This is a genomic window from Pseudomonas sp. Mn2068 (genome assembly GCF_049319725.1).
GTDB lineage: Bacteria > Pseudomonadota > Gammaproteobacteria > Pseudomonadales > Pseudomonadaceae > Aquipseudomonas > Aquipseudomonas gingeri.
The window spans coordinates 1-46,420 of record NZ_JBMOUG010000027.1 but is presented as its reverse complement, the minus strand read 5'-3'; the positions used below and the strand labels follow the sequence as shown (position 1 = coordinate 46,420).

Here is a 46,420-nt window from a genome sequence, read left to right as displayed (position 1 = left end):
TTGAATCTCAAGGAGTTTTCCGTTTCGACTGCGCCGGAAGTGGGGCGAATTATAGGCCCATGGAATCTGCCGTCAAGCATTGATTCAAGCTTTCTATCGAAAGCCCCTCAATAGAAGAGAAACCACCGAGCTTGAGCAATATATTGCTCAATTGACCATTGTTAAGCATCATAGACCGGCTATCCCACTTCTATTACCCGCTCCGGATGACACCACCCCATGACCCAGCAGTCCCGCAGCCTGGCCGCGACACTCTTTCCCGTCGGCCTGCTGCTTATCGCAATGGCTTCCATTCAGTCCGGAGCCTCCCTGGCCAAGAGCATGTTCCCCGTTGTCGGCGCCCAGGGCACCACCACCCTGCGCCTGATCTTCGCCGGCATCATCATGCTGCTGATACTGCGCCCATGGCGGGCGACGTTCACCGCCAGATCCCTGCGCACCGTCATCATCTATGGCATCGCCCTGGGCGGCATGAACCTGCTCTTCTATATGTCCCTGCGCAGCGTCCCCCTGGGCATCGCGGTCGCCCTGGAGTTCACCGGGCCACTGGCCGTCGCGATCCTCGCCTCGCGCCGGGCCATCGACTATCTATGGATCGGTCTGGCGATCGGCGGCCTGCTGTTATTGATTCCCACGGGAAGCACCAGCGCCAGCATTGACCTGGTGGGCACACTCTATGCGCTGGGCGCGGGTGTCTGCTGGGCGCTGTACATCCTGTTCGGCCAGAAGGCCGGTGCGGACAACGGCATCCAGACCGCAGCCCTGGGCGTGATGATCGCCGCCCTCTTCGTTGCCCCGTTCGGTATCGCCCACGCCGGCGCGGCATTGCTGACACCGGCGCTGATCCCGGTCGCCCTCGGCGTCGCCGTCCTCTCCACCGCCCTGCCCTACAGCCTCGAGATGGTCGCAATGACGCGGATCCCCGCACGCACCTTCGGCACCCTGATGAGCATCGAGCCGGCCTTCGGCGCCCTCTCGGGACTGGTGTTCCTAAGCGAATACCTGTCCCTGGCGCAATGGCTGGCGATCGCCTGCATTATCTGCGCTTCCGTCGGTGCCACCCTGACCATGCGCAGCGAACCCAAGCCCGCCATGGCAGCTGATTGATACAACCTGTGACGTTGCTCTGGTATTTCTCCGGCAAATAAGACATGTTTACAGCTAACTCAATGCCAGCCTTAATAATTTTGGACGGGGCACTCATGGAAGACGCAAGCGGGCACGAAAAAAGCCAAACCCGGACGAGTTGATCCGGGGGCTGGAGATTAAGGACAGGAATGAAGCGCTTTTTGATCGTCTTGGCAGTACTCGCCGTCGCTGGCTGCAGCGCCACTTCCAAGCCAATAAAATATGGCAAGCGAGGCGTACACATCAACTGCTCGGGACTGACGTCTTCCTGGGAAAAGTGCTACACCAAGGCCGCCGAATCCTGTGGCGAAAACGGCTACAAGATCATCGCCAAGTCCGGTGATGCCGTCGAAGACCCCGGCGACTACCCTTTCGGCCTGAACCCCGCGGGCTACACCAGTCGCAGCATGATCATCATGTGCAAGCGCTAGGCGCCGCCGGTCACTCCCCGAACGACCCTGCGATCTGACGACTGATTTCGTCATGACTGGACTTCAACACCTGGCGCTGAATATCCGGCGTCAGCAGCATCCGCGCCACCACCAACGCCCCCACACACTGGGACAGGATCGACCAGGCCTGGCTTTCACTGCCCAGCACCTGTGCCCAACGCTGCTGCAGCCGACACATCCAGTCCTCGGCCTGCTGACGCACCGCCAGATCCCCCCGCGCTATTTCTGCCCCCAGCGCCGGCAAGGCACAACCGGTTTCCGCCTGCTCGACATGGGCCATGCTCAGATAGAGCTTCAGGCAACGCTTGAGGCGTGCCGGATCAGGCTCTCCCTCCCCTCCCAGTCGGGCCAGGCTCAGGCTCAGTTCGCGCTCGACAATTGAACTGAACAGTTCGTCCTTGGACGAGAAGTGGCCATAGAACGCCCCGCCGCTGAGGCCGATGGCTTTCATCAGAGCGTCCACCCCGATGGTTGCAAATCCCGACTTCTTGGCGGACGACGCGCTGCTGTCGAGCAGACGCTCGCGGGTTTGCTGCTTGTGGTCGAGCGAATAACGCATGGTGCTGTTCCTGTTCAGTGCCTTGACGCCTTCCGGATCGTAGCATAACGTTCGTTTAGTTAACGACCGTTTACTAAAGAGCGATCCCTCATGACTACCCTTCTCAACAACAAGAAAGTCGTATTGGTCGTCGGTGCCGGCGATGCCACTGGCGGTGCCATCGCCAAACGTTTCGCCGCGCAAGGTTTTATTGCCTGCGTCACCCGGCGTAGTGCCGACAAGCTGCAACCACTGGTCGATGCCATCCAGCAGTCTGGTGGTGAAGCCCATGGCTTTGCCTGCGATGCGCGCAAGGAAGACGATGTGATTGCGCTGATCGAGCAGATCGAAAGCCAGATCGGCCCGATCGAAGCCTTCGTTTTCAATATCGGCGCCAACGTGCCCTGCAGCATCCTGGAAGAGACCGCCCGCAAGTACTTCAAGATCTGGGAGATGGCCTGCTTCTCCGGGTTCCTCAATGCCCGGGAAGTCGCCAAGCGCATGGTCACCCGGCAACGCGGCACCATCCTGTTCACCGGGGCCACCGCCGGCCTGCGGGGCGCCGCCGGGTTCGCCGCGTTTGCCGGCGCCAAGCACGGCATCCGGGCCCTGGCCCAGAGCATGGCCCGCGAACTGGGACCGCTGAATATCCATGTCGCCCATGTGGTGGTCGATGGTGCCATCGACACCGACTTTATCCGCACCAGCTTCCCGGAGAAATATGCCCTCAAGGATCAGGACGGCATCCTCGATCCGGCCCATATCGCCGAGAACTACTGGTACCTGCACAGCCAGCCCCGCGACGCCTGGACCTTCGAACTCGACCTGCGCCCCTGGAATGAACGCTGGTAAGCTCGAGCCACACGACAACAACAAGGATGCTTCATCCATGAAAAAAACCGTCGAGTTCTATTTCGACCTGGGCAGCCCGGCCTCTTACCTGGCCTATACCCAGTTGCCGCACCTGTGTGCACAGGCCGGCGCCGAACTGATCTACCAGCCGATGCTGCTGGGTGGCGTGTTCAAGGCCACGGGCAACGCGTCCCCCGCCGAAATACCGGCCAAGGGACGCTACATGATCGAAGACCTGACCCGTTACGCCCGTCGATACGACGTACCCTTTCGTTTCAACCCGCACTTTCCGATCAACACCCTGCTGCTGATGCGCGCGACCACCGGTGTGCAACTGCGCCAGCCGGAACGTTTTGTCGATTTCGTCGACATCCTCTATCGCGCCCTCTGGGTCGAGGGACGCAACCTCAACGATCCGGCCATCGTCGCCCAGCTACTGGTGGAGAACGCGTTCGACCCACAGCGGATACTCGCCCTGAGCGCCGACGAGGAGGTCAAGGCCGCCCTCAAGACCAAGACCGAAGAAGCCCTGCGACGCGGTGTCTTCGGCGCCCCCAGTCTGTTCGTCGGCGACCGGCTGTTCTTCGGCCAGGACCGCCTCGACTTCGTGCGCGAAGCATTGCTCTGAAATCCGCACCGCCTAGATCTCGACCACCAGGCGACCTTGTGCCGTGCCATTGCCCAGCACGGTATAGGCCTCCACGGCGGTTTGCAGGGTGAACCGCCGGGGATCGAGCAGGGGCTTCAGTTGACCGGCCTCGATCAGCCGCGCAGCCTCGGCCAGGATATGCCCGTGATGACCGCGCCCCTGGCCGGTCAGCAACGGCAGCAGGGTAAATACCCCGGAGTAGGTGGCACCCCGGAACGACAACGGCGCCAGGCTGTGTTGCCCCCAACCCAGACAACTCAGGACATGTCCGTGATAGGTCCGCGCCGCCTTGAACGACTCGTCCAGGGTTTCGCCACCGACCGTGTCATAGACGATATCGAACCCCTCGCCAGCAGTGTGCTGCTGCACATAGTCCTCCACGGCATGGTGCCGGTAATCGATAAAGGTCGCGCCAAATCCCTCGATCACCGCCTGATGCCTGGCCGAGCCGGTGGCGAAGACCCGGGCGCCAAACGCCTTGGCGATCTGCACCGCGACATGTCCGACGCCACCCGCCCCGCCATGGATCAATACCGCGTGACCGGCGCCCACCCTGGCCCGATCGACCAGACCTTCCCAGGCGGTGATCAGCACCAGCGGCAACGCCGCCGCCTCGCGCATGCTCAAGTTGCCCGGCTTGCGGGCCAGCAGGCGGGCATCGACCGCCGCGAACTCGGCCAGCGAACCCTGGGTCCCGCCGATGCCGGTCGCCAGCCCATAGACTTCGTCACCCACCGACCAGCCGCTGCCCCCCTCGCCCAACGCTTCGATAACCCCGGCCAGATCCATGCCCAGCACCGCAGGCAGCGGCTGACGGGCATGACCGGCCTGCCCGGCACGGATCTTCGCGTCCAGCGGATTGATCCCCGCGGCCTTGATACGGACCAGTACCTGACCCGCTCCCGGTACGGGACGGTCGAGGGCAACCAGACGCAGCGGGGCATGGGCGGCATCGACCAGCAAGGCATTCATTTCAAGCGAGTGAGACATGTCGGCAACCCCGATCAGTGAAAGTGAGTCGATCTTGCGCCACCTCACTCATGCCGATAAGACGCAGTATTGTTATAGTGACCATGCCCATTTGGCATGAATCGGAAGCCATCATGGATAAACTCAATGCCATGGCCATCTTTGTCCGGGTGGTCGAGCGCGGCAGCTTTTCCGCCGTCGCCCGGGAACTGCAAACCAGCCAGCCGACCATCAGCAAGATCCTCAAGGCCCTGGAGGCCGAACTGGGTGGCAAGCTGATCGCCCGCAGCACCCGCCAGTTGTCGCTGACCGACGAAGGCCAGCGCTACTACACGCAGTGCCGGCAGATCCTCGCGGCGGTGGACAGCGCCGAACACAGCTTCCAGTCAGGTCGGGAACAGGTGGCGGGCAACCTGCGCATCGGTTCCTCGGTGAGTTTCGGCCGTTTGCAGATCGCCAGCCGGCTGCCCGATTTCCTGGCGCGCTATCCGCAGCTGGAAATCGATCTGCAGCTCAGCGACCAGAACCAGGACCTGGTCAACGAGGGCCTGGATGTCAGCCTGCGCATCGGCGAACTGAACGACAGCGGCCTCATCGCCCGCCGCCTCGGCGATACCCGGCGGATCACCGTCGCCAGCGCCGGATACCTGGCAAGCCGGGGCGAACCGCACACGCCGCAAGACCTCACCGGGCACAACTGCCTGCTGTTCAACCTGCTGAACAGCCAGAACCTCTGGCACTACGAAAAAGACGGGCAGCGCCACAGCGTGCGCATCAAGGGCAATGCCCAGAGCAACAACTCGGAAGCGATTCGGGAAATGGTCCTGGGCGGGCTCGGCATTGCGCTGTCGCCGGTGTGGCTGTTTGCCGAAGACCTGAAAGCCGGGCGGGTCACGACGATCCTGCGCGACTACCAGGCGCAATCGCTACCGATCCATGCGGTGTTTCCGGCCAATCGCCGGCAATCCGCCAGGGTGAAGGCGTTTGTCGACTATATGAGCGAGGTCCTGGGGAAAACCTGAAAACACCGCACTCCCTTGTGGGAGCCGGCTTGCCGGCGATGAGGCCAACCAGTCATGCATCGACTTTGCGACCGCCATCGCTGGCAAGCCAGCGCCTACAAGATCGCGCTGGCAGTCAGATCGCGGCGGTACGGGTGTTCAGCCAGTCCAGCGCAGCCCCGCTCAACAGCGGGCTCAAGCGCTCACGCACCTCGGCATGGTAGCCGTTGAACCACTCGCGCTCTTCCCCGGTCAGCAATGACGGCTCCAGGCAGCGTGTGTCGATGGGGCACAGGGTCAGGGTTTCGAAGCGCAGGAATTCGCCGAACTCGCTCTTGCCGGCTTCGCGGTTCATCGCCAGGTTCTCGATCCGCACGCCCCAACGGCCCGGACGGTAGGTGCCCGGCTCGATCGAGGTGATCATGCCTGGCTGCATCGCCGTCTGCGGAGCCGCGACCGCCTGGTAGGCGATCACTTGCGGACCTTCGTGGACATTGAGGAAGTAACCCACGCCGTGACCGGTGCCATGGCCGTAGTCCACGCTTTCCGCCCAGATCGGCGCACGGGCGATGGCGTCGAGCAGCGGCGACAGGATACCGCGGGGGAATTGCGCCCGGGACAGGGCAATCACGCCCTTGAGCACCCGCGTGCAGTCACGCTTCTGTTCGGCGGTCGGCGTGCCCACCGGAACCATCCGCGTAATATCGGTGGTGCCGCCCAGGTACTGGCCGCCAGAGTCGATCAACAACAGGCCGTCGCCTTCGATCACCGCGTGCTCTTCTTCGGTGGCGTGGTAATGCGGCATGGCGCCATTGGCATTGAACGCGGCAATGGTGTTGAAGCTCAGGGACACGTAGCCAGGACGCCGGGCCCGGGCAGCCGTGAGTTTCTCGTCGATGGTCAGCTCGGTGACCCGCTCGCGTCCCAGCGCCGTTTCCAGCCAGGCGAAGAACTCGCAGAGGGCTGCGCCGTCCTGCTCCATGGCCTGGCGGATATGTGCCGCATCGTCCAGGCTCTTGCGCGACTTGGCCAGGGTGGTCGGGTTGAGGCCTTCCACCAGCTTGACGTCGGCCCCCAGGTTATCCAGCAGGCCGCGGGTGACACGGGCGGGATCCACCAGCAGACTCGAACCGGCCGGCACGCTGGCCAGGGCCGCGGCGATCTCGCTGTAGTCACGCAGGGTCACGCCATCCTGCCTGAGGATCTGCACCAGCTCGGCGCTGACCTTGTCGAGGGCGACAAACAGGGTGGCCTGGTCCTGGCTGACCAGGGCAAAGGAAACGAACACCGGGTTGAACGACACATCGGCGCCACGCAGGTTGAACAGCCAGGCGATATCGTCCAGGGTCGCGATGAAATGCCAGTCGGCGCCGCGATTGGTCAATTCTTCGCGCAACTGGACCAGCTTCTCGCCACGACTGACGGTCGCCTGGGGCGGCAGGTGCTGGTAGATCGGCTGGTTCGGCAATACCGGACGGTCTTCCCAAACCTGCTGCAACAGATCGATATCGGTACGCAGGCGCGCGCCACGGGCTTGCAGCTTGTCCCCCAGGGTGCGCGCCGAGGCCAGCGCCATCACTGCGCCATCGACCGTCACCACACCGCCTTCCGGGGTTTGCTCGGCCAGCCAGTCCAGCGGCCCGGGTTGTCCCGGTTGCAGCTTGACCAGTTCGATGCCGCTGCCACTCAGTTCCTTGGTCGCCTGCTCCCAATAGCGGCTGTCAGCCCAGACGCCGGCAAACTCCGCCGTGACGATCAGGGTGCCGACCGAACCCTGGAACCCCGAGAGCCACTGCCGCCCCTGCCAGTAGGCGGGCAGGTATTCCGACAGGTGCGGGTCGGCTGACGGCACCAGCAAGGCGTGGACGCCCTCGCGGCTCATCAGCTCGCGGGTACGCGCCAGGCGCTGGGGTACGGTTCCCTGACTCAAGGTCTGCGTGCTCATCATGTCTCCTGCTAATCACGTATTTAATTGTTTTGCGGTGTCGATGATGGATCAGCCATCACGACGGGGCAACCGCCCAGAACGGTGCCGGCGCACTGACACTGGCCTTGATCGCCGCCGCGGCGCGGTCGATATCCTGCTCGCGGGTGAAGCGGCCCAGGCTCAGGCGGATGGTACGACCGGCGGAACGGCCGTCATGTCCCAGCGCCAGCAGCACATGGGACGGTGCATTGCTCGCCGAATTGCACGCCGAGGTCGCCGAGTAGGCCAGCGACTGGCTGAGCAGCGCACCATTGAACTCGCCCTCGGCGAAAGTCAGGCTCAAGGTGTGCGGGATGCGTTCGCTCGGACTGCCGTTCAGGCGCAGCCCCGGGATATCCGCCAGTTGTTCCAGCAGACGCTGACGCAGTGCCCGGATCACCGTCGCCTCTTCGTCGAAGGATTCGGTCGCCAAGGCAAAGGCACTGCCCATGCCGGCAATCTGATGGGTCGCCAGGGTCCCGGAGCGCAGGCCGCCTTCATGACCGCCGCCGTGGATCTGCGCGTGCAGGTGTTCCCGGGCACGCGGTCCGACATACAGGGCACCGATGCCCTTGGGCCCGTACAACTTGTGGGCCGAGAACGACATCAGGTCCACCGGCAATTGCGCCAGGTCGATGGCGACCTTGCCGGCTCCCTGGGCGGCGTCCACATGGAACAGCGCACCGTGTTCGCGAACACGCTGGCCAATGGCCTGGATATCGTTGAGCGTACCCAGCTCGTTGTTCACCAGCATCAACGACACCAGGAAGGTGTCCTCGCGCAGGGCCTCGCTGACCCGCTGCGCGGTGATCAGGCCGTCGGCATCCGGTACCAGGTAGGTGACCGCGACCCCGGCTTCCTGAAGTTGCCGGGCCGTGTCGAGGACCGCCTTGTGTTCGATCTGGCTGGTGATCACATGGCCGCCGCTGACACCACGGGCCTGGGCCACGCCCTTGAGGGCCAGGTTGTTCGATTCGGTGGCACCGGAAGTCCAGACGATCTGCTCGGGGCTCGCGCCCACCAGGGTCGCCACTTGCTGCCGGGCCTGCTCGACCGTCTGCCGGGCCCGCTGGCCGAAGGCATGGGAGCTGGACGCGGGATTGCCGAAGTTGCCGGAAAATCCCAGACACTCGACCATCACCTGAATGACCCGCTCATCCACCGGCGTGGTGGCGGCGTAGTCGAAATACAAAGGAAGTTGATTCATGGCAAAAGACTCATAAAGCGTGTCCCGCGGAACGAACTCTCGCGGGTAGCCAACCGAGGGCTGAACGGACAGCTATACCCGATGGGAGAGAATTAAAGAAAGATGGCTTTCAGTAAAAGTGCGTAGGAACGCTCCTGAAATCCAGCTTACAGGCCCCGGGAGGGTGTTGCGAGCGTCAATCGTGCCGGAACAGACGACCTGCTCCAGCGGCGGGAGGGGGAACACGAGGTGTCGGGGCTTTCAGCTCTGATGGCTGCGTCTGTTACTGCCACGGTCGGCGCTGATTTCACCCTGGTCATCGAAGCCGTAGACCTTGCGCGGCTGCCCGAGCAATTCGGCTTTCTTCTGCTGATACTCGTCGAAGGACAAGCCGCGGCGATTCAGCGCCTCCAGTGCCAGCTCCTTGCTCTCTTCAGCGCTGTAGGGACGCAGCTCGGGAGAGGGATGGCTGGCACAACCGGCCAGGACCGAAAGCAGCAGAAGCAGTAGAACCGCAGGTGAATGTTTCATGGCGAGACTCCCGAAAACCTGGTGCGAGGCAATGGATACAGGCTACCCGCCGCTCCTGCGGAGCAGAAATCACCCTTCTCGATAGTCGCTATCGATTGCTTCTACCGTACCCGGCACCGACGCCTTATATTCCTTAAAGAACTATAAATATGGAAATACGTTCGTTTACGGAATATCAGAAAACCCTTACAACTGCCTGCACACCTTGTCCGCTGTTGCCCGGGCAACTGTTCGCCAGCCAACAGTCGATCAACAAAACAGCTCGTCAGCCAGCACACGGCCCCTTGTCCAGCATGCCGCGGGCCCGCAGATACGGGGCCCGGACGATTGGTACAGCTCTTGCTCAAGCCCTGTCACCGACCCTGCTCGCTGAGCAACTGTTTGAAAAGGAACTGATCATGTCTCGTGCACTGAAAGTCGTTGCCCTTTCCGGCGGAACCTACCGCCCCTCTCGCACCCTGGTACTGACCCAGGCACTGCTGGCCGAACTGGCGCAGCAGTTGCCCATCGAAAGCCGGGTGATCGAACTGGGCGATATCGCCCGCCCCCTGGGCGCCGCGCTGTCCCGGGCCGAATTGAGCGCCGAGGTCGAGGCCGAGCTGCAGGCCATCGAGAACGCCGACCTGCTGATCGTCGGCTCGCCGGTATATCGCGGCTCCTACCCGGGCCTGCTCAAGCACCTGTTCGACCTGGTGGACCTCAATGCCCTGATCGACACCCCGGTCCTGCTGGCCGCCACCGGTGGCAGCGAGCGTCACGCGCTGATCCTCGACCACCAGTTGCGTCCGCTGTTCAGCTTCTTCCAGGCGCTGACCCTGCCCATCGGCGTCTACGCCAGCGAAACCGATTTCACCAATTATCAAATAACCAGCGAGCCCCTGAAGGCCCGCATCCGCCTTGCCGCAGAACGCGCCGCGCCCTTGTTCGGCGTTCATCCCAAGCATCTGCTGAAAATCGCCTAAGGACTTGTCATGGATGTCTTCTGGTTTCTCCCGACCCACGGTGACGGTCACTACCTGGGCACCACCCAGGGTGCCCGCCCGGTCACGCTCAACTATCTGAAACAGGTGGCCCAGGCCGCCGACAGCCTCGGCTACCACGGTGTACTGATTCCCACCGGCCGCTCCTGCGAAGACTCCTGGGTCATCGCCTCGGCCCTGGTCCCCCTGACCGAACGCCTGCGCTACCTGGTGGCGATCCGTCCCGGGATCATCTCGCCGACCGTCTCGGCACGCATGGCCGCCACCCTCGACCGGCTGTCCAACGGGCGCCTGCTGATCAACGTGGTGACCGGCGGCGACCCCGACGAAAACCGTGGCGACGGCAGTTTCCTCGACCACAGCGAACGCTACGAAGTCACCGACGAATTCCTCAGGATCTGGCGCCGGGTGTTGCAGGGCGAAGCCGTCGACTTCGAAGGCAAGCACCTGCGCGTGCAGAACGCCAAGGCCCTCTATCCACCGGTGCAGAAGCCTTATCCGCCACTGTATTTCGGTGGTTCGTCGGATGCCGCCCATGACCTCGCCGCCGACCAGGTCGACGTCTACCTGACCTGGGGCGAACCACCGGCCGCCGTGGCCGCTAAGCTGGCGGACGTGCGTGAGCGCGCCGCGCGCAAGGGCCGTACCGTGCGTTTCGGCATCCGCCTGCACGTGATCGTCCGGGAAACCGCGGAAGACGCCTGGAAAGCCGCCGACAAACTGATCGAACACATCAGCGACGAGACCATTGCCGCCGCGCAGAAATCCTTCTCGCGCTTCGACTCCGAAGGACAGCGGCGCATGGCCGCCCTGCATGACGGACGCCGCGACAACCTGGAAATCGCACCGAACCTCTGGGCCGGTGTCGGCCTGGTCCGCGGCGGCGCCGGTACGGCACTGGTCGGCAATCCGCAGCAGGTGGCCGAGCGCATCAAGGAATACGCGGACCTGGGGATCGAAAGCTTCATCTTCTCCGGCTACCCGCACCTGGAGGAAGCCTATCGCTTCGCCGAACTGGTCTTCCCGCTGTTGCCCGAGCCTTACGCCAGCCTGGCCGGTCGCGGCATCACCAACCTGACCGGGCCGTTCGGCGAAATGATCGCCAACGACGTGCTGCCGGCCAAGACCGGGGCCTGAGAAACACACAGCCGATCGCTCCCACGCTCCGCGTCCGCTCTGGCGGTGACGCGGAGCGTCATGGGATGCATTCCCACGCGGAGCGTGGGAACGATCAACGTCATCTATTCGAGGGACACCGCGTGACGGCCCAACCCCATAACGCCCTGCTCAACCCCTTGCAAACCGCCCGCCTGCTGGCCGCCGAGTTTGCCGAAACCGCCGTCGAGCGCGACGAGCGTGGCGGCACGCCGAAAGCCCAGCGTGACGCCCTGCGCCACAGCGGCCTGCTGGCCTTGAGTATTCCCACCCAGTACGGTGGCCTCGGCGCCAGCTGGAGCGAGACCCTGAACGTGGTCCGCGAATTCGCCAAGGTCGACAGTTCCATCGCCCATGTCTTCGGCTTCCATCACCTGATGCTCGCCACCGTGCGCCTGTTCTCGCGCCCGGAACAATGGCAGCCGTGGTTCGAACAGACCGCCCGCAAGAACTGGTTCTGGGGCAATGCCCTCAATCCGCTGGACACCCGTACCGTGGTGCGCAAGCTCGGCGGCTGGCGCGAATTTTCCGGCAAGAAAAGCTTCTGCTCCGGCGCCAGCGACTCGGAGATGCTGATCGCCTCGGCGGTCGATGAAAGCGCCGGCGGCAAGTTGCTGATCGCCGCGATTCCCAGCGGCCGCTCCGGCATCACCCTGCACAATGACTGGCACAACATGGGCCAGCGCCAGACCGACAGCGGCAGCGCCAGCTTCGAACGAGTGCGGGTCGAAGAGTCGGAACTGCTGCTCGATCCCGGTCCGCTGAGCACGCCCTTCGCCTGCCTGCGCCCGCTGATCGCGCAACTGACCTTCACCCACATGTTCCTCGGCATCGCCGAAGGCGCCTTCGAGGAAGCCCGGCAATACACCCTTGCCGAGACCCGCCCGTGGTTCAAGTCCGGCACCGACGACATCCGCCGGGACCCGTACATCCTCAGTCACTACGGGGACTTCTGGGTCGCCCTGGAAGGCGTGCGCCTGCTGGTCGAGCGCGCCGCCGAAGGACTTGACCGGGCCTGGGCCAAGGGCCAGAACCTCAGCGCCGAGGAACGCGGACACCTGGCAACCGCCATCGCCACCGCCAAGGTCGCCGCCAGCCGCAACGGCCTGGAACTGTGCAGCAAGCTGTTCGAAGTCACCGGCGCGCGCTCGACCCATGCGTCGCTGCGCCTGGACCGCCACTGGCGCAACCTGCGCACCCAGACCCTGCATGACCCGCTGGACTACAAGCTCCAAGAACTAGGCGACTGGGCCCTGAACCAGACGCTGCCGATTCCCACCTTCTATTCCTAGAGAAGCCTATGCAGCTGCTAACGTTACCGCCCTCGCCGGCCCTGGCAACCTCGATCCGCGCCACCGCCCAGGTCTTCGAGGACCCCAAGTCCCAGGCCCTGCTCGCCCACCTGCAACAAGTCGCGCCCAGCGAAGCCAGCGTGCTGATCATCGGCGAAACCGGCACCGGCAAGGAACTGGTGGCCCGGCATATCCACAACCTCAGCGCGCGGCGCAACCGACCGTTTGTCGCGGTCAACTGCGGGGCCTTCTCCGAATCCCTGGTGGAAGCCGAACTGTTCGGCCATGAGAAAGGCGCGTTTACCGGAGCCCTCAGCGCCAAGGCCGGCTGGTTCGAGGAAGCCGATGGCGGCACGCTGTTCCTCGACGAGATCGGCGACCTGCCGATGCCGATCCAGGTCAAGCTGCTGCGGGTCCTGCAGGAGCGTGAAGTGGTGCGCCTGGGCTCGCGCAAAAGCATTCCGATCAATGTGCGGGTCCTGGCGGCGACCAATGTCCAGCTGGAAAAGGCGATCAACGCCGGGCACTTCCGTGAGGATCTGTACTACCGCCTCGACGTGGTCAACCTCGAGTTGAGCCCGTTGCGCGAACGACCCGGCGATATCCTGCCGCTGACCCGGCACTTTATCGATGCCTATTGCCAGCGCCTGGGCTACGGCGATGTCCGCATCAGTCCGGCGGCCGAGCAGAAACTCAAGAGTTACAGTTGGCCGGGCAATATCCGCGAACTGGAAAACGTCATCCACCACACCCTGCTGATCTGCCACAACGGCGTGATCGAACGCGACGACCTGCGCCTGTCGAACATGCGCATCGAACGCCAGGACGACAATGGCACGGCATCCGACGATTCCGCCGAGGCCCTGCTCAACCGCGCATTCCAGAAACTCTTCGAGGAACAGGCCGGGGCCCTCCACGAAAAGGTCGAGGATGCCCTGCTGCGCGCCGCCTACCGGTTCAGTCACTACAACCAGGTGCACACCGCCAACCTGCTGGGCCTGAGCCGCAACGTGACCCGTACCCGCCTGATCAAGATCGGCGAACTGGCGGTGAACAAGCGCCGCCCCGGCGAAAACGTCCAGGGTGACCGGATGCTGCAACTGTCGATCTAGCGGGCATCAGAGCACCAGGGCGCACTGCAGGGCATTGTCATGGCTGCGCTCGATGCTGCGCAGCATCTGGAACGAGCCGAAGCTCACCGCCTTGGCCTGGTGGGAGCGAAGCAGCGCCCAGAAATCCTCTTCGCCGCTTTCAAAACGGGCGAACGCCGCCTCGCCGGCCTGTTGCGATTGCCATTGCAGGACATTCAGCACGCGCCGGCCGTCGTCGCTGGCCTGCACATTGCCACTGATGAAGCCACTGAAGTCCTGGGCCAGGCGCTCGGTCTGCCGGGCCAGGGCGCTGACCAGGGCCTCCTGCTGATGAGGCTCGATCTCGAACTGGATCAGTTGGGTGAAGCTGCGGTTTTTCTCTGTCGACGCCATGAAGAATCTCCCCGGGAAGTCATGCGGGATCTTGTGATCCGAGGTCATGCAGGGTAAAACCTCAAGTTAAGTCAAGGTCAAGAGTTTTCTCCCATGGCACTGCAAAAACCCCTGCCCACCGACAAGGCGCTCACGGTCGGCCAACTGGCGGCGCGCAGCGGCGTGTCGGTGAGCGCCCTGCACTTCTATGAATCCAGGGGCCTGATCAAGAGCAATCGCAATGCCGGCAACCAGCGCCGTTATCCGCGCGAGGTATTGCGCCGGGTGTCACTGATCAAGGTCGCCCAGCGCCTGGGCATTCCCCTGGCGGAGATTCACCTGGCCCTGCAGGCGCTGCCCGAAGGCCGGGCACCGACCGCGGCGGACTGGAAGAACCTGTCGGAGCAATGGAAGGACGAGCTGGACGAACGGATCGCCCGGTTGACCCGGCTGCGGGATAAGCTCAACGGCTGCATCGGCTGTGGTTGCCTGTCCATGGAAAGCTGTCCGTTGCGCAACCAGGGCGATGTGCTGGGAGAACAGGGCGCGGGGCCGCAGTTGCTGGAGCCGGACTCACCGCGCACCTGACCGTTCCCACGCTCCACGTGGGAACGGTCATTGTCGAGACTCAGAAACCCGGTGCGATCTGCCCCTTGTAGCGGGTCAGGATAAACTGGCGCACGGCGTCGGAGTTCAACGCCTTGGCCAATTTCTGAATGCCCGGGTCATTGATATTGTCCGGCCGCGCCACCAGGAACTCGACGTACAGGTCCTTGCCTTTCTCGACGATCAGCGCGCTATTGGTGTCGATCCCGGCCTCTAGCGCGTAGTTGGCAAACACGAACGCCAGGTCCACCTGGCTGACCGAGCGCGCCAGCATCGCCCCTTCCAGTTCACGGATCTTCAGGTGCTTGGGATTCTCGACGATATCGTGCGGGGTGGCCTGGGTATTGCTCGGGTCCTTGAGCTTGATCAAGCCCGCTTCGTGCAGCAACACCAGGGCCCGCCCGGTGTTCACCGGGTCGTTGGGAATCGACACCGAGGCACCGTCCTTCAGTTCGGACAGGCTCTTGATCTTGGTCGAGTAGGCGCCGAACGGCTCGATATGCACGCCGACCACCGGCACCAGGTTGGTGTGGCGGGTCTTGTTGTAATCATCGAGGAACGGTCGGTACTGGTAATAGTTGGCGTCGAGGTTCTTCAGGGCCAGTTGCTGGTTGGGCTGGATGAAGTCGTTGAACACCTTGATCTCCAGGTCGACGCCTTCCTTGGCCAACTCCGGTTTGACGAACTCGAGGATCTCCGCGTGGGGCACCGGGGTGGCACCGACAATCAGTTTTTCATTGGCGTGAACCGCCAGGGACATCAGGGCGGCCAGTACGGCCAGGGTCTTTTTCATGCAAGGCTCCAGAGAGGCAGAAAGGGCCGGCGTGTGGTGGACGTTGGGCCAGGTTGTTGTGTGTCGAAATCAGTGGGTCAACGTCGGCTGTAGCGAGCCACCAGGCGGTCACCGGTCATTTGCAGGCCCTGCACCAGCACCAGCAGCAGGATCACCGTGACCACCATCACATCGGTCTGGAAGCGCTGGTAGCCGTAGCGGATCGCCAGGTCACCCAGTCCGCCACCGCCAATCACCCCGGCCATGGCGGTGTAGTCCACCAGCACGATGGCGGTCACCGTCACCGCTGCCAGCAAGCCGCCACGGGCCTCCGGCAACAGGGTGTGGCGGATCACCTGCCAGGTGCTGGCCCCCATGGCCTGGGTCGCCTCCACCACGCCGCGGTCGACTTCGCGCAAGGCGGTTTCCACCAGCCGGGCGAAAAACGGCGTGCAGCCCACCACCAGTGGCGGGATGGTCCCCGGTACGCCGAGGGAGGTGCCCACCAGCAAAGTGGTCAGGGGAATCAGCACGATCAGCAGAATGATGAAAGGCAGCGAGCGCAGGATATTCACCAGCACCGACAATGAGCGGTACACCAACGGGGTTTCATGCAACTGGCGCTTGCCGGTGAGAAACAGCAGCACGCCCAGCGGCAACCCCAGCAGGACCGTGAAGCCCAGGGCCGCCGCGAGCATGCTCAGGGTGTCGAGGCAGGCCTGGGCGATATCGCCCCAGTAGATGTTTTTCAGCAGGTCGCCCATGGACTCAGGACCAGTCGTGACGTGGCGGCTTGATCCCGTTGAGCAGCCAGTTGCCGACCACGTGGTACTTCCAGCGCACCGGGTCGTGCAAGGTATGCACCCGGGCATTGCGCCAGTGACGGTCGAAATTGTGCTTCTTCAAGGTCGAACGCGTGCCTCCCAGCTCGAACAGCTTGTTGCTCGCCTCGATGGCGATCTCGGTGGTCAGCACCTTGGCCTTGGCCACCGCCAGCGAGGCCCGCGCCACGCTGTCTTCGTCGGGCGCCGGACGCGCGGCATCCAGCGCCTTGCCGGCCCGTTCGAGCAAGGCCTCGGCGGCTTCGAGACGGATCTCCAGGCCACCGACCTGGATGATGGTCAGCGGATCTTCGCTGGCCTTCTCCACGCCGGCATCGATCCACGGACGCGCCTGCTCGCGGACAAACGCAACCGTGTCGCGCAGAGCCGCGCGGGCGATACCGGCGTCGATGGCGGCGGTGGTCAACTGGGCGAAAGGTCCGGCCAGGGTCGGGCTTTCGTAGGAGCGATAGGTGGGAAACAGGTTGAACGCCGGCACCTTCAGGTCCTGGGCCAGCACCGTGCCGCTGGACGTGGTGCGCTGGCCGATGCTGTCCCAGTCATCGACAATCACCAGTCCCGGCGTACCCCGCTCGACAAAGGCCAACTGGCCCTTCTGCTCTTCATCCAGGGCCAGCACCGCCAGCCAGTGGGCGTACAGGGAACCGGTGCAGTAGCCTTTGCGACCGTTGATCACGTAGCCGTCGCCCTGCCGGCGAATCGTCGCCTGGATGTCCTGGACATTCTTGCCACCGGTCTCCGACAGCGCATTGGCAAAACGATGACCTTGCAGCGCCAGGGCAAAGAAGTGCGCCTGCTGTTCGGGCGTGCCCTGCAGGCGGATGTCTTCCAGCAGGCAGTAATGATTCTGCGGGATCTGGCCGAGGGACGGATCGGCCGCCGAAATGATCGCGATCACTTCGGCCAGCACCGCATAGGACACCTGCGCACCGCCGAACTCGCGAGGCACGCTGATGCCCCACAGGCCACTGTTGGAATACAGGTCGACCACTTCGGCAGGCACCTGGCGGGTGCGATCACGCTCCGCATCCTGTTCCAGCAGATGGGCGGCGACACGGTGCGCGACCGCCACCGCTTCAGCCTCGTCGCGGATCAGGTGGGCGTTGGGGGAATGGATCGGGTAAACGGCAGATTCAGGCAGGGACGACATGGAACGCTCTCGGGCGAATGATGTTGGCTGAGCCATTGCAGCTTCTGTGCCTGAATTATTATTTGTTTATTTTCATAGAGTTATACCGATTATCCGGCTATTGCCGGCGTTCTTTCACCAGCAGATTGCAGCTTCGCTGTTGCTGGGGAAACACTTGAATATCCGTACACTTCCCTCGTGGCAGCTTGCCGGCGATGGCGCCCTTGAATTCAACGCATGACTCACGGGCCTCATCGCCGGCAAGCCGGCTCCTACGGAAGGTATTGCTATCAGGCCAGCACCTCCTCTGCTCGCCCGGCCTTTTTCGCTTCCAACTCGCGCACCAGCGGCAGCACCCGCTTGCCGAAGTACTCCACCTCTTCCTGGAAATGCAGGAAGCCGGCCAGTACCAGGTCCACACCGACGGCCTTGAGGGCCACGATGCGCTCGGCGATCTGCCGTGGCGTACCGATCAGGTTGGTCTTGAAGCCGTCGTTGTATTGCACCAGGTCCTCGAAGCTCGACCTGGCCCAGTTACCCTCGCCTTCCGGTGACGATCTGCCCGCCTGTTTCGCCGCATCGCCGAATGCAGCGACGGCCTCGGGGTCGGCCTTGTCGATGATTTGCGCCAGCACCGCCCGTGCTTCTTCCTCGGTGTCGCGGGCGATGACAAAGGCATTGACCCCGACCTTCACCGAATGGCCGTTGGCGGCTGCCTTGGCGCGGATATCGTCGACCTGGGCCTTGATCCCCTCGGGGCTGTTGCCATTGGTGAAATACCAGTCCGAGACCCGCGCCGCCATATCCCGCGCCGCGCGGGAACTGCCACCCTGGAAGATCTCCGGATGCGGCTGGCTCAGGGGCTTGGGCTTGAGGCTGTAGTCGTTGAACCGGTAGAAGTCGCCCTTGAAGGTGAACGCGTCCTCGGTCCAGATTCCCTTCAGCGCGCGAATGAACTCCTCGGAGCGGCGATAACGCTCGTCGTGCTCCAGCCAGTGCTCGCCAATGGCGTGGAACTCGCCGCGGAACCAGCCGCTGACGATATTCACCGCGATGCGCCCGCCCGTGAGCTGGTCGATGGTCGCCAGCTGCTTGGCCGCCAGCGCCGGTTGCCAGGGACCGGGCAGGATCGCGGCAATCACTTTCAGCCGGGTGGTGGCCGCCAGCAAAGCGTGGCTGAAGGCAACCGACTCATGCTGGTATTCGGCGCCGTAGCCGGCGGTGAAGCGGATCTGCGTCAGGCCGTACTCGAAACCGGCCTCTTCCGCCAGTTGCGCCAGCTTGCGGTTGTAGTCGATGTCCCAGCTGGTGCGCTGTTCGATCTTGCTGACCACCAGCCCACCACTGACATTGGGCACCCAGTAGGCGAATTTCACGGCTTGCTGACTCATGGTGTTGCACCTCGGACCAGGGAATGTCCAGGGGATGGAGCAGCAAGCGTGCCAGTGCCCGAGGCGCCCTTGCCCACGCTGATCGCAGCCTCGCCGCAATCCCCCCTGGAAGCTGGCTTGCCAGCGATGAGGCCGGTGAGGTCGGCATCGCCCGCGCGGTCGCCATCGCCAGCCAGGGGACGGCGCCAGTCGGACGATCTGTGGCCAGGCAGGACGATTTGCTGAAGCACTGTTCGCCGGCCAACAGTTGTCCATCGCCCGATCACGCAAATCGCCCGCGCCAGCGGGTTCCGCGGCCCCGGCATGGACCCTGCAACAGCCCAGGCCATCGCGGTTTCCGCCGCCTGCCCTCAAGGAGCTGTCCCATGACCGAACACCAGGTGATCAACCCGCTGTCCCTTGGCGTCGACTACGAAACCCTCGCCGAACGTTTTCGGCCGGTCTTTGCCCGCATCGCCGCCGGCGCGGTGGAGCGGGAACTGTCGCGCAGCCTGCCCCACGAGCCGATCCAGTGGCTCAAGCAGGCCGGCTTCGGTGCCGTGCGGGTACCGCTGGAATATGGCGGTGGCGGTGCATCTCTGCCGCAATTGTTCCAGTTGCTGATCGAACTGGCCGAGGCCGATTCCAATGTGCCCCAGGCCCTGCGCGGTCACTTCGCCTTTGCCGAGGACCGCCTGAACGCCGCCCCCGGCCCCGCGCGCGACCAGTGGTTCAAGCGCTTCGTCGACGGCGATATCGTCGGCTGCGCCTGGACCGAAATCGGCAATGTGACCATCGGCGATGTCGTCACCCAGGTCACCCCGGACGGCGAACAGTGGCGCCTCAATGGCGAGAAGTTCTACAGCACGGGGAGCATCTTCTCCGACTGGATCGATGTCTATGCCCGCCGCAGCGATACCGGCGGCGATGTGATTGCCGCCGTGCGCGCCCGCCAGCCGGGAATCGAGCACAGCGATGACTGGGACGGTTTCGGCCAGCGCACCACCGGCAGCGGCACTTCACGGTTTGTCGAGGCCCGGGTGGAAGCCGGGCATGTGATCGACTTCGCCGACCGTTTCAAGTACCAGACGGCGTTCTACCAACTGGTGCTGCTGGCGACCCTCGCGGGTATCGGCCGGTCGGCCCTCGAGGATGTCGCGCGACAGGTCCGCGAACGTCAGCGCATCTACAGCCATGGCAATGCCCAGCGGGCCAGCGCGGACGCCCAGGTGCAACAGGTGGTCGGCGAGGTCGCCGCCCTGGTCTATGCCGCCGAAGCCAGCGCGGTACGCGCCGCGCATCCGGCCCAGCGGGCCTATCTCGCCCGGTTTGGCGGCGATGCCGAAGTCGAACGGCAGGCCAACGTGGACGCGGAAATCGAGTCCGCCACGGCGCAGGTAGTGGTATCCGAACTGATCCAGCGGGCCACCAGTGAACTGTTCAACGCCCTCGGTGCTTCCGATGTGCGCCAGGGCAAGGCGCTGGACCGTCATTGGCGCAACGCGCGGACGGTGTCGTCGCACAATCCGGTGATCTACAAGGCGCGCATCATCGGCGACTGGGCGATCAACGGCACCGAGCCGCCGTTCGTCTGGCAGATCGGCAATGGACCACAGCCCAAGTCATAGGCAATGACGCGAGTCCCTGGATAAGGTCGCGGCGACATTCGCGAATGGGTAAGATGGCGCCTTTGCGCGCCACCTTGCCGCGCCGCCTGCCGACCTAAGCCGAACCCATGCCTTTCGATCTCAGCGTAGACCTGACCACCCTCGCCATTCTTGCCGTCGTTGCCTTTATCGCCGGATTCATCGACGCCATCGCCGGCGGTGGCGGCCTGTTGACCACCCCGGCACTGCTCACCGCCGGCCTGCCACCGCACCTGGTGCTGGGCACCAACAAACTCAGTTCGACCTTCGGCTCGGCCACCGCCAGCTTCACCTTCTACCGGCGCAAGCTGTTCCATCCGCGCCAGTGGAAGCTGGCGATCTTCGGCACCCTCGCCGGAGCGCTGATCGGCGCGGTGACCGCGCATTTCCTCCCGGCCGAATGGCTGAACAAGATGCTCCCGGTGATTGTCTTCGGCTGCGGCCTGTACCTGCTGTTCGGCGGCACGCCCAAGGCGCCGCTGGACAGCGACGCGCCGATCAAAAAGAAGTGGCAATTGCCCCAGGGCTTCAGCCTGGGCTTCTACGACGGCGTGGCCGGGCCCGGCACCGGCGCCTTCTGGACCGTCAGCAGCATGCTGCTCTACCCCATCGACCTGGTGAAGGCCAGCGGCGTGGCCCGCAGCATGAACTTCGTCAGCAATATCGCGGCGCTGTCGGTGTTCGTCTTTTCCGGCCAGGTGGACTGGATCATCGGCCTGAGCATGGGCCTGTCGGTGATGGCCGGCGCCTTCTTCGGCGCCCGCACCGCCATCAGCGGCGGGGCGAAGTTCATCCGCCCGGTGTTCATCACCGTGGTCCTCGGACTGACCGTGCGCCTAGCCTGGCAGCACTGGTTCAGCGTGGCCTAGACGGCGCGCCACATACAGGTCGATCAGGTAGCGGGCGATCGAACGCGACGCCGGCAACGGCGGCAGGTTGTGCACGTTGAACCACTGGGCATCCTCGATCTCGTCGGCCTGGGGCACTATATCGCCTCCGGCGTATTCGGCATGGAACCCCAGCATCATCGAATGCGGGAAGGGCCAGCACTGGCTGCCGACATACTGGATATTGCTGACCTCGACCTGCACTTCCTCGCGCACTTCACGGACCAGGCACTCCTCCGCCGACTCGCCGGGTTCGGCGAAACCGGCCAGGGTGCTGTAGACCCCGGGGACGAAACGCGGCGAACGGGCCAGCAGCACTTCATCGCCGCGGGTGACCAGCACGATCATGCTCGGCGAGATCCGCGGATAGGCCCGCAGGTCGCAGGGCTGGCAGTACATCGCCCGCTCCCCCGGCACCTGCCGCGCCGGCTGGCCGCAACTGCCGCAGAAACGGTGCTCGCGGGCCCAGGTACCGATCTGCGCGGCATAACCGAGCATGCGGTACGTGGTGAAATCACCTTCGAGCATGAACCGGCGCAGGCCCTGCCAGCGGCAGCCCGGCACCTCGGCGGTGGACTTGAGTTCCAGCAGGTACACCGGCTCGCCGTCGCGATGACCGATGCCATGCTCGCAAAGCACCGGCAGGTCCTGGCGCTTGAGCCATTCGCGGGGAAACAGCACACCGTTGTCATCCAGCAGGAAACCCTCGGGACCTCGGGCCACGGCCCAGCCACCGGGTTGTTCGATATCCAGTACTGCGGTTGTCCAGCCTTGAGTCATTGCGGTTCCTTAGGGACTGGGAAACGGCCCTCAGTCCTGAAATTCGGGTTTCTGCTTGCTCATGTGGGCCGCGATGGCCACACGCAGGTCCGTCGATTGCAACATGGCGGCGTTCCAGGTGGCAACGTATTCCAGACCGTCGTCGATCCGGTGATCACGCATGTAGCCGAGCATTTCCTTGGTGCCGCTCACGGCAATCGGCGATTTGCCGGCAATCTCCCGCGCAATCCCCATCACACCGTCGAACAAGGCGCCATGATCGGGGTAGACACGATTGACCAGGCCGATGCGCTGCGCTTCGTCGGCACCGAACTGGCGACCGGTATAGGCCAGCTCACGCAACATGCCATCGCCGATGATACGCGGCAAACGTTGCAAAGTGCCGACATCGGCGGCCATGCCGATATCCACTTCCTTGATCGAGAACTGCACGTCCTCGGCGCAGTAACGCATGTCGCAGGCGGCGATCAGGTCGATGGCACCGCCCAGGCAATACCCCTGGATCGCCGCCAGCACCGGCTTGCGGCAGTTGTCGACGGCATTGAAGGAAGCCTGCATCTGCAGGATCTTGCGCCGCAGCAGGCGGGCGTTGCGGCCGACATCCTTGCCCAGTTCGTTGCCGACCGCGGCCAGCAGCATCAGGTCGATACCCGAGGAAAAGTGCTTGCCCGCACCGCTCAGGACCACTACCCGCACGGCATCGGTGTCATCGATCCACTGGAAGATCTCGACGATTTCGCTCCAGAACGCCGCGTTCATGGCATTGATCTTTTCCGGGCGGTTGATCTGCACGTGGGCGATATTGTCGGCCAGGTCGACACGAAAGGCTTGGTATTCGGACATGACGGGCATCCTTGGCAGGGCAATGAGAAGGCTGGAACTATAGCAAGGGGTCGCACAAGGCTGTAGGAAGCGGATATGCCAAAAGCCGGACCCGCGCCTTGATCTTCATGAATTCTTACGTCACCTTGCGCGCACTCTTACAAACAAGGACCCGCCGATGTCATCGCTGACTTCAGCTTTCGCCCACAACTTTCTCGGGCACTCCCCTCGCTGGTACAAGGCCAGCATCCTTGCCTTCCTGATCCTCAATGCCCTGGTGTTGTGGAGCGTCGGCCCGGTCGCCGCCGGTTGGCTGCTGGTGCTGGAGTTCATCTTCACCCTGGCCATGGCCCTCAAGTGCTACCCGCTGATGCCCGGCGGCCTGCTGCTGGTCGAAGCCCTGCTGCTGCGCATGACCAGCCCCGAAGCGGTGTATGACGAACTGCTGCACAACTTCCCGGTGATCCTGCTGCTGATGTTCATGGTGGCCGGCATCTACTTCATGAAGGACCTGCTGCTGTTCCTGTTTTCCCGCCTGTTGCTGCGCGTGCATTCCAAGGCGCTGCTGGGGCTGCTGTTCTGCTTTCTCTCGGCGTTCCTCTCGGCCTTTCTCGATGCCCTGACCGTCACCGCGGTGATCATCAGCGCCGCCGTCGGTTTCTATTCGGTCTACCACCGCGTGGCCTCGGGCAACGACCCGCGCCAGGACAGCGACTTCAGCAGCGACCATCGGTTGCCGAGCCTGCACCACGCCGACCTCGAACAGTTCCGCGCGTTCCTGCGCAGCCTGCTGATGCATGGCGCGGTGGGTACCGCCCTGGGCGGTGTCTGCACCCTGGTGGGCGAGCCGCAGAACCTGCTGATCGGCCATGAAATGGGTTGGCATTTCAGCGAGTTCTTCCTGAAAGTCGCGCCGGTTTCGCTGCCGGTCCTGGCGGCGGGCCTGGTGACCTGCGTGCTGCTGGAGAAACTGCGCTGGTTCGGCTACGGCACCCTGCTGCCGGACAATGTCCGTGCCGTCCTGGCCGCCTATGCCCGCGAAGACGATGCCGAGCGCACCCCGCGCCAGCGCGCCGCCCTGATCGTGCAGGGGCTGGCGGCACTGATCCTGATCGCCGGGCTGGCCCTGCATGTGGCCGAAGTGGGCCTGATCGGCCTGCTGGTGATCGTGCTGATCACCGCCTTTACCGGGATCACCGACGAACACCGGCTGGGCAGTGCGTTCAAGGACGCCATGCCGTTCACCGCCTTGCTGGTGGTGTTTTTCGCGGTGGTGGCGGTGATCCACGATCAACAACTGTTCGCGCCGCTGATCCACTGGGTGCTGAGCCTGCCCGCCGACCAGCAGCCGGGCATGCTGTTCATCGCCAACGGCCTGTTGTCGGCCATCAGCGACAACGTGTTCGTCGCGACGATCTACATCACCGAAGTGAAACAGGCTTTCGCCAGCGGCCAGATGAGCCGCGAGCACTTCGAGACCCTGGCCATCGCGATCAACACCGGCACCAACCTGCCGAGCGTGGCGACACCGAACGGCCAGGCGGCGTTCCTGTTCCTGCTGACGTCGGCGATTGCACCGCTGATTCGCCTGTCGTACGGGCGGATGGTATGGATGGCCTTGCCGTATACGGTGGTGATGGGGGTATTGGGCTGGTACGCGGTGAGTCACTGGCTGTGAGCTGAATGGCCGCCTCTGGCGGTTCGCGGGCAAGCCCGCTCCCACAGTTTATCGCGCATGGACAACCCCATACCCGTGGGAGTGGCAGGCCTGCTGCCACGGTTTCGAGTCGGGCCCGGGACGCCTGCACGACTCCGTCACTGTGGGAGCGGGCTTGCCCGCGAACCGCCGCAAGGCGGCCATTCACAAGACGCCTATCGCCGGGCCAGGATCAACTCTTCAATCGCCCGCGCCGCGCCATCCTCGGTATTGCTGCCGGTCACCACATCCGCCTGGCGCTTGACCACTTCCTCGGCCTGGCCCATGGCAATCGCCAGCCCGGCGCGATGAAACATCGCCGGGTCGTTGCCACCATCACCGATGGCCGCCGTCTGCTCCAGCGGCACGCCGAGGAACTTCGCCAGCGTCATCAACGCCTCGCCCTTGTTCGCCTGCATCGCGGTGATATCCAGATAGGCCCGCTGCGAACGGCTGGCCAGCGCCTGGTCGGCCACCAGCGGTTGCAACACCGCCTCCAGGTCGATCAGCAACTGCGCATTGGCGCTGGCGCCGACGATCTTGTCGATACGGTCCAGGTAAGGGCCGAAGTCTTCCACCACGGTCGGTGGATAACCCAACGCGTGCTGCTCCCGGGGCACCATGGTGCCGTGGGGATTGCGCAGCAGCCAGTGGTTGTCGGCAAACACCCAGACCTCGACCTCGTCATGCCGCGACAGCAGTTCCAGCGTGCAGATCGCCGCGGCCCGTGGCACATGGTGGGCCACCAGGTAGCTGCCATCGGGATGCATCAGCGTGCCTCCATTGAAGGCCGCCACCGGCAGATCGACACCGAGGGCGTCGATCTGTTCGCGCATCGCCCGTGGCGGACGCCCGGTGGCAAGGCTGAAAAACACCCCCGCCGTCCGCAACGCCCGGACCGCCTCGACGGTGCGCGGGCTGAGGCTGTGATCGGGACGCAGCAAGGTCCCGTCCATATCGCTGAGCACCAGCCGGATCGGATACCGCGCCGTGCCGCTCATCCGATGCTGTGCCAGACACGGCCGTCGCGGGCCAGCAACTCGTCGGCGGCTGGCGGACCGTTCTCGCCGGCCTTGTAGCCCTGCACCCGGTTGTCTTCGCGCCAGGCATCGAGGAACGGTTGCACGGCCCGCCAGCCGTTCTCGATATTGTCGGCACGCTGGAACAGCGTCTGGTCGCCGGTCAGGCAATCGTAGATCAGCGTCTCGTAGCCGGTGGACGGCTGCACCTCGAAGAAGTCCTTGTAGGCGAAGCCCAACTCGACATTGGCCATCGCCAGCGCCGGTCCCGGACGCTTGGCCAGCAGGTCGAACCACATGCCTTCGTTGGGCTGGATCTGGATCTTCAGGTAGGTCGGCTGCAGGCGCTCGACCTCGGTGTCGCGGAACTGCGCATACGGCGCCGGCTTGAAGCAGATGGCGATTTCCGTGTCGCGCACGCTCATGCGCTTGCCGGTGCGCAGGTAGAACGGCACGCCGACCCAGCGCCAGTTGTCGATCATCACCTTGAGGGCGACATAGGTCTCGGTGTTGCTGTCCGGCGCCACATTGTTTTCTTCACGGTAGCCGGGCAAGGATTTACCGCCCAGCTCGCCCGCCTGGTACTGGCCGCGCACCGAGTTGGCCCGTGCCTCCTCGACGCTCCAGGGTCGGATCGCGCCGACCACCTTGGCCTTTTCACCGCGCACCGCATCGGCGCCGAACGCCGCCGGCGGCTCCATCGCGACCATCGCCAGCAACTGGAACAGGTGATTGGGCACCATGTCCCGCAGCGCACCGGTGTGCTCGTAGAAACTGCCACGGGTTTCCACGCCGACGGTTTCGGCGGCGGTGATCTGCACGTGGTCGATGTAGTGGTTGTTCCAGAACGCTTCGAACAGCACGTTGGAGAAACGGCTGACCAGGATGTTCTGGACGGTTTCCTTGCCCAGGTAATGGTCGATGCGATAGATCTGTTTCTCGCTCATCACCTTGAGCAGGCAGGCGTTGAGGGCCTCGGCGGTGGCCAGGTCGGAACCGAAGGGTTTCTCGATCACCACCCGGCGAAACGCCTCGTCGGTTTCCTCGAGCAAACCGGCCGCGCCCAGGCGCCGCGCCACTTCACTGAAGAAGCGCGGTGCGGTGGCGAGGTAGAACACCGCATTGCCGGTGCCGCTGGCGGCAATCTTGTCGGCCAGCGCGGTGTAGGTCGAATCGTCGAGAAAGTCGCCCTGGACGTAGCTGATGTTCTTCGCCAGCTTGCTCCAGAGCGCGGTGTCCAGTGCCTTCTGCGCACCCTCGCCGGTCTTGGCCGCTATTTCGGCACGGCTGAAGTCTTCCAGCTTGCTGGCGAAATCGGCATCGCTGATGGCGTTGTGATCGACGCCGACGATATGCAGGCCCTCGCCCACCAGGCCATCGCGGGTCAGGTTGTACAGCGCCGGCATCAGCAGGCGCTTGACCAGGTCGCCATGGGCGCCGAACAGGAACAACGTGGTTGGCGGCGCCGGCTCGGCCTTGCGCTTGCTGCGGGTGGCATTCATTTTTTCGGTGTCTCCACATGACCGCCAAAGCCGAAGCGCATCGCCGACAGCAGCTTGTCACCGTAGGTGCTTTGTTGGCGGGAGCGGAAACGGGCAAACAGCGAGTTGGACAATACCGGCACCGGCACCGCCTGTTCCATGGCCGCCTCGATGGTCCAGCGCCCTTCGCCGCTGTCGGCCACCGCGCCGCTGTAGCCGTCGAGTTTCGGATCGCTGGCCAGGGCATCGGCGGTCAGGTCCAGCAACCACGAGGAAACCACGCTGCCGCGCCGCCAGACCTCGGCGATATCCGCCAGGTTCAGGTCGAAACGTTGGTCTTCGGGCAGGCTCGGCGAATTCTTGGTCTTGAGGATATCGAAGCCTTCGGCGAAGGCCTGCATCATGCCGTACTCGATGCCGTTGTGGATCATCTTGACGAAGTGCCCGGAACCCGGCGGGCCGGCATGGATATAGCCGCGCTCGGCACGGTCGTCGGCGCTGACCCGGTCGCGGGTACGGGGAATGGTGCCGATCCCGGGCGCCAGGGTGGCGAACAGCGGATCGAGGCGCTCGACCACCTTGGCGTCACCGCCGATCATCATGCAGTAGCCGCGCTCCAGGCCCCAGACGCCGCCGGAAGTACCGACGTCGATATAGTCGATGCCCTTTTGCGCCAGCTCCTGGCCGCGACGGATATCGTCCTTGTAGAAGGTGTTGCCGCCGTCGATGATCACATCGCCGGCATCCAGCAGTTTGCTCAGCTCGGCAATGGTGTCCTCGGTCGGCGCACCGGCCGGCAACATCACCCAGACCGCCCGGGGCTGGTCCAGGCCGGCGACCAGCGCAGCCAGGTCGGCGACACCACGGGCACCCTCTTTCGCCAGGCCGCTGACGAAGTCGGTATTGCGGTCATACACCACTGTCTGATGGCCATCAAGCATCAGGCGCCGCGCGATATTGCCGCCCATGCGGCCCAGTCCGATGATTCCCAGTTGCATGCAGCGTACTCCCGATATCGATGAAAAACTCTGACACACCTTAGCCCAGCGACACGCGGATGTCTGTCTCGATATCGCTCGGGACGATGGACGCAGAGACCTGCCGGCGCGTTTTCAGCCACTTGTATCCACTTCGCCAGTATTGAAAAACAGCGCCTGGGCCACGCCCTTGTCGAGAATCCGGCCGCGGTGGATATCCAGCGTCAACTGCGCCCGACCGCCCTGTCCGGCCTGTATCCTGGCGGCGGCGCGCTGCCGGGCCGTGGCCTGGGCCCTGCTGCCCAGGCGCCGTTGCGCCAGGGTCTTCAGATGTGCGCTGGCAAAGTCCGTATCCGCCGTCGTGGCCGTCGGGTAATGGAAATGCGCGTACCACAGCGGGCGGCCATCCTTGTCGCTGATCACATACTCCTGCAGGAAGCCACCCTGCTCCTGCGCCTGGCGCCCACCGGCGCGATGAATCTCCACCTGGTCCTGCTCCTTCAGGTATTGCAGACGCGCCAACTGTGGCGCGTTGCGCTTGATCGCGGCGATCCGCGCCTGGCGTCCTTCGGCAGCCAGGCGGGAGGCGTCGTGGCGCAGGGAGTCCTTGAGCGCCTGGGCGGTCTTCACCGATGCCGACGTCCCGCTACCCTCATCGAGGGCCTGCTGGATATCGTCCGCCAGGGCATTGAGCTTCTGCCCTTTCAGTTCCAGGATACCTTGCAGGTCGCGGGGGTCCTTGGATGTGCCGGTCAGCGCCATCACCTGGCGTATCAGGGCCTCGACGCCAGCGCACTCGGCCTGTCCCTGGGTCACCAGCCGGGCCAGCCCGATCTTGCGCTGGGCCGGCGGGGCTGGCGCCGGTTCGGCCTTGAACTCTTCCCAGAAAGTATTGCCGGCATCCGCCTTGTTCTCTTTGAAGGCCGACACCAGCGCGCCATTGGGATCGGTGATCTCGACGATTTCGTCCGCCTGCCCGGAGGTACGCTCGCGGACCCGGCCGACGAACACCTCGCGGTTGCGGGTGCGGATGAACTTCTTGCGCGGACTGCCCGCCGATGGGCCGGGCCTGGGCGCAGGCTCGGGGTCGGCTGGCGCGTTGTCGTCCCACAGGCCGGCGAGACTGTTCAACGCCCCCTCGCGCAACCGGGCCAGCAATCCCGACAGGCGGCCGGCATATTCGAGCAGGCGCTGGCCCGGCATCAGGGTCTTCAGGTAGTCGAGCAGGTCGCGGGGCTCGTCGTAGCGAGCGATCGCCGTCAGCAAGGCGTCGATCCGGTCCTGGCGCGGATCTTCGGCACTCAGGCGATTGATGGTGTTGGTCACGTATCGGGTCTGTTCGGCACTGTGCTTGATCGCCGCGAATATCTGCTCGTCCATTTGCAGGGTGATCTGCAACGGCAGCTCGTCCAGGGTCAAGGCCAGCAGGGTCGGCAACTGCACCGCCTGCCAATCCAGTGGGGTGAACGGCTGCGCCACCGCCTACACCAGGGCGGCGGCTTGCGCCGGCCCCGGTTCGGGCAGCGCCCGCAACTCGTCGAGCGCGGCGTATTCCCTGGTGCTCCAGAGGATCTGCTTGTCGGTGATCTCGACATTGTGCTTCAGGTTGGCGACGACCTGGGCATAACGGGTAGCGGCGTTACCGGCGATCATCTCGCCAATCTCCCCGGCACTCAGGCTGCCTTCGCGCCCCACCGTCAGGGACAGGTCCAACAAGGCCCGGCAATTGCGCACGCTGTCGGCCAGGGTCGCCACCAGCACCAACGTCTGCGGCACCACCTGGCGGTTGTCATTGAGTGTCTTGACCAGGCCGATCTTGTCTTCGAGGGCGGCCTGCAAGTCCTCCAGCTTGCCCAGGTATTCGCGGCGCTTGTCGCGACGTTGGCGGTCGCTGAAGTTCTTCGCGGTCTTGCCTTCGCTCAGGGTGGCCAGACGCTTGCGCAGCGTTTCAGCCTCGCCGAACAGAACGCCGATACGCGCCGACGCCTGGGTCACTTGCCCCTGCAGCGCGGTGGCGCGGTCGCGCAGCTTGCGCTGCAGGCGTGCCTGCACGGTGTCACGGCCGCTGCCCCCGCGCAGGCGCAAGCGCAGGTCGAGGCCCCAGCGACCTTGCCCGTCACGCCGCAGAAACGGCCCTGGCGCGCCCGCGCCATCGACCACACGGGGACCGTCATCGCTCCAGGCGACCCGATACAGGGCATTGCCGATCAGGACATGCCAGCCCTTGTCCCGGGCACCTTCGAGATGCACCAGGCCCTGGTTCGGGCCGCTTGCAGAGACCGTACCGAGACCATCGAGTCTCGGTGGCGTATCGAACACCTTGACGCTGAACGTCTCCAACACCTGGCTCGCCGCCGCCGACAGGGCGCCACGGGGATTCGACCAAGAGCGGTCGAAAGGCAGTTGGGGCGATTCATCGCCGGCCAGCAGTGGCGTGATCCGCTCCAGCGCCACCTCGCCGTCGATCGCCCGCGGCTCGCGCTGAGCCAGCGACTCCGGCAAGGCTTCGCGCTCGTCCGCCATCACCTCATGCAACAGCACCGCCGCCAGGTTGCTCAGCATATCGGCCCAGGCCTGGGCCCGGGCTTCCTCGTCGTCGCCCTGCAGCCCCGGCAGATCCTGACGGACCCCGCGATAGAGAAGGACCAGCCAGCCGGCGTGGGTCAACGGGCCGCTGGCAAACATCAGCCAGGCACTGAACAACTGCCAGCCGCTGTCCTTCAACCGCTCCCAGCGTTTTTCCGCGTTGGACAACACTTGCCTGTCGGCCTGGTGGATAACCGCGTTGACGCAGGCACGGAACAGATGCTGGACATAGTCCTCGGTGATTTCCTCGCTGCCCAGGGTGGCCGGTGCCGGAGGGGTCGGCAGCGGTGCGCTGTCATCCCCCGGCAATAGCGAAACCAGATGGGGCTGCTGGAAACCGCCATGGGCATACACCGCGGTCCTGTTTGTGGGGAGCCAGGCCAGCACACTGTCCTGCAAGGCACCGGCTTGCCCGATGGCCGCCAGCAACGCCTGGCGGCTGGCATATTCGCTCAGGGGCGGGTCGAACAGCGGTCGGTAAAGCACATGCGGTCCACGGCGGGTGTCCCGGGGTTCGATCAGAAACATGGCCGCCACCGTGTCCGGGTTCGCTTCGGCGCTCGCCCGCAAGGCCAGGGGCCGGAGCACGATCGGCACACCGTCGACCTGCCGCTCGTGGGCGTCGAGCGCCAGCATCGCCGTGACCCAGCGACAGCCCTGCCCGGTGATCCCCTGTTCGCCGCGCAGCTTGAGCTCCAGTGCCGCCAGGGGCAACTGGGCCTGGACCTGGCGGGAAAAGCGCTGCTGGCGGATCACCGCATAACGGCTGTCGCCCAATAGTCGCTGACGCAGGTAGGCCGGGTAGCCGGCACCGATATCCACGGCGCTGACCAGTTCCACCAGATAGTCAGCCGTCATCCAGTCCGGTGGCGGGCTCTGGTCAGCGAGGTGGATATGCATCCTGGTTGCGCCGAAACGAAAGTCGTCGAGGTTGGCCAGCGCCAGTTCAGGCAGGCTCAACTGGACTTCCTCGAACTCCCCCAGCACGTCCGGCGGCAGCGGCTTGCGTCGGTACTTCTCAAGCCTGAGCCGGATATCCTGCATCTGGATGTCCGGCATCCGTGGGTGGCGGCGCACCATCGCCGCCCTCAGCGCCTGGCCGCTGAAGGCCGACAACGACGCGACATCGTCGAAAAGACCGTGGGACGATGACTGGCCCAGTGCCGTAACCAGCGTCGATAAATGTCCGGCATACTCGCGGCGGTCCGCGGCCGTGGCCTCCAGCAACCACAGCGGCGCCACCTCGCGCACCCGCCGTTGCAACGGCGTGAGCGGCGCGGGCGCGGGCATGGCGAACCAGTCTCCCGGATCGGTGACGCGCGCGACCCGCGCCGGCCAGGACTCGCCCACGCCGTCACCGCCATTTCGCGGCAGACGCTCCAGGGCCTGCAACTGGTTTTCCAGCAAGGCCCCGGCCAGGTTGTCGAAGACATTCAATCGCGAGGGGATCAGTTCGAGCCTGCCGGGATCCGGCAGTTGCCCGCGCAACAGCGTCCAGAGTTCATCGATGTGTTGCAAGCGCTGCACGTCGTGGCCTGGCCGGAGCAGGAAATAGGCAAAGGCCTGCGCCGGCAACTGGCGGGCGAAGACCACCGCGACCGGAGTAGTACCGAGTCGTTCGCGCCGGCCCCTGGCATACAGCAGGTAGGCGACCAGGGCATTCTTGCCCAGCAGGCTGTCACGGGTTGGCTGGTCTTCGCTGACCAGCGCCTTGGGCAGCATCTGGCTGGCCTGCAACGCCAGGCTGCTGGCCTGGTTCCCGGCACCGTACATCGACACGAACAGCAGGTTCGACAGGGCCGCGCAACGGCTCGGGACCTGCGGCGAGTGCCGGTCCCAACCCGGCACCCAGGCGTCCGACCCCGGCACCTTGCCCGCCCAGTCGGGCACCGGCTCATTCCAGAACTCGACCAGTCGTACCTTGAACATTTCGCGCCGGGCAGCATCGTCACTGTCGAGCGTCGTCCCCATCGGGCGCCTGGCGAACAGCGCGCGGGCAGTGCTGCGGTAATGCTGCAGGGAAGTCTGCAGCGAAGTCGACGGGGAGATCGGCAGGGAGGTCATGAGGCCGCAATCCTTGAAGAGGGAAAGCGGCCAGTGGACCAGCCCCTGGCCGTCCCCGGGCGGTAGCCGGATACCGCTTCGATCAGCCGGGGAAGAAGTGCCGTTGCGCCGCCGCCAGGTCGATCCGGCTGCGATGGATCTGCAACGCCAGGCTGGCGTTGCCACCCTGCCCCGTCTGGATCTTCTTGAAGGCCTTCTCCTGCTCCAGCGACTGGTACTTGCCGCCGAGCTTGCGCTGCCCGGCGGTTTTCAGGTGGGCGGCCTCGAAGGCGGCGTCCGGCGCCTTCACGCTCGCGTAGTGAAAGTGCGCATACCACAACGGCTTGCCATCCGTGTCGAGCAGTGCATATTCCTGCAGCAAGTCATCCTTGCCGAGCCTGATGCGCTCGCCTTCCTTGCGAATGCTCACCTCCCCCAGCGTCAGGAGGTAATCGATACGCGGCATCTCCGGCGGGTTGGCCTTGATCGCGGCGACCCGTGCCCGCTGCCCGGCGGCCAGCAGTCGCGGTGCCGCCTCGCGCAGCTGGCGTGCCACTGCCTGGGCATTCCTGACCCGATCCGGATTGCGCGGCGGCGTCTGTTGCACCTCCAGGAGCTTGTCGATCTCCGTGGCCAGTTGCTCCATCGCCCCGGCTTGCAGGCGCAGGATATCCTCCTGCGCCCTGGGCGCGTTGGAACGCGCGGCCTGCTTCATCACCCGCTCGGTCGCCGAGGCTTCGTCGTTGAGCAACCGGCGGGCATCGGACACGCGTTTTTCCAGGCCGACCTGGGGTCTGATCACTTCGGGCTGACCCGGCACCTGCGGGGTGACCACCGCCTCCCACAGGCCATCGGTGGTGTTTTGCCGGTAGGTCTCGATCGTCTGTCCAAAGCCAGTGCTGACCTGCACGGTCTCCTCGCCACCCGCCGAGGCCGGTGCCCGCACCTCGCCGGACAACAGTTGCCGGTGACGCGTGCGGATGACCTTTCTGCGGACCTTTTCCGTCGAAGGTCCCGCAACGGCGATGGGCGGCAGCTCCCAGTCATCACGGCCCAGCAAGCGGCGCAGATCTTCCTCGGTGTCCTGCGCAATGCCCTTGAGCGATGCCAGCACCCGCTCCGGTTTTTCCGTGGGCAGGCGACGCTCGACCAGTGCCGCCAGATGAAATTCGAGCCGTTGCTGAAATTCACCGGATTGCTCGACAACCGACTCCAGTAACTCGATGCGCTCGCCGACTGCCAGCTTGCCGTCCACCAGGGCATCGAGCGAAGAGTAATAGGACACGTACAAGCGTTGGAACTGGTCCCAGATCGCCGCGAACATCTCCTCGCCAAGATACTCGGGGGTTATCTCGCCCAGGACAAAACGGTTCTTCAACTGGGCGATCTTGCAGGCACGCACTTCCACTTCAATGGAGCCCCAGCCGATGTTGGCGATCACCTTCTGATAATTTTCCCGGCCGTCACGTATCTGCCTCAGTTGATCGAGCCAGTCCTGCTGCTGCACGGCCCACTCCACCGTTTTGTCCGTGGCCGCGGCATCACGCTCCCACTCGACCTGCACCTGATCCGTGTCCATCTGCTCTTCAAGCCGCCAGGAAATATTCGAATGGGGTTGCTCGACTCTTTCCAGCAACCAGGTCTGGTGGGAGTGGAGCAAGGTCTGCAGTTCAGACACGCCATTTTCCAGGGCATTGATCAGAAAGGGCCGCACCACCTTGGTCAACCTGGGATCGGTCATCAGCCGCCTGCTCAACTCCAGCTGTCGGCGGTACTTGCGCACATTGTCTTCCAGCAGGCGGGTCAATTCGCCAAGCAGTTCGGTACGGCGCTCGAAGGTCACGCGCCGGGCCGTCTCGCCTTCAGTCGCCAGCTTCCAGCGCTTGGCGCTGTTGCTGACTTGCGGTTCGCCGTCCTTGATCTGCTGGTTGAGGGCCACCAGCTCCGCACGCTCCTCGATGACGGTTTGCGAACCACCGGCCGGCACCCGCCTGGGCGGGCTGCCACCGCGCAGACGCATATCCAGGGACCAGCGCCCCTGCCCGTCATTGCGCACCCAGGGCCCGGCATTGCCGTGCTCGTCGACGATGCGCACGCCCTCGTCATCGGCTTCCCAGGCCACCTCGTAAAGATCGTCCTGGATCAATGCACACCATTTGCCCTTGCCGGCCTTCTCGATATGGACCAGGCCCCGGGCCGGCCCCGAGGTTGCCACACGCCCCAGTCCGGCCAGGGCCGATGCCGGCTGGTCGAACGGACGCAGGCGATAGGGGCGGACCCGCTTCATCAGCGCCTCCGGGACAGGCCAGCCAGACCTCGACCACGCACTCAGCTGGACACGGGGCAGGTCGGCCACGCGGGCGATGGTCGGCGCGGGCACCACCGCCACGGGCGGCGACGGCTCCAGCGACGGCAACCGCGGCGGCAGGGTGTCGCCTGCGCCGGAAGCGGCGCGATAGTGCAACAGCAGGGCCGCGAGATTGAACAACAGGTCCGCCGCTCCCGCCGACTGTTCCAACTGATTGTCGCTGTCCAGCGCCCGCAGGTCGTCATGACCGATCTCCAGAGTCACCAGCCAGCCGAGCACTTCCACCAGGCGTCCGACATAGGGCAGGAGCCCGGCAAACGGCAGTTGGGTGATGCTCAGCAGTACCCGCCAGGCGCCCTCCTTCCAGTCCGCCCAGCGCTGTTCGGCATTCGACACCGACTGCCGGTCGGCCTGTTCGACCTGGGCCCTGACCATGGCGGCGAAGATCGCCGGCAGGTAGTCGGCCTCGACAACACCCTCGGCCAGCGTCGCGGGGAGCGGCTTTTGCGGTGCCGGCGCGAACTCGTCACCGCCCAGGAACTGCTGGATATGCGGTGCGTCGAAGCCGCCATGGTCATAACGCCGACGCGCCGTTTCGCTCATCCAGGTCAGGACACTGCGTTGCAGATCACCGGGCTGGCGGATCGCCGCGAACAACGCCTGGCCGGTGTCGAACTGGCGCAGCGGTTGTTGCAGGAACAACGGGCGATACAGGATCACCGGACCACGGTGGATATCCCGTGGACCGATGACAAACATCGCCTGCACCTCATCAGCCTGCCAGTCGGCCCTGGCCTTGAACGCCAGGGGCCGCAGGACGATTTCCATGCCATCGACCAACCGACCGGAACCCGACGGCAGGACCATCGCCTGCACCTGGCGAAAGCCCTCGTCACTGAACCCCGCCTCCTCCCTGATTTTCAGTTCCAGGGCCTGGAGTGGCAGGCGCACCCGCCACTGCGCGACGAACAATGCCTCGCGCCGCCGCGCCTCGTCGGCGTCGCTGATCAGCCGGGCCTTGAGCAGGTCCGGATAGGCCTGGCCGATATCGGCACGGGTCACCAGGCCGCGCAGATAATCCGGGGTTATCCAGTCCGGTACGGGCTGGGCCAGGCCGCGCGCTTCGAGGCGGATGCGCATGCCGGTATGACGCATGCCGCCCAGGTTGGCCAACGCCAGTTCCACCAGCGTCATGTCGACCGCTACCGTGACCTGCGCCTGTTGCGGATCGAGGGTCTGGGTGGCGCCGTAGTCGAGCTTGTCGATAGTCAGCTTGAGCGCATTCGGGTCGATGGCGGCCGCATCGGGATGATCCTCGTGCATCAGCGCCTGCAAGCGCCGTGCGGCAAACTCGTTGAGGGTGCCGATATCCTCGAGGAAATGCCGGCCGGCGGACAGGCATTGCTCGCGCGCCAGGTCGGCGAGCAACTGGCTGTAGCTGGCGCGATCGGCCATGGAGGCAGCCAGCAGCCAGTCCGGCAGCGATGCGCTGGTCACGCCGAGGGCCGCCGGGCCGCAGCGCTCCTGCCTGAGCACCTGGAAACGCCCGGTATCCTGGCTCCTCGCGGGCACGGCGAACCACCGGGCCGGATCGGTGATGTCGTCCACCCAACGCTGGAGATGGGCCCTGCCATGCAGGTCGCCCGACGGCAATGCGCTCAGCGCCTGCAGTTGATATTCCAGCAAGCCCTTGGCCACGCTGTCGCCGATCACTGCGGCGGGTTCATCCCAGCGCCAGACCAGCGATTCCCTGATTTCCAGGTTGCGCCCGGCCGTCCGGCTGCCGATCAGCATCGCCACCAGCTCGGCGCTATCCGGCTTGCCGACACGCAGGCCGCCTTCAGCCGGATGAAAATACAGCGGATAGGGCAATGGCTGCAGTTGCTCGTCATAGCGCCGGAAGTCGATCACCGGGAACAACTCGGGGTAGCGACGGCCCTGGGCATCCACACTGAAGACCCGGGTCTCGAAGGCCCGGATATCCGGGGCCGGGCTCGCGCCGCCGGCGTCGTCAGGCGAGCAGCCCATGTAGAACGGCAGGCGACTCAGGTCGGGAAGCCCAGGCCGGCCAGGTGTCGGCCCGATCACCAGTTGGCGCCCGATAGCGGTCGCGAGCCGCGCCCACCGGCTCGGTCCGTGCCCTTCTGGCGATTGGTTCCAACGCGCGATCAGTTGCTGCCTGAGGTTCTCCAGCAGTGACCGCGCAGCCGCCTGGTCCAGGCGCTTGAGCAGGCCGTCGAGATCGATCGCCAGGGGTTTTGCCGCCGTCGTCGACGAGTCGCGCCAGAGCAGGTTGTGGGTCTCCCAGCGCAGACTCCGGGAAGCGCCCCAGACCGGAGCGCGCAGGGCGAAACGTTCGAGCATGACCTCGGCGAGGCTGTAGTGGCGATGCCCGGCCGGGGCGCCATCGATGCCCTCGACCAGGACCCAATAGGGCACCGCGAGGCGGACCCGCTCGGCCGACAGGTCGAATTCGCCATAGTGCCCGTCCAACACCTCCTGGACCAGCGGGGTGGCGACCGCAAGCAAGGTGGGAGGATCGGCGAAAAGTGCCTTGGCGACCGAAACCGGGTCCGTTGATTGACTCTCCGCAACCGGCGACTGCGTTGACATGGTTGACGTCCTCGTTCGAATGATGGGAACGAGTCGTTACCGGGCGCATCGGTTCGCCGGCCACGACTCCCGAAGGATTCAATCCTTGCGACAGGCGTCGTGTGCGGTAGCGGGATAGGCCCTCTCGCGGCAGAGGGCACTATACGGGGGGAACTAGAGGTACTTGTTCCAGAACAGCATCTGGCCGTGCTGCGGATCGAGTTGCGCGCCACTGAAACCGAACTTGCGGTAGGAACCCTGGGCCACCGCATTGCCTTCGAGCACTTCCAGGGTGATCTTGCAGCAACCGCGCTGGCGGGCGATATCCTCGACCTTCTGCAGCATCTTCTGGCTCAGCCCCAGGCCGCGAAACTTGCTCACCACCGAGACGTCATGGACGTTCACCAGCGGGCGGCAGGCAAAGGTGGAGAACCCCTCGAAGCAGTTCACCAGCCCGGCCGGCTCACCGCCGACAAACGCGAGCACGCTGAAGGCGTGAGGCCGTTTGGCCAGTTCGCCGGGCAGTTGCTGCAGCACGTCCGGCGCCAGGGTCTCGCCCCCACCCATCGGGTCTTCGGCGTAGTGATTGAGTACCAGTCCAATGGCTTCGGCATGCACCGGGTTGGTGTAGCTCGCTTGCAATACCAGTATGTCGGCAACGTCCATGTCAGTCCTCGGCGAAACCATTTAAGGGCAACTCTCTGTGGGTCGGAAAGCCGATTGTAACCTTGCCCGTGGCGGGTGACGGAAGAAAAATAAACGTTTCACCGGCCGAAGCGCTGCAACTGCATCTCGTGCAGACGACTGAGCGTACGGCGAAACGGGAAGGCCAGATAGCCTTCGGTGTAGAGCTCATCCAGTGCCACCCGGGCGCAGATATAGAGCGGCACCTTGCGGTCGTAACACTCGTCCACCAGGGCGATGAAGCGCCGTACGCTATCGTCGTGCATCGACAGTGGCGGCAGTTCGCGATCCCCGGCAACGACGCGCTGCGCCCCGTCCTCGGTGCCCCGGGCGATGCGTCCGGGGCGCTGGCGGGCACTGAGGCCGGGCACCTCGATCAGGAAAATCGCCGTGTAGCGATCACACAGCGCCATGAAATCCATGGCCGCCAGGGGCTGCTCGCACAGTTCGGCATAACGGCAGCAGAGCACGCTGGGCGAAGCCTGCACCACCGCCAGGGTTCGATGGCCCATGGCGACCGCCGCGTCGGAGAGCGGCTGCCCGGCCGTCAGGCCCTGGAAGGCTTCGAGCAGTGCGGCCGACTGTCCCGTGGGCTCGACCCAGTAACGCTGCAGCACGGTGCCCGGATGCAGGCGATGATCTTCGTCGCCATCGACATCCACCACCTCCATATGCTGCCTGATCGCGGCAATGGCCGGGACAAACCGATCGCGGTTGAAGCCGTCGGCATACAGTTGGTCCGGGGGCTGGTTGGAGGTGGCGACGATCACCACGCCTTCGTCGAACATCACCTGGAACAGCCGCCCGAGGATGATCGCATCGCCGATATCGTTGACGAACAGCTCATCGAAACACAGCACCCGGACTTCCCCGGCCAGCTCACGGGCGAGGGTCCGCAGCGGGTCGGCGATACCACTGAGCTGGAACGAGCGCTGATGGACCCAGCCCATGAAGTGGTGGAAGTGCTGGCGCCGCGACGGCACCCGCAAGGTCTGGTGGAACTGATCCATCAGCCAGGTCTTGCCGCGCCCGACCGGGCCCCAGAGATAGACACCCCGGGGCACCTGGCCCGCATGCAGCGCCACATGGCAGCGCTGCAAGGCCTGCACCGCCTGCCATTGCGCCTGGTCATGGACAAAACCGCGCTGCTCGACGGCAGCGCGGTAGGCAGTCAGGGGGGAATCGGCAGTCATGGCGTCGTGCAGGCTCGCTGGCGGGAGCCGTGGAGTATGCCAGCTTGTCCTAGAGGGAAATATCCAGCCGGGCAATCTTGCCCTGCTCGTTGAGTCGGAACACGTAGCGCAACTCCACCGGACTGCCGGGAAAGCTGCCGGAAACCAGCTGCTTGACCAGCACCTTGCCGGTGCGTTGAGCGACATCGAGGACCTCGACCCGGGGCTGGTATTTGCGCGCGGTCTCATCCATCCACTGGGCGATGGCGAGGGTGCCGACGCGATGCTGGCCCTCATCGAAGACATTCGCGTCCGCGGCGAAGAAACTCTCCACCGCCGAGGTGTCACGGGCGTTGGCGGCGGCGATGTAGGCTTCGATGGCCGGGGCCAGGGTGGTCGTTGCGGATAAGGTGTTCATGCTGCTGACAGCTCCTTGCTGGTTGGAGTGGAACCATCCTAAGACAGCCCCGCGTCAGTTCCTGTCAGGAGTGAAACGCCCGCTCTTGTCGGCCGGTTCATGGGTTTTCAGCCAGGCCCGCAACAGATCGCTGCGGCGTCCCGGATAACGTTCGCCCTGCTCGCGCGCCGCCGCGATGCGGTCGGTGCGAAAGGTCCGGTAGTCGTTGCGCAGTTCGCACCAGGCGACAATCACTCGCGCCTCGTTCATGAACCCCAGGGCCAGGGGCCAGATCAGGCGCTGGCTGGCGATCTTGTTCACGTCGGCGTAGTCGATGTGCAGCTTCAACTGCTGGCCGATGGCCTGGCGCAGGACGCTCAGCGGCACGATGTTTTCCGGAAACCCGACACACGCCGGCCCTGCCAGCACCGTCGGATTGCGCAGGGCTTCCTGGGCCGCCGGCGCCAGCACCGCGGCAATCTTGGCTAGCGCATCGGATGCCGCCTTGCTCAAGACTTCGTCACCCCGCTGATCGACGTACTGCAAACCCAGCACGATGGCTTCGGTTTCGTCGGCATTGAGCATCAGCGGTGGCAGGAACAGCCCGCTACGCAACACATAGCCGATCCCCGCCTCGCCCTGGATCGGCGCGCCGAGGGCGGTGAGCTCGGCAATATCGCGGTAGACCGTACGCTCGGAAATCTCCAGCTCGCGGGCCAGGGCCGCCGCGGTGGCCGGGCGGCTCTTGGCCCGCAGCACCTGGAGCAGGGTCAACAGACGGGAAGTACGGGACACGGTGTTCAACCTGAAAGACACGGATCCGCGCAGCCTAGCAGAGAGTCCTGTCAGGAATTGTCAGGAGGCGGCAAACCCGGAACATCCGCTTGACCAAATAGATTACACGTATAATATTAAATAAATGTCGTCCGAAATCTAATCTACCGCCAGGAGTCACCCCATGCACTACAAAGTCCTTGGCCGCCGTAGCGGCCTGCGTGTTTCGGAACTGGCGCTGGGCGCCGGCAACTTCGGTACCGGCTGGGGTCATGGCGCCGAGCGCGAAGAGGCAAAGCGGATCTTCGACGGTTACCTGGAGGCCGGCGGCAACTTCATCGACACCGCCAACGGCTATCAGGCCGGACAATCCGAGGTGATGGTCGGCGAGTTCATCGCCGCCGAACGCGATCGCCTGGTGGTGGCGACCAAATACACCATGGGCACCACCCCGAACGCGGGGATTTCCCATACCGGCAACAACCGCAAGAACATGGTCCGCGCGGTCGAGGAAAGCCTGAAGCGCCTGAACACCGAACAGATCGACCTGTTCTGGGCACATATCAGCGACGGCCTGACCCCCATGGAAGAAATCCTCCGTGGCTTCGACGACCTGGTGCGTTCGGGCAAGATCCTCTACGCCGGCCTGTCCAACTTCCCGGCCTGGCGCATCGCCCGTGCCGACCTGCTGGCCGAAGTTCGTGGCTATGCGCCGATTGTCGCGATCCAGGCCGAGTACAGCCTGGCCGAACGCAGTGCCGAGCGGGACTTGCTGCCGATGGCCGAAGCCCTGGGCCTGGGCGCAACCTTGTGGTCGCCGCTGGGTGGCGGCCTGCTGACCGGCAAATACCGGGAAAGCAGCGAAAACACCCGGGCGAGCAAGCTCGGACGCTTGATCCATGTGGAAAAGACCGCCCGTGACAGCGCCCTGATCGACACCTTGCTGGCGGTCGCCAGCGAGTCGGGCGCAACCGCCACCCACGTCGCCATTGCCTGGTTGCGCGAACAGGCGAAACGCTCGACCACCAGCCTGATCCCGATCCTCGGGCCACGCACACGGGAACAGCTCGACGGCACTCTCGGCGCCTTGCAGGTACGCCTCAGCCCCGAGCACCTGGCACGGCTGGATGAAGTCAGCAGCGTGGCGCTGGGCGTGCCCCATGCAATCATTGCCGAAGCGGTGGGCCGCTATCGTGGCAGCGAACCGTTCGACCTGCCGGTGGTTCCGGTGATCTGAGGCTCCTGATGATCGTTCCCACGTTCCAGCGTGGGAATGTCTCCCTGGACGCTCTGCGTCCGCTCTTGTGACGCGGAGCGTCACGGCCTGCGTACCCACGCAGAGCGTGGGTACGATCGGCGCGGGACGAACTCTCGCAAGTCCCCGGCGTCTATGCTTGACCGTAGTGCCTGACTTTCGAGAGACCTCCGCCATGCGCAAACTCCTGGGCCTCGGCCTGCTGTTCCTGACCCTCGGTGCCTGCGCCCTGTTCCCGGATCGCGATCCACTGAATATCAATGTGGTCGGCATCGAACCGCTGCCCAGCCAGGACATGGAGGTGCGTTTCGCCGTGACCCTGCGCCTGCAGAACCCCAATGAAAACGCCATCGACTACAACGGCGTGGCCCTCGACCTGGAGGTCAACGGCCGCCCGCTGGCCTCCGGCGTGAGCAACCAGCAGGGCTCGATCCAGCGTTTCTCCGAAGCGACCCTGACGGTGCCGATCAGCGTCTCGGCATTTTCCGTGCTGCGCCAGACCCTCGGCCTGAGCCAGGCGCAGAGGCTCGACAACCTGCCCTACGTCCTGCGCGGCAAGCTGGCCGGCGGTCTGTTCGGCACGATGCGTTTCGTCGAGCGGGGCCAGTTGAACCTGTCGGGCCCCAACGCCGGCACGTGGTGAGCGATCCCCTGTCCAACGGCCGGCAACGCCTGCTATAAAGCCGTCTTGTCATCGCGTCCAGGACGGCACGCCCCATGGAAAGATACCCCACGCTACGGACCGAACGCCTGGTCCTGCAGCCCCTGTCACTGACCGACGCAGCGGCTATCCAGCAACTCTTCGCGCACTGGGAAGTGGTGCGCTATCTCAATGCCCTGGTGCCCTGGCCCTACCCGGCCGACGGCGCCTTGAGTTATCTGCGCGACAATGCCCTGCCCGCCATCGAGCGCGGCGAGGAATGGCACTGGTCGATCCGTTTGCAGTCGGCGCCCGAACAGTTGATCGGCTCCATCAGCCTGATGACCGAAATCGACAACAACCGTGGGTTCTGGCTGGCGCCACAATGGCAGGGCCGGGGACTGATGGCCGAAGCCAGCGTCGCCGTCACCGACTACTGGTTCGAAACCCTCGGGCAGAGCGTGTTGCGCGTGCCCAAGGCCGCGCTCAACCAGGCCTCGCGACGGCTCTCCGAACGCCAGGGCATGCGCCTGGTCCGCAGCGAGGAACGCTCATTCGTCAGCGGGCGACTGCCCTGCGATATCTGGGAAATCACCCGCGAAGAATGGCGGCGCGGTCGCTGAACGCTCCAGTCGCTCAATCCTGGAGAAAACGCACGCCCGGCCTGGCCCGCTCGTCCACCTGCAATTCGAACACGTCCGGACGGGCATAGTGGCCGGTGACGTCGAAATCATAACGGGCGCGGACCAACTGTGCGGTATCGATCTCGGCCACGAGCAGGCCGGCTTCACCGACCAGCGGCCCGGCCAGCACATCGCCCATGGGACCGACGATCAGGCTACCACCGTTGATCAACGGACGCTCGGCGGGCCAGTTGGCGATGTCGCGGCCCAGGTCGGCGGGTGACGGCTGGACCTGGCAGGCACTGACCACGAAACAGCGCCCCTCGCAGGCGATATGCCGCATGGATACCTGCCACATCTCCCGCTCGTCCACCGTGGGTGCACACCAGATATCCACGCCCTTGGCATACATCGCGGTGCGCAGCAGCGGCATGTAGTTTTCCCAGCAGACCGCCGAGCCGATACGCCCGGCCTTGCCCTCCAGCACCGGCAGGGTCGAACCGTCGCCCTTGCCCCAGATCAGCCGTTCGGTGCCGGTGGGCATGAGCTTGCGGTGCCTGGCTGCCAGGCCCTGCTGCGGATCGAAAAACAGCACGGTGCAATACAGGGTGTGGCCGCTGCGCTCGATTACCCCGAGGACCAGGTTGGCCCCGGTGCGCGCCGACAAGCCGCACAAGGCCTCGGTTTCCGGTCCCGGCACATCGATCGCATTGGCGTGATAACGGGCGAACGCCTCGCGTCCTTCCGGCAGGCGATAACCGAGCTGGGTGCCGAAAGTCTCGCCTTTCGGGTAGCCACCGAGCAGGGCTTCCGGCATCACCACCAGGCTGGCACCAGCGGCAGTGATCGCGGCTTCATAGCCCAGGATCTGCTCCAGGGTTTCGCCCTTGCCTCCCGGCAGGGAACCGATTTGTAGCGCGGCGACGATGGACTTGGACATGGCTGTTCTCCGGGAATGAATGCGTGTTGCAGATTGTCGTGGCGAACCGGATCATGAATAAAGCCCACTTCATCACTGAATGATATGAACAAGACGAATATCAAGACCCTCGACCTCAACCTGCTCAAGGTCTTCGAGGCCCTGCACGACGAGTCCAGCGCCAGCCGCGCCGCCGTGCGCCTGGGTGTCACGCAATCGGCCATCAGTGCCGCCCTGCGGCGCTTGCGCGAGGTCTACGGCGATCCGCTGTTCGTCCGTACCGGACGCGGACTGGCCCCGACCCTGTGCGCCAACCAGCTCAAGCCGGTGATCAGCGAAGCCCTGAACAAATGCCGGCAAAGCCTGGCCCTGGTGGATCCGCACGCCCAGCACTACGAGGGCCGCTCGGTGATCATCGGGCTGTCGGACGACTTCGAAATCGCCTACGGCCGACGCCTGATGGAACTGATCGCCGTGCAGGCACCGCGGCTGCGCCTGATCTTTCGCCAGACCCACAGCCAGATCGTCGGCGAAGGGCTGATGCAACGCCATTTCGACCTGGCCATCACCGCCGGCGGTTTCGCCGAACGCCTGCTCAGCCGGCGAGTGCTGGGGGAAGGCGATTATGGCTGCCTGGTCGACCCGCAAAGCCTGGCAGCCGGGCAGACCCGCCTGAGTCTTGAGCAGTTCGTGGCCCGCGACCACATCCTGGTGTCGTCCGGCGGTTTTATCGGCATCACCGACGAAGCGCTGGCCGGACTCGGCCTGAGCCGTCATGTCAGCGCCTCGACCAGCCATTTCGCCGCATTGCCCCATCTGCTCCGGGGCAGCCAGGCAGTGGCAACCATTCCCGGCCACGCGGCACGGGCCATCGCCGAACTGAGCGGACTGAGCCTGCTGCCCTGCCCCATGGCGCTGCCGCACTACCCGATCGAACTGGGCTGGCGTACCAGTGCGTCGCTCGATCCGGCCGTGACCCAGGTGCAAGCAGCGATTTTGCAATGTTTTCACATCACATGAACCATCATGAAAATCCGCGAGAGGGGCTGTTTTACCGGGCCGTTTGGTGAAAAACTCGAGCCGAACTGATATGCATTTGCCATCTACTGTTCTCGGCAAGTGCCAGGGAAGGTTAGAATGTAGGAAATAGGGAAGAGTCAATGACAGAGCCGATCCTCTCCGAAGCCGAGTACGATGCGATCACTGATGCCGCCGCGCATTGGTGCATGCGGCTGCATGAGCAGGATTGCACGGCGGCCGAGCGCGCGCAGTTCGACGCCTGGCTCAAGGCTGACCCGCTGCATGCCTTCGAATACGAGGCGATGCTGGAGATCTGGGAAGTCGCCGATCACCTGCCCCGCCCGGTCGAAGCCGAGGTGATCCCGTTGCCGGTCAGGCACCGCCGTTGGCCACGTTATGGGGTCGCTGCCGCCGTCAGCCTGCTGGCGATTCCGCTGGCCGGCTATATCGGCTGGAACCTTGGCTGGGTGCCCAGCTCCTACCAGAGCTTCGAGGCCAGGGGCCAGGTCGAGCGCGTCACCCTCGCCGACGGCAGCCAGGTGGAATTGAACCTCGGCACCCAGCTGACCTACAGCAACTACAAGAATCAACGACGGGTCACGCTGAAAAAGGGCGAGGCCTTTTTCGACGTCAGCCATGACACCGAACACCCCTTCGTGGTGAAGGCCGCCAAGGGCCAGATCCGGGTCACCGGGACCCGCTTCAATGTCTGGATGTACGAAGACCAGGTCCGCGTGACCCTGCTCCAGGGCTCGGTCCTGGTCAGCAGCGACACCAGCCAACCTGGCGGCTATCGCCTCGATCCGGGCATGCAGGCGCGCTACAAGGCCGGCGACTACGAGCCGCAGATCAGCCAGACCTACGCCAACGACGCCTCCCTGGCCTGGCGCAACGGTAAGCTGATCCTCGACAACCTGAGCCTGAGCGACGCCCTGCCGCTGATCAACCGCTACCTGAGCAGCCCGGTATTGCTGGCGGACCCGGCTACCGGGGCGATCCGCATCGGTGGAATCTACAGCACCGGGGAGGTGAAAAAGCTGGTCACATCGCTGCCCAAGGTACTGCCGGTCTACCTGACCCAGAACAAGGACGGCAATCCGGTGCTCAATTCGATTCCCCGGGACAAGCCGCGGACCTGACACAGCCTTCGACCTGTGCAACCTTTAACCTTTGGGAGCGGGCTTGCCCGCGAAGCTTTTGGCGCTCTCACTGGCCTCT

At 64.5% G+C, this 46,420-nt stretch carries 41 protein-coding genes; 18 read left to right on the top strand and 23 right to left on the bottom strand.

The window, feature by feature from the left end; all coding sequences use genetic code 11:
- Nucleotides 1-219: 219 nt before the first annotated feature.
- The gene (rhtA, locus tag ACL9RJ_RS32895; RefSeq protein ID WP_177084780.1) at nucleotides 220-1,107 is read left to right on the top strand and encodes a threonine/homoserine exporter RhtA; all 888 of its coding nucleotides are present in this window, start codon (nucleotides 220-222) and stop codon (nucleotides 1,105-1,107) included.
- 170 nt (nucleotides 1,108-1,277) lie between these two features.
- The gene (locus tag ACL9RJ_RS32890; RefSeq protein ID WP_017124921.1) at nucleotides 1,278-1,559 is read left to right on the top strand and encodes a hypothetical protein; all 282 of its coding nucleotides are present in this window, start codon (nucleotides 1,278-1,280) and stop codon (nucleotides 1,557-1,559) included.
- A gap of 10 nt (nucleotides 1,560-1,569) precedes the next feature.
- Here ACL9RJ_RS32890 and ACL9RJ_RS32885 read toward each other — a convergent pair whose 3' ends face one another.
- Nucleotides 1,570-2,139 carry a TetR/AcrR family transcriptional regulator gene (locus tag ACL9RJ_RS32885; RefSeq protein WP_422766011.1) on the bottom strand — a complete coding sequence of 190 codons (570 nt, stop codon included), beginning with the start codon at nucleotides 2,137-2,139 and terminating at the stop codon, nucleotides 1,570-1,572.
- A gap of 90 nt (nucleotides 2,140-2,229) precedes the next feature.
- On the opposite strand from ACL9RJ_RS32885, the gene ACL9RJ_RS32880 reads away from it, so the two are divergent.
- Nucleotides 2,230-2,970 carry an SDR family oxidoreductase gene (locus ACL9RJ_RS32880; RefSeq protein WP_017124923.1) on the top strand — a complete coding sequence of 247 codons (741 nt, stop codon included), beginning with the start codon at nucleotides 2,230-2,232 and terminating at the stop codon, nucleotides 2,968-2,970.
- A gap of 37 nt (nucleotides 2,971-3,007) precedes the next feature.
- Entirely contained in the window at nucleotides 3,008-3,598 is a 591-nt protein-coding gene (locus ACL9RJ_RS32875) for a 2-hydroxychromene-2-carboxylate isomerase (protein WP_177084785.1), read from the top strand.
- Nucleotides 3,599-3,610: 12 nt separating this feature from the next.
- Here ACL9RJ_RS32875 and ACL9RJ_RS32870 read toward each other — a convergent pair whose 3' ends face one another.
- Nucleotides 3,611-4,609: a zinc-dependent alcohol dehydrogenase family protein gene (locus tag ACL9RJ_RS32870; RefSeq protein ID WP_422766010.1), complete on the bottom strand. Its 999-nt coding sequence runs from the start codon at nucleotides 4,607-4,609 to the stop codon at nucleotides 3,611-3,613.
- A 113-nt stretch (nucleotides 4,610-4,722) separates the two neighbouring features.
- On the opposite strand from ACL9RJ_RS32870, the gene ACL9RJ_RS32865 reads away from it, so the two are divergent.
- On the top strand, nucleotides 4,723-5,610 hold the full coding sequence (locus ACL9RJ_RS32865) for a LysR family transcriptional regulator (RefSeq protein WP_017124925.1): 888 nt from the start codon (nucleotides 4,723-4,725) through the stop codon (nucleotides 5,608-5,610).
- A gap of 115 nt (nucleotides 5,611-5,725) precedes the next feature.
- Here the strand turns inward: ACL9RJ_RS32865 and ACL9RJ_RS32860 are convergent, their stop codons facing one another.
- The 3 genes from ACL9RJ_RS32860 to ACL9RJ_RS32850 form a co-directional block, all read right to left on the bottom strand.
- Nucleotides 5,726-7,534, bottom strand: a complete 1,809-nt coding sequence (locus ACL9RJ_RS32860) for a M24 family metallopeptidase (RefSeq protein WP_422766009.1) — start codon at nucleotides 7,532-7,534, stop codon at nucleotides 5,726-5,728.
- 58 nt (nucleotides 7,535-7,592) lie between these two features.
- Complete coding sequence (locus ACL9RJ_RS32855) at nucleotides 7,593-8,762, bottom strand: cysteine desulfurase family protein (protein ID WP_042934842.1); 1,170 nt, start codon at nucleotides 8,760-8,762, stop codon at nucleotides 7,593-7,595.
- 240 nt (nucleotides 8,763-9,002) lie between these two features.
- Entirely contained in the window at nucleotides 9,003-9,272 is a 270-nt protein-coding gene (locus tag ACL9RJ_RS32850; RefSeq protein ID WP_103032511.1) for a hypothetical protein, read from the bottom strand.
- Nucleotides 9,273-9,670: 398 nt separating this feature from the next.
- On the opposite strand from ACL9RJ_RS32850, the gene msuE reads away from it, so the two are divergent.
- From msuE to ACL9RJ_RS32830, 4 genes are all read left to right on the top strand, one after another.
- Nucleotides 9,671-10,234: an FMN reductase gene (gene msuE / locus ACL9RJ_RS32845; protein WP_017124929.1), complete on the top strand. Its 564-nt coding sequence runs from the start codon at nucleotides 9,671-9,673 to the stop codon at nucleotides 10,232-10,234.
- A 9-nt stretch (nucleotides 10,235-10,243) separates the two neighbouring features.
- On the top strand, nucleotides 10,244-11,389 hold the full coding sequence (gene ssuD, locus ACL9RJ_RS32840) for an FMNH2-dependent alkanesulfonate monooxygenase (RefSeq protein WP_103032510.1): 1,146 nt from the start codon (nucleotides 10,244-10,246) through the stop codon (nucleotides 11,387-11,389).
- 122 nt (nucleotides 11,390-11,511) lie between these two features.
- Nucleotides 11,512-12,699, top strand: coding sequence for an acyl-CoA dehydrogenase family protein (locus tag ACL9RJ_RS32835; RefSeq protein WP_017124931.1), 1,188 nt, complete (start codon nucleotides 11,512-11,514; stop codon nucleotides 12,697-12,699).
- An 8-nt stretch (nucleotides 12,700-12,707) separates the two neighbouring features.
- Entirely contained in the window at nucleotides 12,708-13,811 is a 1,104-nt protein-coding gene (locus ACL9RJ_RS32830) for a sigma-54 interaction domain-containing protein (RefSeq protein WP_103032509.1), read from the top strand.
- Nucleotides 13,812-13,817: 6 nt separating this feature from the next.
- Here the strand turns inward: ACL9RJ_RS32830 and ACL9RJ_RS32825 are convergent, their stop codons facing one another.
- A complete protein-coding gene (locus ACL9RJ_RS32825) occupies nucleotides 13,818-14,183 on the bottom strand; it encodes an antibiotic biosynthesis monooxygenase (RefSeq protein WP_042934847.1) in 366 nt (121 codons plus the stop codon).
- Between the two features lie 93 nt (nucleotides 14,184-14,276).
- On the opposite strand from ACL9RJ_RS32825, the gene soxR reads away from it, so the two are divergent.
- A complete protein-coding gene (gene soxR, locus ACL9RJ_RS32820) occupies nucleotides 14,277-14,750 on the top strand; it encodes a redox-sensitive transcriptional activator SoxR (RefSeq protein WP_017124935.1) in 474 nt (157 codons plus the stop codon).
- Nucleotides 14,751-14,790: 40 nt separating this feature from the next.
- On the opposite strand, the gene ACL9RJ_RS32815 is transcribed toward soxR, so the two are convergent.
- The 4 genes from ACL9RJ_RS32815 to sfnG all read right to left on the bottom strand — a co-directional run bounded on the left by ACL9RJ_RS32815 (nucleotide 14,791) and on the right by sfnG (nucleotide 18,902).
- Nucleotides 14,791-15,561 (bottom strand): MetQ/NlpA family ABC transporter substrate-binding protein, encoded by a 771-nt coding sequence (locus ACL9RJ_RS32815; protein WP_017124936.1) that lies wholly within the window; start codon nucleotides 15,559-15,561, stop codon nucleotides 14,791-14,793.
- 77 nt (nucleotides 15,562-15,638) lie between these two features.
- Nucleotides 15,639-16,304 carry a methionine ABC transporter permease gene (locus tag ACL9RJ_RS32810; protein WP_017124937.1) on the bottom strand — a complete coding sequence of 222 codons (666 nt, stop codon included), beginning with the start codon at nucleotides 16,302-16,304 and terminating at the stop codon, nucleotides 15,639-15,641.
- A gap of 4 nt (nucleotides 16,305-16,308) precedes the next feature.
- Nucleotides 16,309-17,532: an SfnB family sulfur acquisition oxidoreductase gene (locus ACL9RJ_RS32805; protein ID WP_177084797.1), complete on the bottom strand. Its 1,224-nt coding sequence runs from the start codon at nucleotides 17,530-17,532 to the stop codon at nucleotides 16,309-16,311.
- Nucleotides 17,533-17,801: 269 nt separating this feature from the next.
- Complete coding sequence (gene sfnG / locus ACL9RJ_RS32800; protein WP_422766008.1) at nucleotides 17,802-18,902, bottom strand: dimethylsulfone monooxygenase SfnG; 1,101 nt, start codon at nucleotides 18,900-18,902, stop codon at nucleotides 17,802-17,804.
- A 365-nt stretch (nucleotides 18,903-19,267) separates the two neighbouring features.
- Here sfnG and ACL9RJ_RS32795 point away from each other — a divergent pair, with 365 nt between their 5' ends.
- Together ACL9RJ_RS32795 and ACL9RJ_RS32790 are read left to right on the top strand one after the other, a co-directional pair.
- Entirely contained in the window at nucleotides 19,268-20,509 is a 1,242-nt protein-coding gene (locus ACL9RJ_RS32795) for an acyl-CoA dehydrogenase family protein (protein WP_422766007.1), read from the top strand.
- A 107-nt stretch (nucleotides 20,510-20,616) separates the two neighbouring features.
- Complete coding sequence (locus ACL9RJ_RS32790) at nucleotides 20,617-21,396, top strand: TSUP family transporter (protein ID WP_017124941.1); 780 nt, start codon at nucleotides 20,617-20,619, stop codon at nucleotides 21,394-21,396.
- Here the strand turns inward: ACL9RJ_RS32790 and nudC are convergent.
- Both nudC and ACL9RJ_RS32780 read right to left on the bottom strand, forming a co-directional pair.
- Nucleotides 21,364-22,194 (bottom strand): NAD(+) diphosphatase, encoded by an 831-nt coding sequence (gene nudC, locus ACL9RJ_RS32785; RefSeq protein ID WP_017124942.1) that lies wholly within the window; start codon nucleotides 22,192-22,194, stop codon nucleotides 21,364-21,366. The two genes, ACL9RJ_RS32790 and nudC, sit on opposite strands and share 33 nt — an antisense overlap.
- A gap of 30 nt (nucleotides 22,195-22,224) precedes the next feature.
- Entirely contained in the window at nucleotides 22,225-23,037 is an 813-nt protein-coding gene (locus tag ACL9RJ_RS32780; protein WP_017124943.1) for a crotonase/enoyl-CoA hydratase family protein, read from the bottom strand.
- A gap of 157 nt (nucleotides 23,038-23,194) precedes the next feature.
- Between ACL9RJ_RS32780 and nhaB the strand changes: the two genes are divergently transcribed.
- The gene (gene nhaB, locus ACL9RJ_RS32775; protein WP_422766006.1) at nucleotides 23,195-24,694 is read left to right on the top strand and encodes a sodium/proton antiporter NhaB; all 1,500 of its coding nucleotides are present in this window, start codon (nucleotides 23,195-23,197) and stop codon (nucleotides 24,692-24,694) included.
- 194 nt (nucleotides 24,695-24,888) lie between these two features.
- On the opposite strand, the gene ACL9RJ_RS32770 is transcribed toward nhaB, so the two are convergent.
- The 10 genes from ACL9RJ_RS32770 to ACL9RJ_RS32725 form a co-directional block, all read right to left on the bottom strand.
- On the bottom strand, nucleotides 24,889-25,713 hold the full coding sequence (locus ACL9RJ_RS32770; protein WP_177084805.1) for an HAD family hydrolase: 825 nt from the start codon (nucleotides 25,711-25,713) through the stop codon (nucleotides 24,889-24,891).
- Nucleotides 25,710-27,233: a glucose-6-phosphate dehydrogenase gene (gene zwf / locus ACL9RJ_RS32765; RefSeq protein WP_177118506.1), complete on the bottom strand. Its 1,524-nt coding sequence runs from the start codon at nucleotides 27,231-27,233 to the stop codon at nucleotides 25,710-25,712. The genes ACL9RJ_RS32770 and zwf overlap by 4 nt, the downstream gene beginning before the upstream one ends.
- Nucleotides 27,230-28,285, bottom strand: a complete 1,056-nt coding sequence (gene gnd / locus ACL9RJ_RS32760; RefSeq protein WP_146049115.1) for a phosphogluconate dehydrogenase (NAD(+)-dependent, decarboxylating) — start codon at nucleotides 28,283-28,285, stop codon at nucleotides 27,230-27,232. Before gnd ends, zwf begins: the two co-directional genes overlap by 4 nt.
- Before the next feature lie 39 nt (nucleotides 28,286-28,324).
- Complete coding sequence (locus ACL9RJ_RS32755; protein WP_422766005.1) at nucleotides 28,325-29,668, bottom strand: hypothetical protein; 1,344 nt, start codon at nucleotides 29,666-29,668, stop codon at nucleotides 28,325-28,327.
- Nucleotides 29,669-29,671: 3 nt separating this feature from the next.
- The gene (locus ACL9RJ_RS32750) at nucleotides 29,672-32,839 is read right to left on the bottom strand and encodes a dermonecrotic toxin domain-containing protein (RefSeq protein ID WP_422766004.1); all 3,168 of its coding nucleotides are present in this window, start codon (nucleotides 32,837-32,839) and stop codon (nucleotides 29,672-29,674) included.
- A gap of 82 nt (nucleotides 32,840-32,921) precedes the next feature.
- The gene (locus ACL9RJ_RS32745) at nucleotides 32,922-37,739 is read right to left on the bottom strand and encodes a hypothetical protein (RefSeq protein WP_422766003.1); all 4,818 of its coding nucleotides are present in this window, start codon (nucleotides 37,737-37,739) and stop codon (nucleotides 32,922-32,924) included.
- Between the two features lie 153 nt (nucleotides 37,740-37,892).
- Nucleotides 37,893-38,384: a GNAT family N-acetyltransferase gene (locus tag ACL9RJ_RS32740; protein WP_017125831.1), complete on the bottom strand. Its 492-nt coding sequence runs from the start codon at nucleotides 38,382-38,384 to the stop codon at nucleotides 37,893-37,895.
- Between the two features lie 98 nt (nucleotides 38,385-38,482).
- On the bottom strand, nucleotides 38,483-39,595 hold the full coding sequence (gene zapE / locus ACL9RJ_RS32735; protein WP_017125830.1) for a cell division protein ZapE: 1,113 nt from the start codon (nucleotides 39,593-39,595) through the stop codon (nucleotides 38,483-38,485).
- Nucleotides 39,596-39,644: 49 nt separating this feature from the next.
- Nucleotides 39,645-39,992 carry a nuclear transport factor 2 family protein gene (locus ACL9RJ_RS32730; protein ID WP_017125829.1) on the bottom strand — a complete coding sequence of 116 codons (348 nt, stop codon included), beginning with the start codon at nucleotides 39,990-39,992 and terminating at the stop codon, nucleotides 39,645-39,647.
- 54 nt (nucleotides 39,993-40,046) lie between these two features.
- The gene (locus tag ACL9RJ_RS32725; RefSeq protein ID WP_042935218.1) at nucleotides 40,047-40,766 is read right to left on the bottom strand and encodes a helix-turn-helix transcriptional regulator; all 720 of its coding nucleotides are present in this window, start codon (nucleotides 40,764-40,766) and stop codon (nucleotides 40,047-40,049) included.
- A gap of 163 nt (nucleotides 40,767-40,929) precedes the next feature.
- Between ACL9RJ_RS32725 and ACL9RJ_RS32720 the strand changes: the two genes are divergently transcribed.
- From ACL9RJ_RS32720 to ACL9RJ_RS32710, 3 genes are all read left to right on the top strand, one after another.
- The gene (locus tag ACL9RJ_RS32720; protein ID WP_103032890.1) at nucleotides 40,930-41,982 is read left to right on the top strand and encodes an aldo/keto reductase; all 1,053 of its coding nucleotides are present in this window, start codon (nucleotides 40,930-40,932) and stop codon (nucleotides 41,980-41,982) included.
- Nucleotides 41,983-42,175: 193 nt separating this feature from the next.
- Nucleotides 42,176-42,643, top strand: a complete 468-nt coding sequence (locus tag ACL9RJ_RS32715; protein ID WP_017125827.1) for an LEA type 2 family protein — start codon at nucleotides 42,176-42,178, stop codon at nucleotides 42,641-42,643.
- A 74-nt stretch (nucleotides 42,644-42,717) separates the two neighbouring features.
- On the top strand, nucleotides 42,718-43,263 hold the full coding sequence (locus tag ACL9RJ_RS32710; protein ID WP_017125826.1) for a GNAT family N-acetyltransferase: 546 nt from the start codon (nucleotides 42,718-42,720) through the stop codon (nucleotides 43,261-43,263).
- A gap of 13 nt (nucleotides 43,264-43,276) precedes the next feature.
- On the opposite strand, the gene ACL9RJ_RS32705 is transcribed toward ACL9RJ_RS32710, so the two are convergent.
- On the bottom strand, nucleotides 43,277-44,203 hold the full coding sequence (locus ACL9RJ_RS32705) for a carbon-nitrogen hydrolase family protein (RefSeq protein WP_017125825.1): 927 nt from the start codon (nucleotides 44,201-44,203) through the stop codon (nucleotides 43,277-43,279).
- A gap of 84 nt (nucleotides 44,204-44,287) precedes the next feature.
- Here ACL9RJ_RS32705 and ACL9RJ_RS32700 point away from each other — a divergent pair, with 84 nt between their 5' ends.
- Both ACL9RJ_RS32700 and ACL9RJ_RS32695 read left to right on the top strand, forming a co-directional pair.
- Nucleotides 44,288-45,202, top strand: coding sequence for a LysR family transcriptional regulator (locus tag ACL9RJ_RS32700; RefSeq protein WP_177084821.1), 915 nt, complete (start codon nucleotides 44,288-44,290; stop codon nucleotides 45,200-45,202).
- 140 nt (nucleotides 45,203-45,342) lie between these two features.
- Nucleotides 45,343-46,341: a FecR family protein gene (locus ACL9RJ_RS32695; RefSeq protein ID WP_177129656.1), complete on the top strand. Its 999-nt coding sequence runs from the start codon at nucleotides 45,343-45,345 to the stop codon at nucleotides 46,339-46,341.
- Nucleotides 46,342-46,420: the final 79 nt, after the last annotated feature.

Excerpts from the sequence above, each read along its gene's own strand:
- rhtA (WP_177084780.1), top strand. The coding sequence starts at position 220 with ATGACCCAGCAGTCCCGCAGCCTGGCCGCGACACTCTTTCCCGTCGGC.
- ACL9RJ_RS32890 (WP_017124921.1), top strand. The coding sequence starts at position 1,278 with ATGAAGCGCTTTTTGATCGTCTTGGCAGTACTCGCCGTCGCTGGCTGC.
- ACL9RJ_RS32885 (WP_422766011.1), bottom strand. The coding sequence starts at position 2,139 with ATGCGTTATTCGCTCGACCACAAGCAGCAAACCCGCGAGCGTCTGCTC.
- ACL9RJ_RS32880 (WP_017124923.1), top strand. The coding sequence starts at position 2,230 with ATGACTACCCTTCTCAACAACAAGAAAGTCGTATTGGTCGTCGGTGCC.
- ACL9RJ_RS32875 (WP_177084785.1), top strand. The coding sequence starts at position 3,008 with ATGAAAAAAACCGTCGAGTTCTATTTCGACCTGGGCAGCCCGGCCTCT.
- ACL9RJ_RS32870 (WP_422766010.1), bottom strand. The coding sequence starts at position 4,609 with ATGTCTCACTCGCTTGAAATGAATGCCTTGCTGGTCGATGCCGCCCAT.
- ACL9RJ_RS32865 (WP_017124925.1), top strand. The coding sequence starts at position 4,723 with ATGGATAAACTCAATGCCATGGCCATCTTTGTCCGGGTGGTCGAGCGC.
- ACL9RJ_RS32860 (WP_422766009.1), bottom strand. The coding sequence starts at position 7,534 with ATGAGCACGCAGACCTTGAGTCAGGGAACCGTACCCCAGCGCCTGGCG.
- ACL9RJ_RS32855 (WP_042934842.1), bottom strand. The coding sequence starts at position 8,762 with ATGAATCAACTTCCTTTGTATTTCGACTACGCCGCCACCACGCCGGTG.
- ACL9RJ_RS32850 (WP_103032511.1), bottom strand. The coding sequence starts at position 9,272 with ATGAAACATTCACCTGCGGTTCTACTGCTTCTGCTGCTTTCGGTCCTG.
- msuE (WP_017124929.1), top strand. The coding sequence starts at position 9,671 with ATGTCTCGTGCACTGAAAGTCGTTGCCCTTTCCGGCGGAACCTACCGC.
- ssuD (WP_103032510.1), top strand. The coding sequence starts at position 10,244 with ATGGATGTCTTCTGGTTTCTCCCGACCCACGGTGACGGTCACTACCTG.
- ACL9RJ_RS32830 (WP_103032509.1), top strand. The coding sequence starts at position 12,708 with ATGCAGCTGCTAACGTTACCGCCCTCGCCGGCCCTGGCAACCTCGATC.
- ACL9RJ_RS32825 (WP_042934847.1), bottom strand. The coding sequence starts at position 14,183 with ATGGCGTCGACAGAGAAAAACCGCAGCTTCACCCAACTGATCCAGTTC.
- soxR (WP_017124935.1), top strand. The coding sequence starts at position 14,277 with ATGGCACTGCAAAAACCCCTGCCCACCGACAAGGCGCTCACGGTCGGC.
- ACL9RJ_RS32815 (WP_017124936.1), bottom strand. The coding sequence starts at position 15,561 with ATGAAAAAGACCCTGGCCGTACTGGCCGCCCTGATGTCCCTGGCGGTT.
- ACL9RJ_RS32810 (WP_017124937.1), bottom strand. The coding sequence starts at position 16,304 with ATGGGCGACCTGCTGAAAAACATCTACTGGGGCGATATCGCCCAGGCC.
- ACL9RJ_RS32805 (WP_177084797.1), bottom strand. The coding sequence starts at position 17,532 with ATGTCGTCCCTGCCTGAATCTGCCGTTTACCCGATCCATTCCCCCAAC.
- sfnG (WP_422766008.1), bottom strand. The coding sequence starts at position 18,902 with ATGAGTCAGCAAGCCGTGAAATTCGCCTACTGGGTGCCCAATGTCAGT.
- ACL9RJ_RS32795 (WP_422766007.1), top strand. The coding sequence starts at position 19,268 with ATGACCGAACACCAGGTGATCAACCCGCTGTCCCTTGGCGTCGACTAC.
- ACL9RJ_RS32790 (WP_017124941.1), top strand. The coding sequence starts at position 20,617 with ATGCCTTTCGATCTCAGCGTAGACCTGACCACCCTCGCCATTCTTGCC.
- nudC (WP_017124942.1), bottom strand. The coding sequence starts at position 22,194 with ATGACTCAAGGCTGGACAACCGCAGTACTGGATATCGAACAACCCGGT.
- ACL9RJ_RS32780 (WP_017124943.1), bottom strand. The coding sequence starts at position 23,037 with ATGTCCGAATACCAAGCCTTTCGTGTCGACCTGGCCGACAATATCGCC.
- nhaB (WP_422766006.1), top strand. The coding sequence starts at position 23,195 with ATGTCATCGCTGACTTCAGCTTTCGCCCACAACTTTCTCGGGCACTCC.
- ACL9RJ_RS32770 (WP_177084805.1), bottom strand. The coding sequence starts at position 25,713 with ATGAGCGGCACGGCGCGGTATCCGATCCGGCTGGTGCTCAGCGATATG.
- zwf (WP_177118506.1), bottom strand. The coding sequence starts at position 27,233 with ATGAATGCCACCCGCAGCAAGCGCAAGGCCGAGCCGGCGCCGCCAACC.
- ACL9RJ_RS32750 (WP_422766004.1), bottom strand. The coding sequence starts at position 32,839 with ATGACCTCCCTGCCGATCTCCCCGTCGACTTCGCTGCAGACTTCCCTG.
- ACL9RJ_RS32745 (WP_422766003.1), bottom strand. The coding sequence starts at position 37,739 with ATGTCAACGCAGTCGCCGGTTGCGGAGAGTCAATCAACGGACCCGGTT.
- ACL9RJ_RS32740 (WP_017125831.1), bottom strand. The coding sequence starts at position 38,384 with ATGGACGTTGCCGACATACTGGTATTGCAAGCGAGCTACACCAACCCG.
- zapE (WP_017125830.1), bottom strand. The coding sequence starts at position 39,595 with ATGACTGCCGATTCCCCCCTGACTGCCTACCGCGCTGCCGTCGAGCAG.
- ACL9RJ_RS32730 (WP_017125829.1), bottom strand. The coding sequence starts at position 39,992 with ATGAACACCTTATCCGCAACGACCACCCTGGCCCCGGCCATCGAAGCC.
- ACL9RJ_RS32720 (WP_103032890.1), top strand. The coding sequence starts at position 40,930 with ATGCACTACAAAGTCCTTGGCCGCCGTAGCGGCCTGCGTGTTTCGGAA.
- ACL9RJ_RS32715 (WP_017125827.1), top strand. The coding sequence starts at position 42,176 with ATGCGCAAACTCCTGGGCCTCGGCCTGCTGTTCCTGACCCTCGGTGCC.
- ACL9RJ_RS32710 (WP_017125826.1), top strand. The coding sequence starts at position 42,718 with ATGGAAAGATACCCCACGCTACGGACCGAACGCCTGGTCCTGCAGCCC.
- ACL9RJ_RS32705 (WP_017125825.1), bottom strand. The coding sequence starts at position 44,203 with ATGTCCAAGTCCATCGTCGCCGCGCTACAAATCGGTTCCCTGCCGGGA.
- ACL9RJ_RS32700 (WP_177084821.1), top strand. The coding sequence starts at position 44,288 with ATGAACAAGACGAATATCAAGACCCTCGACCTCAACCTGCTCAAGGTC.
- ACL9RJ_RS32695 (WP_177129656.1), top strand. The coding sequence starts at position 45,343 with ATGACAGAGCCGATCCTCTCCGAAGCCGAGTACGATGCGATCACTGAT.